A 57,671-nucleotide genomic window follows, 5' to 3' on the forward strand; every position below is an offset into this window, starting at 1 on the left:
TGTCGGCCTCGGCCGACATCAACGCCTCGGCCATGGTCTTCACCATGGAGCGCAACATGTCGGGGTCATCGGTCTGGAGTTGCTTCGTCAGCCACTGCTGGGGCGTCACACTGTTGTCTGCGGCCATCGCTGGTCTCCTTCGATCTTGAACTGTGCATTCGAAGGATCACGCGATGGCCGTTCTCGTTCCTCGTCGCCACGCTTGTGACCTGGTCAAACTCGTACACCACTTCCGTGGACGCAACCCCGGACGACACATCATCACCGACAAACCGCCTATTTCTGACGAGGGCCGTGGTTCCCGGCGCCCAGCGGCGTTCCCCGGGTACTTATCGGGGTGAGCGGCATACCGGCTGTGCGGGCACGCTTATCGGCAGGCTGGCTCTCTCGTCAGGTGTGAAATCCGAGCCGGCGATCACGTCGCACAGCTTCCATCGCCATCGCGCGGCATCCAGCCGCAGCGGCCCGCCGCTGCCGTCGTTGAGGACGTTGGGCTTCCACGTCACCGGCGCCGGAGGGCTGCCAGGCCGACCAGTGCTCAACACTCGCCGTGATGCGCGGCTGCGCAGGAGCACGCAGCAGGGGAAGCGTGACATCGATCCGGACGCGGGCGGCGGGCTCGATGTCCGGGGGCGTCCCGAGCGCGGCGTTGACCACGTGCGCGCAGGTCAATGCCAGCTCTTCGGTGATCAGAAAGCCCACTCCCACCGGTTCGCCCTGCCGGTCGCGGATCTGGAGTACGGCCGATTCGAGGATGTTCGGGCCTGAACCGACGGCGAAGGACCCGGGCTCGATCGCGGTCACGATGCCGCCTCGTTTTCCTGCGCGGAGATGGCCGGATCAGTGGGCTCTTTCCGCCAGACGAGCGATACTTTGAAGCTGGCCTGCGCCGACGTACTGGAGATCACCACATCGGCCTCGGCCGACAGGGACAGACCGAACTCAACGCTGATCTCATCGGGCCTTTCCACCATGCCCTGGAAGCCATCGACGAAGTTTTGCGCGACCGGTCTGACCGCGGCCAGCATGTCACCCAGTGAGCGTGTGGCCCGCGCGACGACCTGGCCTGGCGACTTTGACCAGGCCGTCCTCCACGTGCCCGACCTGGACCTTCACCACTGCGACGCGCCCGCCCGCGCCTTCTACCGGCAACTCCACGAGATAGGTCACCGTTTCTCCTTCGGCCACCCTGACTTTCGCTCGGCTTGCGGGCCCCGCCAATTACCTTGCCCCAAGATTCGGAGGTTAGGAGGGCTTATGAAAGCGTGACCACCGAATCCCACGAGCAAGTGAACCGGATAATAATGTCCATTTCATCAAAAGAGGCTGTGCTTCTCCGGGAGATCGACGACTCCGGCCAAGGCCAGGGCCGCGAGGACGGTCAGGGTGAGGGTGAGGATGCCGAGCAGGAGCCAGGCGATGGGGTGGCCGAGGTTGAGGGTCCAGGAGGAGGGGCCGAGGCGGGCGTGGACGAGGAGGGCCGGGTCGCGGCGGTTGGCGTAGACGGCGCCGGCGAGGTGCCAGTGGCGGTCGTCGTCGCGCTGGGCGGCTCCGGAGTCCTCCTCTTCCTCGCCGGGGAGGGCGGGGAGCCGGTGGCCGGACTGACCTACCTTGATCGTCCAGGTCAGCCAGGCGCCCAGGAGTGCGACGAGCGGGGCGACGGTGGCCGCCGCCCAGGCGGTGCCGGGGGTGGCGATCTCCCAGAGCGGCAGGGCGGCGAGGAACAGGCTGAGGTTCAGGCAGGCCGCGGACAGCAGTGACAGCGTGGCGACGCCGCGCAGGTAGACGCGGTAGCGGCGGGCCGAGCCGCGGGGGCGGGCGGCGTCGAGCTCGGGGCGGGCGCGCAGCACGGCCGCGACGGTGGCGAGGACGATCACGATGACGGCGAGCTGGTAGATCACCGGCTGGAAGGCGGTCAGCAGGGTGGTCGGCTCACGCTGGGCGGGGGCCGTGCCGTACCCGGGGAACGGCGGCAGCGTGGGCGGCAGTCCCCCGTAACGCGCCCAGCCGACACCGGCGGTGAGCAGCAGGACGGCCAGCGCGGGAAGACCCCATGGCCAGGGCACCCGCACCGGGTCGGTGCGGAAGGTGGTGTCCACGGTGACGGCCTGGCGGCGTTCGGACGCCCACCCGCCGGCGAGTTTGGCGGCGCGGATCGTGCGATGGGCGCGGTAGAAGAGCAGCAGGTCCGCGACCAGCACCACCGTCGCGGAGATGACGGCGGATCCGGTGACCGGCAGGGCCAGGGGCGAGAGCACCGCGGCGATCCCGGCCACCAGGAGGGTCAGACGGGTGTAGGACCGGCGGGCCGCGGCGATGGCGGGATCGCCGGTCCGCTGGACGCCCACGCGGACCCCGAACGGCAGGGTGGGCCCGGCCAGTGCCGGAAGCGCCAGCATCAGGGACGTGACCAGCGCGATCAGGATGAGTCCGGCGCAGAGGAGCAGGATCACGGCCCCTCCTCGAAACCGGTCAGCAGGGCCTCGCAGCGGCGCAGCACATCCTGCCGGTCCATGCCATGGACGGTGGCCTCCGCCAGCAGCACACGCACGCGTTCCTCCCAGTCGTCGGCGAAGCCCGCCTCGGGCGGGCCCGTGGCGGCGTCACGTCGTACGACCGCGCCGCTCTTGCGGTTGATCCGGATGATGCCCTGCTGTCGCAGCAGGTCATAGGCCTTGCTCACGGTATGGAAGTTGATGCCGAAATCCGCGGCGAGCTGCCGCGTGGAGGGGAGCGGGTCGCCTTCGCGCGCCTGCCCCCTGGCGATCGCCTCCACGATCCGGTCCCGGATCTGCTGGTAGATCGGGACCTCGCTGTCGAGGTCAAGGGTCAACTGCACGCCAGCACTCTATCTGATATACAACTAATAGAACAGATAGCGATAGGAGGACAGATGATGTTGCACGTAGAGATCCACCAGGACACGCTGACCGTCCGTTTCGCCCCGTGGGCGCGGCTGTTCACCAGGACCGGCACGGTGAGCGTGCCGCTGACGGAGATCGCCGAGGTGCGCCTGATCGACCGGCCGCTGAAGGTCGCCAAGGGCACGTACCGCGGCCTGCTCGTCTCCGGCGTCGTCAAGATCGGCACCTGGACGTCGCCGAGCGGGGTCAAGCGCCTGACCGCCGCCCGGCGGGACGTCGGCGGGCTGCAGATCATCCTGAAGAGCCCGATGGCGGGCCACGACGAGCTGGTCCTCAGCGTCCCGGACGCCGAGCCGCTTCGGCGGCGGCTGCTCGCGGTGCCGGCATGAACGTCGAGGTGCGCGGCCTGACCAAGACGTACGGGCCGATCAGCGCCGTCACCGACCTGAGCTTCGAGGCCGGGGCGGGCCTGGTGACGGGGTTCCTGGGGCCGAACGGCGCAGGAAAGACCACCACGATGCGAATGATGCTGGGCCTGGTCGCGCCGACGTCCGGCACCGCCACGTTCGGCGGGCGGCGCTACGCGGACCTGCGCCGCCCGTCGGCCGCCGTCGGAGCCGTACTGGACGGCGCGGGCTTCCACCCCGCCCACACCGCCCGCGACCACCTGCGGGTCTACGCGCGGATGGGCCGGTACGGCATGGCCAGGGTCGAGGAGGTCGCCGACCTGACCGGGGTGTCGGCCTTCGCGGGCCGTCCCACGCGTACGCTGTCCACCGGCATGCGGCAGCGCCTCGGCCTGGCCACCGCGCTGCTCGGCGACCCCCGGGTGCTGCTGCTGGACGAACCGAGCAACGGCCTGGACCCGGAAGGCATCGCCTGGCTGCGGCGCTTCGTCCGCGAACTGGCCGCCGACGGACGTACCGTCCTGATCTCCAGCCATGTGCTAGGCGAGATCGAGCACATGGCCGACCACGTGGTGGTGATCCGTGACGGGCGGCTGGTCACCACCGGCCCCATCAGCGGTCTGTACGGCACGGCCACCGTGCTGGTCCGCGCCCCGCGAGCCGATGAGTTCGCGGCGAGGCTGACGGCGAGCGGGGCCCGGGTGGAGCGCCCAGAACCGGATCTCCTGCGAATCCACGGCCTGGGCACCGCCGAGGTCGCCGCCGCGGCCACCTCGTACGGCATCGCGCTGCACGAGATCACCCCCGAACGTCCCACCCTCGAACAGGCGTTCCTGCACCTCACCGGAGGTTCCCGATGAGCGCACTGCTGCGTGCGGAATGGACGCGTCTGACCGGCACGACGCTGTGGCTGTGGGGCCTGCTGGCCGCGCTGGGCAGCGGGGCCGCCGTCGGCCTGCTCGCGCTCGCCGGGCCGGAGAACTTCACCCCGCCACTGCCCGGCCTGGACACCGCCGAGGGCGCCCACACGCTGCTCGGCCTGCTCGGCTTCACCGTCTTCGCCCCCGCCCTGCTCGGCACCATCGCCGTGTCCGCCGAATACCGGCACCGGACCATCACCACCACGACGTTGTTCGCTCCCCGGCGCTGGACCTGGCTGGCGGCCAAGCTGGCGATCTACACGGGCGCGGGGCTGGTCTACGGCGTGATCGCCGCGGCCGTGACCGGCGGCGCTCTCCTCGCCGTGGCCACGCTCAAGGGCATCACGCTCGGCCTTCCGGCCGTCACGATCGCGGCCCTGCTCGCCCGCATCGCCCTGACCATGGCCGTCTACACCCTGCTGGGCGTCGCCGTGGGCGCGCTGCTGCGCAACCAGGTGACCGCCCTCGTCGCCGTCGGCGCGTACTTCTACATGGTCGAGACCGTGCTGATGCTCATCCCGGGGATCAAGGCGCTCTACCCCTATCTGCCGGGCGGCGCCACCGCCGCGCTGACCGGTTTCACCTATCTGGCGAACGCCATCGCCGACCAGACCGGCACCGCCTCGGCCCACCTGCTGTCCGCGCCCGCAGGGGCCGCCGTACTGGTCTGCTATGCCCTGATCGCGGTCGCCATCGCGGTGGCGGCCCCCTTGCGGCGCGACATCCTGTGAGCGATCAGCGGCACGGCGGCCGGTACTCCAGGCCGGGGAAGTACCTGGCCCACTCGCGTTCGGTGACGCGGGGGTGCGCCAGCGCGCACACCTGTGCGGCGACCCGCTCGGGGTCGGTGATCCACAGGCGGGCGGTGCGGTCCTCCCCTGAGGTGAGCAGCACGCGCCCTCCGGGGCCGAACGTGACCGCGTGCACCCGGTCGCCGTGCCCGGAGAGCACGGCCCGCAGCACCGGGCGGGCCATGGCGGACACGTCCCACAGGCGTACGGTGCCGTCCATTCCGGCGGTCGCGAGCGCCCGGCCGTCCGGGCTGATCGCGACCGACTGAACACCTCCGACATGTCCTGACATGACGGCCAGCGGGCGGGGCCGCTCGGGAGTGCTCACGTCCCACAGGCGGGCGGTGCCGTCGAGACCGGCGGTCGCCAGCGTGCGCCCGTTCCGGCTGAAGACGACCTTCCGCACCGAGTACGGGTGGGCGGTGAAACCGGCGAGACGTACGGGGTGGCGCGGGTCGGCCACGCGCCACAGGTGCACGTCGCGGTCCTGGACGACCGCGAGCAGCGCGCCGCGCGGGCCGAAGGCCGCGTTCAGCACGCCCATGTTCTCCTTGATCGCGCCGATCGGCCGCGCCCGGCGCGGGTCCGACAGATCCCACAGCCGGAGCCCGGTGGCACCGCCGCCCCCGGTGGCGAGGATCGCGTCCCCCTGGAACGCGACCGTCCAACCCGGATTCGCGGCCTGCCCGAGGGCGGCTGCCGTGGCGCGGCGAACCGCCGGATCGAGCAGGGTGTGGGCAAGGCGGCAAACCCGGTGTCGCCACTCGAAACCAGGGCCTGGAAGACCTCGCGAAACGACCGGGCCGTGCAAAGTGCCGCCGCGGAATGGAAACGCTGCATGGCCCGCAGGGGGCACGATTACAAGGACCCGGTCAACGCCCCCTACTCCTACTGGACCTCCCAGCGAATGGCCGCGCATCCGAATCCGACGAAAGAGCAGCGGAAACACGGAATTCCGCCTACGGACGCCGAGCGCCAGGCCGCGCTCGACGACATCGGGTGCAAGAACGAGTCGGGATTCGTGCGGATCTGGCTGGCCGCCGAACTCGCCCTGCAGCGGCGGCTGGTCGCGGAAAATCGGGTACCGCTGGAAGAGCACAGAAAGCGGCTGGACCGGATGCTGCGAAACGCCACGGAGGCGCTTGGCCCGATCGCCGCTACGTCGTCCGCTCGCGGGTGACCAGGGCGAGGGCGAGCCAGATCAGCGCCGCGCCGGCGGGCAGGTAGTTCAGATCGACCGTGATGGCGACGAAGCCGAGGGTGACCAGTACGGGGGCGAGGGCGTTGCGGCCGGGGCCGGTGATCGCGTACTGCACGAGCAGCGCCAGCAGCCCGGCCATGAAGAACACCGGGCCGATCTCGTAGACCACCTGGGGAAGTACGGCGGGGACGTCCGCGTACCGGGCGCCCAGGGCGCTCTTCTCGGCGGCGTCCGCGGCCTCCAGGCCGATCACGATGTCGATGATCGCGACGCGGACGAACATCACCAGCCCGAAGGCGGCGACCGCGGCCCCGATGGCGGCCACGACGCGGTGGGCGGGGCCGCCTGTCCTGACGCGGGCGTACAGGCCCGCGATCACCCAGCCGTACAGCAGGAGGGAGACCAGGAAGATCACGTGGCCGGTCGTCCAGGCGGGTCCGGGTCCGTGCTGCCCGTCGCGGCCGTCGATGAGCCGGACGACGCCGTAGGCGAGCATGAGCGCCGGGGCGAGATGGAAGGCGATTCTCTTCATGCGATCGATCTTCGGGAAACCGGCCGCCGGGCGGATCGCCGCCGCGAGCGGTCTTCGGGCGGGCGCGGCTCCCCCGCGCGAGGGAGCCGTCACCTGTCAGGAAAGCTCGATCAGCCGGGTCTCGTACGCGGCGATCACGGCCTGGACGCGGTCGCGGATGCCGAGCTTGGCCAGGACGTTGCTCACGTGGGTCTTCACGGTGTGCTCGCTGACGACCATGGACGCGGCGATCTCCGCGTTGGACAGGCCGCGGCCGAGGTGGCGCAGGGTCTCGCGCTCGCGTTCGGTAAGGACCGACAGCCGCTCGGCGGCGGTGGTGCCGGCGCGCGGGCGGTTGCGGGTGATGTCGGCGATGAGGCGGCGGGTGACGGTGGGCGCGAGCAGCGACTCGCCCGCCGCCACCACGCGGACCGCGTGTACCAGGTCGTCGCGGCGTACGTCCTTGAGCAGGAACCCGCTGGCACCGGCGTAGAGGGCGTCGTAGACGTAGTCGTCCTGGTCGAACGTGGTGAGCATGATCGCGCGGGTCCTGGTCTCGGCGCACACGAGCTTCGCGGCCTCGATGCCGTCCAGGTCCGGCATGCGGATGTCGAGCAGCACGATGTCGGGGTCGTGCTCGCGTACGGCGCTGATCGCGGCGCGGCCGTCGCCCGCCTCGGCGACCACCTCGATGTCGGGCTGGGCGTCCAGGATCATCGCGAAGCCGCTGCGGACCAGTTCCTGGTCGTCGGCGAGCACCACGCGGATCACGCGGCCACCGCCGCGGCGTACGGGAGGCGGGCGAAGACCCGGAAACCGCCGCCGGGCAGCGGACCGGCCTCGGCCGTGCCGCCGCAGGCGGCGACGCGCTCACGGATGCCGATCAGGCCGTCGCCGCCCCGCCGCCAGCCCGGGTCTCCCTGGTCCTGGCCTTTGCCGTCGTCGGTCACGGTGATCTCCAGTTCGTGGCCGGTCCAGCGGAGCCGGACCTCGGCCGCGCGCGCGTCGGCGTGCTTGACGGTGTTGGTGAGCGCTTCCTGGACGATCCGGTACGCCGCCAGGTCGGCGTCCGCGGGCAGGTCACGAGGTACGCCCTCGACCATGAGCCGCACCCGCACCTGGGTGCGGTCGACGTGCTCGACCAGGCCGGGCAGTGCGCCGATGGTGGGCCGCGGCGCGCGTACGCCGTGGTCGTGCTCCTCCTTGAGCACGCCCAGCGTGCGGCGCAACTGGGCCATCGCGTCCCGGCCCGCGACGGCGATCGTGTCGAAGACGCGTTCGGCCTGGCCGGGGTCGGTGCGGACGACCACGGGGCCGGCCTCGGCCTGGACGACCATGATGCTGACGGCGTGCGCGAGCACGTCGTGCATGTCGCGGGCGATGCGGGCCCGCTCCTCGGCCGCCGCCCGCGCCGCCTCGGCCTGGCGCTCGCGTTCGAGCTGCGCGGAACGCTCGGCCAGCGCGTCCGAGCGCTCCCGCGAGGTACGCGCCAGCGTGCCGAGCAGGAACGCCGTCATGGGCAGGAGCAGCGTGAACATCAACTCGCCCGCGTTGTTGTCCTTCACCAGCAGCGCGCCTGGCGGGATCGTCAGCGTCAGCACGCCGATGAAGCCCCAGCGCTGCCAGCGGTGTCGTCCCAGGTCGGCGAGGGTGTAGACGGCCACAAGGGCGCCGTACTGCACCATCTGGCCCGGCCGGTGATGCAGCGACACCCCCAGCGCGAAGCACGCCACGACCAGCGCGACCGCGAACGGCGCCCGCCGCCGCCACACCAGCGGCACGACCGTCCCGAGGTTGAGCACCACCCCGAGCGCCGTCACCTCCCGCGCCGTACCGAACGGGACGAACACCGCGACGCCGACCGCCGTGGCGACCAGCACGTCCACAGGCCGGGCGGGGAAACGGAAACCACGGAACCGATCCGACATCCGCCCAGTATCGCCCCCGGTACCGGCATGATCACATCCGTCGTACGAGGGATTTCGGAGCTAGGCGGCGGGCGGGTCGAGCAGGGCGGCGGCCAGTTCGCGGGCCTCGCGCAGCCAGGCGGCCCGCTGCGCCTCGCCCGAGCCGGTCACCGTGCGGAAGACCGTCCGGCGTACGTCCACGGCCCCGACATAGGGCAGCACGCAAGCGCTCCAGATGCGCTGCAACGGGTCACCGAACTCGTCCCGCTCGCGCTCGGCCGGGGTGTCGGAGGTGTTGAGCACCAGCGCCCGCCCGGCCTTGAGCAGCCCGGCGGGCTCACCGTCGGCCGTGCCCAGCTTGTACGCGACGCCGGGCACGAGCACCCGCTGCACCCACCCGGCCAGCATCGCGGGCGGCATGCCCCACCAGTTGGGATGCACGAACACCAGGGCGTCCAGCTCGGCGACCTCGGCCCGGTGCGCCTGGACCAGGTCGTCAACGGACGGCCCGCCATCGGCCACGGTCTCGGTCTCGGCGGCCGCCAACGCCGGGTCGAACCCCTCGGCGTACAGGTCGTGCGCCCGGACGTCGGCCCCCAGCCCCCGCAACTCGTCCACGACCGCGTCGAACAGGGCCCCGTTGAAACTGCCCGGCCTCGGGTGGGCGAGGTAGACGCCGATACGCACGCGCAGATCCCTTCATTACCGCTTTCCTGGAGGGAAAGGGTCTCATACCACCGCTGGCCATGCGTATCCTTATGTGTGTACGTATACATAGCTGAAAGTCGGCCATGCCCAGCAAGACGATCTATCTGAACGTGGAAGACCTGGCGTTCATCGAGGCCCACCGCGACGAGATCGGCGGGTCACTGTCGAGCGCCCTGATGGAAGGGCTGCGAATGGTGATCGAGAAGAGGAAGCTCGAAGCCACCGGCTTCGAGGAGATCCGGGTGGACGTCGGCGGGCCGGGCGCGCCCAGGCTCAAGGTCTTCCCCGGAAGGCTCGTCGTGCGCGCCAACACGACGGAGAACAGCGGCACGACCCAGGTCTCCCGCCGCCTCTACACCACGCCCAAGGGTTTCTGGGTCTACTTCGAACGCTCCTCCGTCAACTGGAACTACTGGACGGGTGGCGGTGGTCAGGCTTCCGGCGACATCGAATCGTTCGATCCCTCCGAGGTGGAGAACCGCCGGATCTTCGAAGTACGCCCGTCCCTGGACGAACTCACCGAACTCGCCCCCGCCGAGCTGATCGCGCAGGCCCGGGCGGAGACGGACGACAACGCCAGCCACATCGAACACCTCGACCTCTAACACGGCCACCGAGCCGGTACTGCAGGTGGAGGCGCTTCGCAAGAACTACCTGGACAAACGCCACACCATCCCCGCCCTCAACAAGGCCGCCTTTTGACCTGTTTCCGGCTGTGCGCCCAAAGCCCGGCACGGTGACCACCGCGGGCCGCGAACGAGCAGTCCTGCATGTCGGCCTCGAAGATCGGCTCGAGCACGAGCTTCACAGCCGCCTGCACGATCCGGTCACGGACAGAAGGAATCGACAACGGCCTCTGCTCGCCAGAACCCGGCTTCGGGATGAACACCCGCCGGTTCGGCAGCGGCCGATACCGCTTGCCCTTCAACTCCGCGGCCAGCTCATCAAGGAGCCGGGCCACGCCGTACTCCCCGACATCCGCCAGGGTGACGCGGTCGATGCCGGCCGCGCCGCGGTTGCGGCACACGTCCTGCCACGCCCGTTCCAACACGTCCCTACGATGGGCTTTGTCGAACAGCGCGTGGAACCGTCGATTCGGGTCGGCCTTGGCCGCCCGGTAGAGCGCGTGCTGCAAGGCGCGGACTCTGTCCCCACAGACAGCCGCCAGGGTGGACCTAGCCGATACGGCACTCACCAGTCGCATCTCGCAATCTCGCGCATGAACGAAGCAGCGGCCCTTCCCTCACCACAGGTTGTGTGTCCTGCGGCTCGATCAGTACTACGACCGCCTCCGACTCCCTCCCAGCCGCCGCCCACTTCCCGGCTCCTCACCGGTTATAGGACGGCGTTGTCCACGCCTATCCGCAGCACGCTTCGGCCGGGGAGGGCCTCCCCAGTTCCCGACGCCACCTTCTGAACGTTCCGCGCCCTCTTACGCCGGAGAGTTCCTCGCGGCTGCCTTTCCAGGATCTTCACCGCTTCGATGGCCTTCGCCGTGAACCGCCCGGCTCGGCTCTCTCTTGGTGTCTAACGACGCGGCAGGCTTCGCTTCCGCTACGGACCGCTCAGTTGCTCCCCCAAATGGGCTTTCGACGCTGGGCTTCGACCCGGCCCGTTTCCAGACCAAGCCGCCAGCCTGCTACCGGGCTCCCTGGCGATTACCCGGACCGGACTCACACCGGCAGGCGACGACGAGCTTGTGATCAGGTTCTGGTCGCTGGACGACCACCTCCTTGATCTCTGGGCGCACCGGCGGCAGTACTAGGCCGCTCAGGCCGCCCTGACTGCGTTAGCACATCCTCTGCTGTCCGAGCAGCGGCCGACGAGTGGATGTACTGGACCCCGCCGCACTACGTCACCAGCGCTTCCTTTCCGACTTCCAGCCGATGGCGGTGAATGGCTCTTCACGCGGGCGCATCCAAAGGCTCTGTCGGCTCGGAAAGCAGCCTTCCCAGGTGGCGGCGGCGGCCCGGTTTGCCGCTATGGGCTCTGAACCATGCCAGCGCTTGCCCAAGCATCCGTTTTAGCCGCTTAATGGCGACTTGCCGGTTTTCCACCCTATTGGCACAGCCTTTACCTCCCGGCTCGCAAACAAATATGCGGAAGTGTATCCATGCTTCCGATTGCGGGATGTAACGTTCCGGTTTGTCGTAGCGACGATTTATCGGGATACGGCGAGGGATGGCGAACTGCGAATGACGGTGACATGGCGTGGTTGAGGAGTTACCTGTTGTCTCACTTGATGGCGGTCTGCCCGATCCGCAACGGAAGGAGCAATTGAGTCTCGCCTACACACACATGGTGGTGACCGCCGCAGGCTGCTGGATCAAGGACCACCGCACCGACGTTGACGGAGTCGACATCACCATCGCCTCGTCCGCCGAGTACGAAACCTGGTACGGCCCGGAGTTCGAGCTGCAGCTCAAGTGCACTGCTCAGCAGGACCTACTCAAGGATGACCACATCGTCTGGCAGATGAAGGCGGAGCCGTTGCGAAAGCTGATCAACCCCAAACGTTTCACGCCTGCTCTGCTGGGCGTACTGCTGGTGCCGGAGGACGCTGGATCGTGGCTGAACCAGAGCGAGGAGCAGCTGCTCCTCGAAGGTGGCATGTACTGGGAGTATGCGGCAAAACTGGGAGAGATTCCTGAAGGCCAGGGGTCGAAAACGGTTCACCTACCAAGGAGTAACCTCTTTGATGTAGAGAGGCTTCTTGGCATCATGAGAACCATCGGAGACGGAGGCGGCAGGTGAAACGATCACCCTTAGAGTCCTCCATCAAGGAGTTGACGAACAACCTCGCTCCCACTGCCGTATCCCAGTTTCTGGCCTCTCAGGCATGGGAACTAGAGTCACGTCAAGATCACATAAGGGAGATCTGGCGACTGTCCGACGCTCGACATGGTGCCGTCGCCCGCATCATGCTGCCGCTTGCTACCGACTTCGCCGACTTCGCCGAGCGGTTTTATGATGCGCTCCGAGCGATCGGACGCGTGAACGGATGGGATGCCGACAGGCTGTACGAGCACATCGTCGCCGCCAGAGCCGACCGCCTGTTCATCGGCCTTGACCAAGCGGCGGCCGATGGCACGATCCCGTTCAAGCAGGCGGAAACGACAATCAATGCAATCTATCGGATGTTGCGTGCTGCTGCCACGACGGCGGCGGATCCCTCACACTCGCACCGTGGCAGGCGATCCGCTACGGTCACCGACTTCCTCGACGAAGGGGTTCGCCTTGGACACACTAAGCGAGGAAGCTACGTCTTCACCGTTGTGACCAGGCTCGATCTCGACGAGATGCAGCCAACTGCCCCAATTGAGGCCGATAGAGGCAAGGTAAAGCCCTTCTCTCGCAGGGTGATGACCACGCTTGCGCGAGGACTGCAAACCACCGACGATCTCGCCCGAGGGCACGCCAGAGAGTCTCTGGTCGATCCTGCCGCCTACGGGCTCAGCGCCAGCCTCCTCGAATCGTTAGAGGAGATCGCGCAGCCGCCTGCACTTAGAGCCCTCAATTTGTCCTTTGATTGGGCATTTGGGATGGACGCGCCTGATGTGAGAGCAGGGACGATTACGCTTCGACGTGAAGCCTTTCCTGCCATTTCGCGCGTCCGAGAGCGATTAGCCCGCCAAGAAGAGCCCCCTCGCCGGGAGAGACTCGTTGGGCCTGTGAAGTCACTTACGCGAGAAGAACTCGACGATCCATCTGACGAGGCCGCGACCATAGTCATTCTTGCCGACGTGAACGGACGTACTAGAAATGTCCATATCCCCTTGGCCGGAGAAAACCACGACTGGGCGATCAGAGCATATAAGAGCAAACTACCTCTCACGGTGATCGGTGACCTCGTCTACGAGCGGCGAGCCTGGAAGCTTCAGGGAGACATTGATCTGGACACGAGCTTCCTGAGATACACCCTTGGTGATCGCCCCGAGGACTGAGCGACCGTCCGGTTTCAACCGGCATGTTCAGTCAACAGCCATACCACGGATTCGATGGCGAGTCGGCGTCGTAAAATCACCAAGAGTCGCGATCAATGCCCATTGATCTTGTATATATGGCGTTCTCAAATTGTCGCCGCCGGCGATAGACGACATCGCGGGCGGGATCGGGCAGATCCGGTACGAGCGCAAACTCTCGGACGACTCGGTCACCCGCCCATACCATGGAGCCGGGACAGTGCTCCTTGAGCCCCCGCCGGGGCGAGGCCGCCAGCCTGAGTCGGCGCGAGGTCAACGAGCTGGCCAAGACTATCGGGATCAACTGGCAGATCGTCCAACTCGACTGGCAACCCATCCAAGGCAAACCGAAAACCGACGCCAGCGACCGCACCATCGCCATGGACGCCGGAAGCGTGGCCGCCCTGCGCCACCACGCGCCCAACAGGCCAAAGAACAACTCGCCACCGGTCAGGACTGGACTAATAGCTGGTTCGTCTCCGCCGGCGAACTCGGACACCCACTGCACCCCCAGCACCTCACCGACCAGTTCTACCGGCTCGCCTACGAAGCAGGACTGCCACCGATCCGCCTCCACGATGCTCGCCGCCGGAGTCAAACCGAAAATCGTTCAAGAAACCCTCGGCCACGTGTCCACGAGTTTCACCCGCGACACCTACACCGGCACCGATTTTTCCGATCTTGAGTGACGCCTACTCTATGCGTACGCGACCATCCTCAGTCCCCGCCAGTCGGCGGCTTCCTCATCCAATCGGGGCTCGGCTTCCTCGCGGGGGACGGCCGTCCTGACTGGTAATCGCAACGAAACTCCTGGCTCACTCCGCTGGTGTCTCCGATATAGGCGTGGCGCAGCACGTGTCGATGATGTCTTAGGCGTAATCCGGCAGGCCTTGCGCAGCGATGAGCACCCCACACAAGAAGGTGATTACGGTACCGAACCGGGCGTTTTCAATCAGCACGTACCCAAGGCCGAAGCGGCCAGGGCGCCTACCCACAGTCCGCTTCATCCGCGCGCTCATCCTGCGCCTGATCCGAGAAGACCTCTTCTGGAGGTACCGGGGCGTACACACGCCTTTGGCATCAAGCCCACCGCCTTTACGGGATACGTGGTGAGTCGCGCTCCTGCGGCGGGCTTGCGGGGCGATGATGGCAACCTGTACGTTGCCATTATAGGCAACCTGGAGGTTGCGAAGGAGAGGGCGGGCATGGTTTCGAACGCGATCGAACGTGTGGTGGTGCTGCGGCACCCCATCGAGCGGGTGTGGGCGGCGCTGACCACCGCCGAAGGGCTCTCGCGGTGGTTCGGCTCGGTGGCGGAGATCGATCTGCGGCCCGGTGGGCGCGCGTTCTTCCGCTGGGACGACCTCGGCCAGGAGTCCGTCGCCACCATCGCGGTGGTCGATCCACCACACCGTTTCGCGTTCAGGTGGGCGATCGAGGGCCTGCCGGAGGACGACGCACCCCGGACCCATGTGGACTTCACCCTGGAACCGGTGCCGGACGGCACCCGGCTGCGCCTGGTGGAGAGCGGGTTCGCCCAGGCCGCCGACAATGTGGCCCGGTCCGCCCACAAGGCCAACAGCCAGGGGTGGGACATGGAGCTCGTCGACCTGGAGACCTACCTCGATGCGACCGCCTGATGGGGAAGGGCAGGCCGTCGCGGTGTTCGTGGCGCTCACCGATCCGACGCGGCGGGCACTGCTGGAAGAGCTCGCCCGTACCGGACCCGCGACCGTCACCGATCTCGCGCGACGCTTGCCGATCAGCCGCCAGGCGGTCGCCAAGCACCTGAGCCAGCTCGCCGAAGCGGGCCTGATCAGCTCCGGCGAACCGACCGGCCGCCGCCACCCCTACCGGTTGGAGCCGGCCGCCATCCGCACCGCCCAGGTGTGGCTGGCCAGGCTCGCCAACAGGTGGGACGACCGGCTGGCCGCGCTGGAAGACGTACTGGACGCCACCGACACGAACCGAGGAGTCACCCACCATGAGCAAGCCTGAATACACGGCCGGCCTGAACATCGCCATGAAGATCCCCAAGGCACAGTACGAGGCGACTGTGGCCTTCTACCGCGACACTTTGGGCTTCGACGTCAAGGAAGACGACGTCTCCTACGCTCCGACCGTCTCACGAACTCATTCGGTGCAATTCGGACCCAATACCCTGTGGCTCGACTGTGTCGACAACTACAGCCGGCCCGACCTGTGGCTGCAGCTCCACACCGACGACCTGGACGCGGCGACGAGCGAGCTGGCCGGCATCGGCATCCACCCGTGCGACGAGGTCGAGCCCCTGCAGAACCTCGATTCCCGCACCCACTGGATCAAGAACCCGGCCGGTGTCGTACACCTGCTCGCGGAGTCCCGCTGATCCGAAGCCCACGAGCAGGTCACTCGCGCGCGGAACCGCCCGTGGCCGATGTGTCCGGCTCCGCGCTCGTCCGGCCGGTCGCGAAACGCGGGGCCACCGCGTATGGGTCGTGCTTCAGGTCGCGTCTGAGGGGAGGAGTCCGGGGGGTGTCCGGTCGGTGGCCGCCGTGGTGGCGTCGGCGCGGACGCGGAGCACCGCGGAGGCCCCGAGGAGCGAGATCGCTCCGCTGATGAGGTAGAGGGGGGAGTAGCCGCCGAGCGAGCTGACGATCAGCGCGGCGAAGAACGGGGCGACGACCTGCGGTGCGGTGAGCGCGATGTGGAACACGCCGAGGTCGCGGCCGGTGTCGCCGTCCGTGGGCAGGACCAGTGTCGCCAGCGCGAGGTCGACGCCCAGGTACAGGCCCATGGCGAAGGCGCTGATGGCACCGCTGATCAGCGAAGCGGTCCACACCGGCCACACGAACGGGATCAGCATCGACCCCGCGCTCGCCAGCCCGGACACGAGCACGAACATCCGGTGGTGCTTGAACCGGTCGACCAGCGGCCCGGCGATGGCGGTGCCGAGCACGGTGAGCGGGAGCAGGAACGACGAGCCGATCGCGACCGCCTGCGCCGCGGTCATGCCGGGCGGCAGCTTGATGTAGTCCTGCATGATGTAGAGGTTGAAGCTGCTGACCATGGCGAAGCCGAGATAGAGCACGGCCCGGGAGATGAAGACCCAGCGGTAGTCACGGAACCGCAGGCTGGCGAACGTCTGGCGCAGTTCGGTGAACACCGGCCGCCGTTCACGGACCTCCGTCGCGACGCTGCGCGCCTCGCGTGTGAGCCAGGCGCTCACCAGTGAGGCGAGCGGCACCAGAATGGCCAGGAGCAGGTACCCGGTGAAGATCGAATCGACGAAGTAGGCGCCGATCTGCACCCCGGCGATGGCGCCGACAGGCAACCCCAGCCCCTGGATCGTGCTCGCGAGCCCGTGCCGGTGCGCGGGAATCCGGTCGGGAATCGCCGCGAGGATGACGTTGAGCCCGATGTTCACCAGGGCCTGCATCAGGAACCAGCCGACGACGAGCCCGGCCACGGTTCCGGCCGAGCCGAGCATCATCAGTGAGCCGGCGGTGCCGAGACCGCCGAAGAAGATCCACGGCGCCCTTCTGCCCCACCGGCTCCGGGTGCGGTCCGACAGGATTCCGATGAACGGCGGTACGGCGAACGAGGCGATCGCCGCGATCCCGGTGACCAGAGCGAGCGCGGACGGGGCATCGTCGCCGGCGATGAGCCGTACCTGCGTGGGGAGCAGGACCTGGAGAGCCCCGGTGATCGCCGCGTAGGCGAAGACGTTGAGCACGAACATCGCGAGCAGGATCGGCCACACTCGGACCGTGGGGGCAGGGGTGTCGGCGGGCAGTTGGTCCTGGCGGGGGGCTTGGGGTGTCACGAACACACCTCCGGGATCGAGGGCCGTTCCGTCGGGGGGTGGTCACGTCCACCGGGCCGCGGACCGGGCACCGTTCGCATGAGAATCGCACTATAGCCTCCGGCAGCCGAACATAATAGTTCGATTTTTGAACGATGGAGAGTGGTTTCACGTTCAGCCCGACCGCGGCGGGGTAACGCATCTTCCGGCCCTGGGGGCCTGGTGGCCGATTTTCATGCAAAGCCTGGTCGGCCTAGGGTGAAAGCATGACCGACCGTCCACGCTCGCCGCGGATCGAGCCGCCTGCGTCGATCGGCTCCGTGTTCGATCTCATCCGCCGCAGGGTCGCCACCACCCGGCGGGAGATCTCCCGGCACACCGGGCTCGCGCCGTCCACCGTCTCCCTGCGGGTGGATTCACTCATCGCGGCCGGCCTCGTCGAGGAGAGCACGAGCGGGCGGGCCACCGGTGGCAGGCAGCCGCGCTCCCTGCGCGTGCGGGGAGACGCCGGAGCGGTCGTGTCGGTCGCGCTCGGCACGCACCACTTCCGCCTCGCGGTCGCCGACCTGGTCGGGCGGCTGCTGCAGGTGGCCGAATGCCCGATCGACGTGACACTCGGCCCGGGCGCGGCGATGCGCACCATCTGGGAACGGACCCTGATCGCGCTCGGTGACGCCCGTATCGGCGTCGGTTCTGTGCGCGGGATGACGCTGGGCGTACCGGCTCCGATCGACTCCCGGCTGGGCAGCGTGACGTCCTCGGCCCAGCTCCCCGGCTGGGACCAGCAGAACCTCTATGAGCTGATGAAGCAGCACACCGAGCTACCGGTGTCGATCGAGAACGACGCGAACCTGCTGGCTCTCGGGGAATTCCGCTCGGTCGCGCCCGGTCTGCGGCACATGCTCGCGGTGAAGGTCGGCAGCCGGATCGGTTCCGGGGTCGTCATCGACGGACGGCTGTATCCGGGCGCGAGCGGCGCCGCAGGCGAGGTCAGCCACTCCCGTTCGTCCGGTCGTTCGGCGATCCACTGCTGGTGCGGCACTCCGGACTGCCTGGAGTCGGTCGCCGGAGGCGCGGCGGTCGTCGCCCGGCTCCGTCAGGAGGGGTACGACATCGGCGAGACCACCGACCTCGTCACCCTCGCCAGCGCCGGCGACGCGCGCACGATCGAACGGCTGCGTGAGGCAGGTGCGCTGATCGGCGAGGGGTTGTCCTACGTCGTCAACTTCCTCAACCCGGACCTGATCACCTTCGGCGGGCAGCTTTCTGTGGTACCGCCGTTCGTCGCCGCGATCCGTGGCGCGGTGTTCCAGCAGTGTCTTCCCGTGGTCACCGATGCGCTCGACGTGCGGGTCGGCACCGCCGGCGCCGACGCCGAAATCCTCGGCGGCGTCGACCTGATCCTCGACCGTACGCTGCAGGTCGACGCCATCGACAAGCTCGTCGCGAGCGGAAGTACCGCTTTCTCCGGCTGACGTGCCCGGCGGTTCCGCCGGCCCCTGTCCCCTTCCGGGCAAAAGGAGTATCGGAACCGGTCATCAGAGGCGTTGTTCACACTGTCGCCGCCCCGTGAGGGTTGAGGTACGTGTTCCCGCTGGGCCACGACCCATCCTCGACAGGAAGAACATCTTGTGAACGACGTATCCGCGCACACGGCGGCCACGAGCGCCATTGCGGCCATCCGGCGACTCAGCGGTCTCGCCGCCGACCGCGTCCATGTGGTCGCCGATCCCGACCTCGGGGACGGGTTCCGGGTCTGGGCCGCCGACGGGGACCTGCATGTCGAGGCGTCGGGCGCGGGGGCGGCCGTCGCGGGGTACGCCGCGTTCGCCCGCCGGACCGGAGTGGCCCATGTGTCGCGGTTCGGCACCCGTCCGGTGGACCGTGACCTGCCCGCGGACGTGGTGGTCGAGCGGCGGGCCCGGCTCGGCCTGCGCGTCGCCTACAACCTCACGGTGTCGGGGTACACGACCCCGTACTTCGACTGGGACCAGTGGGAAGCCGAACTGGACCTGCTCGCCGCGAGCGGCATCAACGCCGCACATGTCACGCTCGGCCAGGAAGCCGTCTACCTGGAGACGTTCACGCGGTTCGGGTACACCGAGGATGAGGTCCTGCAGTGGCTCGGGCCGCCGTCGCACCAGCCGTGGCTGTGGCTGAACAGCATCCAGAACTTCGGCAGGGGCACGACGCGCGCGCTGGTCGAGAAGCGTGCCGACCTGGCCCGCAAGGTCATCGGGCGCATGCGCGAGCTGGACATCACGCCGATCTTCCCGGGCTTCAGCGGCGCCGTCCCGCCGAAGTTCGGCGAGCGCAACGAAGGCGCCCGGGTGGTGCGGCAGGGGCTCTGGTTCCTGGACGTCGCCGGGCCGGAGCGGCCGGACTGGCTCGACACGACCTCGGACGAGTACGCCGCGGTCGCCGCGACGTTCTACGCGGCGCAACGCTCGGCGTTCGGTCCCAGCGGGCTGTGGGCGGTGGACCTGCTGCACGAGGGCGGGACGACCGGCGGGGTCGACCTCGGGGAGGCCGCGCGTGGGGTGCAGCGGGCCATGATCGCCGCCGACCCGGACTCCACATGGGTCCTGCAGGCCTGGCTCGGCAACCCCCGCCGGGAACTGCTCGAGGCGATCGACCTGTCCCAGGTACTCGTGCTCGACCTGACCGGTGACGCCGCCGACGCCAACGGCGGCTTCCTGGACGCGAAGTGGGCGCTGGGCATCCTGCCGAACTACGGTGGCCGGACGGTGTTGTACGGAGACGTGGCGGCGGTCGCCGCGACGCCGAAGCGCTGGGCCGCGGACGCCGTGGACAATGCGGACGCCGAGCCGTCCCGTCTCACCGGCCTGACCAACATGGCGGAGGGCCTCGGTAACAACCCGGTGCTGTGGGACCTGTTCAGCGATCTCGCGTGGGCCGACGGCGAGATCGAGATCGGCCCCTGGCTCGACGAGTGGACGACCGCCCGGTACGCCGCCACCGACGAACACGCGCGCGCCGCGTGGCAGACCCTGATCGAGACCGCCTACGGGCCGTGGCGGCACGACGGCACGGCCGCCACTCCGGCCGAGTCGCAGCAGGCCATGGCGGGCAACCCGGTCGATGCGGCCGATTTCGGCAAGGAACTCGCCACAGAGACGCCGTTCGCGGCGATGAACATCACCGATTCTTCGCTGGACGTCCCCGTCATGCCGGCCGGGAGCACCGATTCGGTGATCGCGGCCATCCCCAGCATGCAGGCCAACCAGGCGAGCATGGTGGGGCCGCGTGCGCTGCCCTACCCGGAGGACGCGCTCATCCCCGCCCTGCGGGAACTGCTGGCCGCCGCCGATTCCCTGCACACCACGGGGTTCGCGTACGACCTCGCCGACGTCGCCCGCCAGGTGGCCGACGACGCCGCCCGCGCGGGCCTGCGGGCGATCGCCGAGGCGGCCGAGGCGGGCGACGTCGGTTCCTACGACGAGCGGGTGGCCGAGTACCTGGAGCTGATCGACGCCCAGGAAGCGGTTCTGCGCACCAATGAGCATTTCCTCCTCGGACGATGGCTCGACGACGCCCGCGCGTGGGGTTCGACGGCGGAGGAGGGCGACTATCTCGCGGAGGAGGCCAAGCGGCTGCTGACGTCCTGGGGCTATGCGGACTCCACCTTCCTGGTCGACTACGGCAACCGCGGCTGGTCGGGCCTGGTCGGCGACTACTACCGCTCCCGGTGGACGGCCTGGCTGGCGCAGATCCGCAACGTCCTCACCGGGGAGGCCACGACGCCGATCGACTGGTACCGGTTCGCCGACCAGTGGATCCGGGGCGGCACCCGGTACGCGAGCAGCCCGCACGGCGACCTGAGGACGGCTGCGAAGGCCGTACTTGAGATCGCCGAACGGCTCACCTCGGCGAAATAGGCCGGATATCAGAGAAAGGCGGTTTGCCGTATGACAACACATCTGAACACCCAGGACATGGGATGTCCTTACCAGCATCCGCCGGTGATGCCCACGGACGGCACGCCGTTCCGGCCCTCCCCGCAGTTCGCGCAGTGGCGTGCCGAGGCGCCGGCGACCCGGATCACCGCCGAGGACGGGAACATCGGGTGGTTCGTCACCGGATATGAGCTGGCCCGCCAGGTGCTCGTGGACACCCGCTTCAGCATGTCCGACCGGCGGACCCCGCTGGGACCCACACAACTGCCGATGGGGAAGCCGATCGACGCGGAGAAGGGGCACGCCCTGATGGTGGGCAACGTGCTGGGTCTCGACCCGCCCCAGCACACGAGGATCCGCCGGGCGGCGGTCGGGCGTTTCTCGGTCCGCGCGGTACGGGGGCAACGGACGGCGATCGGCGAGTTCATCGAACGGAGACTCGACGAGATCCTCGCCGCCGGGCCCACCGCCGATCTGTTCGGGGATTTCGCCGTCCCGGTCTCGGTCTTCGCCCACTGCCGGGTCCTCGGCATCCCGGACGCCAAGGCCGAGGAGTTCGCCGCGATCTTCGCCACCGAGGAACTGCGGTTCGGCGACATGGTGGCGTTCGCGGCCGACGTACTCGACCTGAAGGCCACCGACCTCGGCGAGGACACGATCAGCGATCTCCTGCGCTCGGAGCTGACCGGACCCGAGCGGCTGGGGATCGCCACGGTGCTGATGGGCTCGGGACGCGACGCGATCGCGTACATGATCGGGACGATCATGGTGTCGCTCCTGTCGGACACCGGCCAGCTTGAGACCTTGCGGCGCGAGCCCGAGCGCGTTCCGGCGGCGGTCGAGGAGTTCGTGCGGTTCCACGCGATGTTCGTCTCGACCCATCCGCGAACCGTGGCGGAGGACGTGACCCTGGAGGGGATCGACTTCCGCAAGGGCGAACCGGTCTGGGTGTCCACGGTGGCCGCCAACCGGGACGGCGAGCGGTTCCCCGACCCGGACACCTTCGATGTGACGCGCGAGGCGTCCGGCCATCTCGCCTTCGGCCACGGGGTCCACGCGTGCATCGGACAGCAACTGGCCAGGGTGGTGATCGCCGACGCGATCACCCGGCTGCTGGCACGACTGCCTGCACTGCGCCTGGTCGAGGCCGAACAGCTCGCACCGATGGCGTTCGCCGGTGATCTGCCGACCTACGCGCCGGGGGCCGTCCGCGTCACCTGGGACCAGCGGCCCGAACGGGGGTGAGCGACCTGACCCGGGGGGTGGCCGGATCGGTTCCGGCCACCGGATCACCCGGCGCCACGGACGAGTCTCCTCACATTGCCGTCGCGATGCCGAGCAGCGGATGCTCCGGTGTGCTCGATCGCAGCTCATGAAAGCCGAGGCGAGCATAGAACGCCAATGCCCCCGTGTTCGAGGCGTCGACGCCCAGGTACAGCGCCGGCACCCCGCGCTCGGCCAGCGCCCCGCGGAACGTGTCGACGAGACGCCTGCCGAGGCCCCGGCCCTGCAGTTCGGGCAGCAGGTTGATGTGCAGGTGCGCCGGGTAGTCGGCGATCTCGGGGATGCGGGTCACCTCGGGATGCAGTCCCACCCAGACGAGCAGTTCCTCGGTGCTCGTGGGCGCGTGGCCGGTCGGAGGGCCCGGCTGCGGATGCCTCTCCGCGAACCCGGGCGTCCAGTGCCGTTCCCACCATTCGACGAACGTGGCGGTGTCCGCGACGCCGATGACATAGCCGAGGACGCGCTCCCCGTCGTCGACGACGAACGCGAGGTCGGGCGCGAACTCCAGGTACGGCAGTGCGGCCACGTCGGCGACGAGCGTGTCGTCGGAGTACATCCCCGTCGCGTCGGCGCCGCTCGCCCCCGTACGGAGGCAGACGTCCGCCACATCATCGCGATCGGCGGGCCGGTACGGGCGGATCGTCAGCCCGCCGGTTCCGCCGAGTTCCGCCTGTGCGACGTCGTTCATGAATATCGCCGACCTTTCGTACCTGACGCCTGTGTGTTCAGCGTCGGGGATCCGAGGTCGTGCGACAACGCCGTGGTTTGTCGGAATCGGTACGATCTTTGCCCGATCAGGGAGGGCGTGGATGTCGGTCGTCTACGAGCACCTTGAGCCGCTCTACCCGCTCGGCTGGCGGCACTTCCGGCTCCAGGCACCCTGGTTCCCGCCGCGCAGCGGCCACGTCCATCCCGAGTTCGAGCTGACGTACATGGTGCGCGGAGCAGGCACCCGGGTCATCGGTGACTCGATCGATCAGTTCGAGCCCGGCGACCTCGTACTGATCGGCCCGCATCTGGCCCATATGTACGCATCGATCCCCGAAGCCGGGCCGATCGAGACGATCGTCGTGCAGTTCACGAGGGACGCTCTCGGCGAGGGGTTCTTCGATCAGCCCGTGTTCGCCGACGTGGCCGCGCTCCTGGACGCCTCCGCCGACGGACTCCGATTCGCCGAGGTGCCGCCCGCGCTGGCGACTCTCGATGACCTCACACCCGCGGAAAAGACCGTCGCGCTGCTGGACGTCCTCGTCACCCTCGGCCGCGGCCCTTACGTGCGGCTCGCCCCCGGCCAGTCCGCGTCCGGCACAGCCATCGCCCGCCGAATCGGGACGATCGTGGCGTACGTCCACGAACACTACCGCTCACAGATCACCCTCCAGGGCATCGCCGACGCCGTACGAATGAACCCGAGCGCCACGAGCCGGCTCTTCTCCCGATCGACCGGATTCACCCTCACCCGGTTCATCACCGTCGTACGCCTCAACGCCGCGTGCCGCCTCCTGCACGACACAGACCTGCCGATCGCGGCCATCGCGTCCAGATGCGGCTTCCCCAACCTCTCGAACTTCAACCGGCGCTTCCGCGAGGTGAAGCACACCACCCCGAAGGCCCACCGCGCACTTCTCAACGCGGGCCAAGGAGGAGTGCCGTCCCACGAACACCTCCCCGACAGGAAGTGGCCGGGCGGGGTGGAGTGGTGGAGCGCCGGGGGCTCGAACCCTGAACCCACAGATCAGGAGCGCTTCTGATCATTACCGTCCCGTGCGGACTCGGCGGCCTCGGCCAGCAGGTGGGAGAGGCCGTCCACCGTGGGGTTCTCCAGGATGGTGCGCACCGGTACGCGGAATCCGAGTTCGGTCCGCAGCCGGGACGCCATGCGGACCGCGAGCATCGAATGCCCGCCCAGGGCGAAGAAGTCGTCGTGGGGGTCGACTCGCGGCACCTCGAAGAGCTCACACCAGATGGCGGCGACGACGCCGGCGGTTCCGGTGCGGACATCGGCGGACTCGTCCTCGGCGGTGGAGGTCTCGGCCCTCTCGGAGTACTCGCTCACTCGCCGCTCCCCTGCCCGGACCGAAGGTGTCGCAGCCGGTTCCGGCGGTCGCGCAGCCGGGCCGCACGCGTCCGGTCGGGCGGCTCGGGTACCGCGTGTCCCGTTCCGGGGTCGCCGGCCAGGTGCCGCGCGAGCGTGGCGATCGTCGGGAACTCCAGCAGTGACACCAGCGACGTCTCCTCTCCGGTGCGGGCACCGATCAGGGTGTGTACGGCGGCGAGGGCGAAGGACGTGCCTCCGAGGTCGAAGAAGTTGTCGTCGAGGCCGATGTCGTCGCGGCCCAGCACCTCCCGCCAGATCTGGATGAGGTTCTGCTCCAGGCCGACGCGGTCCGACGTCGTGAGAAGGGGACGGGGCACCGCCGTCGCCGCCGCCGGACCCGGGGGCCGGGGGACGACGACCTCGGCCGGGCCGGGCAGCGACCGGATCGGGGCCGCCGGATCCGCGACGGCCGCGACCAGCAGCCGCTCGAAGTACGCGGCCATCCGCGCCACGGTGGCGGGCTCGAACAGGTCGGCCCGGTAGGTGAGCGTCAGGTCGAAGTCGTCCCCGCCCCCGGCCGAGCGGAAGACCAGCATGTCGAGGTCGACCTTCGCCCCGGTCGGCGGGAGGTCGATGGCCGTGGCGCGCAGCCCCGCCAGGCGCGGGCTCACGATCGGCTCCTGCTCGAAGGAGAAGAACGCCTGGACCAGCGGGGCGTGCCCGGGGTCGCGGTCGGGCGCGAGCTCCTGCGCGAGCTGCTCCATCGTCACGTCACGGTAGGTCAGGACGTCCAGCAGCTCCGACTGGACCGACCGGCAGAGGTCGGCGAAGCTCCGGTCGCGGTGGGCCTCGACGAGCACCGGTAGCGTCGTGGCGAAGAACCCGATCACGCTTTCGAGCTCGGCGCGGTCGCGGGCGCTCACCGGGACGCCGACCAGCACGTCCCGGGCGCCGGCGAGCTGGGAGAGAAAGGTGGCGTAGGCGGTCAGCACCAGCACGAACGGTGTCACCCGCAGGTCCTGCGCCAGCCGCAACGCCGGTCCCATCACCGCCGCGCGCAGCGTGTGCCGGTGATTGCCCCCGCGCGGGCCGGCGACCGCCGGACGGGGCCGGTCGGTCGGCAGCCGCAGCACCGTCGGGACCCCGGCGAGGCGGTTCCGCCACCAGCCGAGTTGTTCGGCGTCGACGGGACGGGCCCGCTGCCAGGCCGCGTAGTCGGCGAACTGGAGGGCCGGCGCGGCACGCTCGGGCCCACCGGCGTACTCCTCCGCCAGCTCGTCGAAGAACACCTGCAGCGACGGGCCGTCCGAGATGAGCTGGTGCATCGTGACGACGAGCAGGTGGTGCTCGGGCCCCGCCACGAGCAACCGCGTGCGCAGCAGCGGTCCGCGTTCCAGGTCGAACGGCTCGTCGGCCCACGGCTGGGCCGCGCGGAGCGCCGCGGCGTCCACGTCCTCGGTCCTGTCGGCGTCCAGCGCGACGACGGGCAGTTCCGTGTCCGGGGCGCCGATCCGCTGGACGGGTTCGAACGGCGGCGCGGTGCCGCGCACGAAGGTCGTGCGCAACGCGTCGTGCCGCGCGACGACGCGAGCGATGGCGCTGCGGAGCCGCGGAACGTCGAGCGGGCCCTCCAGGCGGACCGCCACCGTGATGTTGTACATCGGCGTACCCGGGTGGAGCAGTTCGACCAGGTACAGCGCCCGCTGGGCACCCGAAAGCGGCGGCGGCCCCGCCGACCGGTCCAGCGCCGGGATGTGGTCCGGCGCCGCCGCGGTGATCTTCTCGATCATGCCGCCCCCTCGGTGGCAAGGGCGAGCCGGTCGACCTTCCCGCTGGGCGTGCGCGGCAACGACCCGACGACGTCGGCCCGGACCGGCACCATGTACGCGGGCAGCCGGTCGCGCAGGCCCGCGAGCAGACCCGCCGTCCAGGCCGAGGTGTCCTCCGGAGCCGACTTCGGCACGAGGAACGCGCGGAGGTTCCGCTCCTCGGCCGCGGAGCCCGCGACCACCACCACCGCCTGCGCGACGGACGGGTCGGCGGCCAGTACGCTCTCGATCTCCCCGAGCTCGATCCGGAATCCCCGCACCTTGACCTGTGTGTCCTCCCGGCCGAGAAATTCGAGGAGACCGTCCGGGGTGACCCGGCCGAGGTCGCCGCTGCGGTAGGCCGGCACCGCCGGGTCCAGCGGGTCGGTGCGGTAGCTGCGCGCCGTGCGCTCGGGCAGGCCGAGGTAACCGGGCCCGACGGCCGCGCCGGTGATCCACAGCTCTCCCACCTCGCCGTCCGGCACCGGCCGGCCGTCCGGATCGCAGACCCGGACGCCGGTGCCGGTGATCGGCCTGCCGATCGAGGGCAGGTCGGCCCAGGTGGTCACGTCCGCGGGCAGCTCGTACCAGGTGGCCACGTGGGTCTCGGTCGTGCCCCACTGGTTCACCAGCCGGCAGTCCGGCAGCCGGGTGAACATCGCCCGGACCGCCGCCGTGCACTGCACCTGCTCCCCCGACGTGAGGATCTCGCGCAGTGGGTGCCGCCGCGGGGTGGCCTCGTCGGCGAACAGGGCGAGCGACTGGATCATCACGAACGGGATGAAGAGCCGGTTGACCCGTTCGCGTTCGATGAGGTCCCAGAGCAACTGCGGGTCCAGCCGCTCGTCCTCGTCGCAGCAGACCACGGTGCCACCCTCCCCGAGAGCGGTGAGCACCTCCTGGTAGGTCACGTCGAACGACGCGGGGGCGAACTGCAGCGTCCGGTCGCCCGGCCCGCAGCCGCTGGCATCTGCCTGCCAGGACACGAGGTTGGCGAGGTTGCGGTGCGCGTAGCGCACGCCCTTCGGACGGCCGGTGGACCCGGAGGTGTAGACGATGTAGGCGATGTCGTCGCCGGTCACCTCGGGAGCCTCGAACGCCGGAGCCGGGTCCGGCACGGGCCGGGCCGGACCGGTGGAGGCGTAGCAGACCTCCCGGTCGGCCGCGACGGTGCTGAAGCCGCCCAGCCGGGAGAGAGGGCCCTGGTGACCGACGACCAGCTTCACACCGGCGTCGGCGCACATGAACCGCAGCCGCTCGGCGGGGTACCCGACGTCCAGCGGCACCGCGACGCAGCCGGAGCGCAGCACCCCGACCAGCGTCACGACCAGGTCCGCCGACCGTTCCAGATGCACGCCGACGGGCGTGCCGGGAGCGGCGCCGAGCTGCGCGAGCCGCGCCGCGACCTGCGCGGACCGCTCCCACAGGGTGCGGTAGTCGAGGGCCTCGTGGGCCGAGCGGACCGCCTCGGCGTCCGGCGTCCGCCGCACGTGCTCGGCGACCGCGCGCAGCACCAGGACCGTGGTGTCGGAATCGGGACTCATTTACGCCACTCCTCAGTCGTCGCCTGGACCAGGCCGGGGGCGTCCGGTCCGAGATCGCCGCGCGGATCCGAAGGCTCGCTCGATGTCGCCGGGTGGCGGGGCACCAGGTAGGGACGTCGCTCGAACGGATAGGTGGGCAGGCGCAGGCGGCGCCGCCGTTCGCCCGCGTGCAGGGCCGCGAAGTCGACCGTCGCCCCGGCCGCCCAGAGGCGGCCGGCCGCGGCGAGCACCGTCCGGAAACCGGCCGGTGACCGGCCGGGCTCGTCCAGGACGTCGACGTACACCGGCTCGACCACGCCGGTGGCAGGCGCCGCCGGTCGCTCCGCCCCGATGTGCACGATGATCTGCCCCGGCGGTGCGCCGTCCAACGCCGCCTCGACGTCGCAGAGGACCGGCCCGCCAGGCCGCGCCGGCGCTCCGGCGACCACATCCGCGTCGGCTCCGGTGGGCGTGACGAGCAGGCGGGCGGTGTCGGCGGGGCCGAGCTCCGCCGCGATGGCCGCCGCGCAGCGGGCGCCGCGCCCCTGCCCGGCCACGGCGTCGGGGTACAGGCCCCAGGACATCAGCAGCCTGGCCGTCGCGTACTGCACGGCGAGGTGCGCGGGCGTGCTCTCCGGGCCCGGAACCGCGAGCAGCGCCCGGCGCAGGTCGTGGCCGAGGTGCGGGTGCGCGGCTTCGGCGATCTCGTCCAGATGGGCGCGGAACACCTGCTCGGTGCCGTGGATCGCGGCGACGGAGCCGGTGCGGTCGCCGCCGGGCTCGGCGAAGACGAACACGGTGCGCAGCCGGCCCGGGTGCCCCGGGCCGCTTTCGGCCGGCGGGCTCCCGCGGAGGGCCGCAACGGCCTCGGGCACGTCCGCGGCGACCACGAAGTGGCGTTCGGGATGCATCGCCCGGCCCGTCTGCAACGTCCAGGCGACGTCGGCGAGATCGGCGTCCGGGCGCCGTTCGAGGTGGTCGGCCAGCCTGCGGGCGGCGTTCTGGAGCGCGGGCCGGGTCCGGGCCGACAAGACCAGCAGGTGGTCCGGTCGCCCCGGGGTCGTCGGGAGCGCGGCCGGCGCCTCGGCCACCACGGCGTGCGCGTTGGTACCGCCGAACGCGATCACGTTCGTGGCGGCGATCCGGGCCCGCCCCCCGGACTCCCACGGGACGGTCCGGTCGTTGACGACGAACGGGGAGGACGCGAAGTCGATCTGCGGGTTCGGCTCGCTGAAGTTCAGGCTGGCGGGGAGCACGCCATGCTCCACGCAGAGCACCGTCTTGATCAGTCCCACGATGCCCGCGGCCGCGTCGGCGTGGCCGATGTTGGCCTTGACCGATCCGATCCGGCAGTACCCCGTCCGGTCCGTGCTCTGGCGGAACGCCTTGGTCAACCCGGCGACCTCGACCGGGTCACCGAGCACGCTGCCGGTGCCGTGCGCCTCGACGTAGCCGATCTCGTCGGCGCCGACACCGGCCACGAGCTGAGCGGCGCGGGCGGCCCCGGCCGGCCCGGCCACGCTCGGGACGTGAAAGCCCATCTTGCGCCGGCCGTCGTTGTTCACCGCGGTACCGCGGATGACCGCGTGCACGTGGTCACCGTCTTCCAGCGCCTCGGCGAGCGGACGGAGCACCACCAGGCCCACCGCGCTCGCCCGCACGGTGCCACGGCCGTGCGCGTCGAACGGACGGCACCGCCCGTCGTCGGCGAAGATGTCGTCCGGGTCGTGCCGCAACGCCGGAATCACGGCCGGCACCGAGGCGCCGCCGGCGACCGCCATCGCGCAGTCGCCCGCGAGCAGCGAACCGATGGCGACGTGGACCGCCACCAGCGACGAGGAGCAGGCCGTCTGCACCGCCATGGCGGGCCCGGTCAGGCCCAGCTTGTAGGCGATCCGGGTGGCGAGGAAGTCGATGTCGTTCGCCTGCTGGACACGGGTCTCCGACACCGGGACGCCCCGGGCGTGCCCCCATGCCCGGACGAGGGCTCCGTGGTCGGTGACGGACCCGCCGACGAACACGCCGGTGGGCAGGCGTTCCGGGCCGCCGTGCCCGGCCCGCTCAAGGGCCTCGTGGGCGCACTCCAGCAGCAACCGGTGCTGCGGATCCATGATCAGGGCGTCCTCGGGCGAGTAGTCGAAATGGCCGGCGTCGAAGAGCTCCGGATCGCTCAGCAGTCCGTAGGACGGCACGTACCCGGCTGCCGCAGCCGGCAGTTGGCCGGACAGCACCGACACCGATTCCCGGCCGTTGCAGAGGTCGTCCCAGAAGGTCTCGATGTCCGAAGCTCCAGGAAAACGACCCGCCATGGCCGTGACGGCGACGAAACCGCTTTCGTCAACGTCGTCGTTACTCATATGACTCAGTCTCCGTCGGAATCGATCGCGACGTCAGCGCGACGGAAGTTATGTCGGGCAGGAAATGACCGGCGACCTGTACGGGACGGCGATCATCAGCGTAACCATGCGCCCGCGCCATCACAGATAGGGAGTGGGTGAACGTCGGACTAATTTCCGATGACGCCGGAGGGTCGCACTGACCGAATCAACCATTCCGCGCCGGGCGTCTTGACAAATACTCGGCCCACTCGGTCTACTGAAATTCGCCCGCCGGCCGATCTTCGTCTGATTCGCCATGCGCGAATTCAGATCGCCGAGCCGTTGAACACGCGCGAGACGCCGAAGGCGCTTTTCGTCTCGCATTTCCCACCCTGAAGGACACCATGCCCGATACGACCGTCGACCGGTGCCCGGGATGACGACCGACCGGCGAGCGATCCCGCGCCGGAGCCTGTGGGGCGCCGCGGACTTCCGCAACCTCTGGATGTCCCAGACCGTGAGCCTGGCCGGCACCGGCATCACCCTGCTGGCCCTCCCGCTGGTGGCGCTGTTCGCCCTCGGCGCGTCACCCGCGGAGATCGGCCTGCTCTGGGCGGTCGAGTACCTGCCGATCCTGCTGGTCGGTCTCCCCGCAGGCGTCTGGGTGGACCGGTTGCCGCTGCGCGCGGTGATGGTCGGGGCCGACCTGCTGCGGGTGGCGGCGCTGCTCGCCGTGCCGGTCGCGCTGGCACTGGACGTGCTGACCATGCCGCTGCTCTACGTCGTCACGTTCCTGATCGGACTGGGGACGCTCTTCTACGACGTCGCGCAGATGTCGATCCTGCCCGCGCTGGTCGCCGAGGACCGTCTCGTGGACGCCAACGGCAAGCTGGAGCTGTCCCGCTCGGTCTCCCAGATCGGCGGCCCGCCCGTCGGCGGTCTCATGGTGCAGCTGCTCACCGCCCCGCTCGCGGTGCTCGCCGACGTGGTCACGTACCTGTTGTCGGCCTACTGCGTCCTCCGCGTCCGCAGGCCCGCACCGGTGGACCGGCCGGTCGACGAGGCCGGTCTCGGCCGGGACATCCGCGAGGGCATGCGCTTCGTCTTCGGTCACCCGCTGATCCGCCCGCTGCTGCTGTGCGCCACGCTCGCCGAGATCGCGTCCGCGGTCATCCAGGCCCTACAGGTCGTCTACGCCGCCGAGGTGCACTCCATGGGCCCCGTGGCGATCGGTGTCGCGCTGGCCGTCGGCAACGGCGGCGGCGTGCTCGGGGCGCTCGTGGCGGAGCCGTTCGCACGGCGCTTCGGCACCGGAACCGCCTTCATGGTCTCGATCGTCCTGTTCACCGCGGGCTCGGCGATCCTGCCGATGTCCATCGGGCCCGTGACGTTCGCGATGGGGATGTTCGTCGCGTACCTCGGCGCGTTCGTCTTCAACGTCCTGCAGGTCAGCCTCTGCCAGGCCGTCACACCGCCGCACCTGCTGGGGCGGATGAACTCGGTGTTCCGGTTCGCCACCTGGGGCGTCATCCCGCTGGGCGCCGCGGGCGGCGGACTGCTGGTCGAGTACGTCGGGCTGCCGGGAGTGTTCTGGATGGCCGCCGGGCTCAACGCCCTGTCCATCCTGCCGCCGCTGTTGTCCAAGATCCCCGGGCTTCGCGAGGTCGTCCACCACAGTGCGGAGCAGCCGGCCGCGGAGACAACGGCCGGCCCCTCCCGCATCCACCCGGAAGAACCCCCGGCGGACCGGCCGTGACGGTGTCGATCCCGGTGTCGATCCCGGTGTCGATCCCGGTGTCAATCCGGCTCGGCTGAGCGCAGGGCCGCCCGGCGCCGGTCCAGGCGAGCGCGCCCGGCACTCCGCCGTGCGGCCCGGCCGGACTCGTCGGCATCGGAGCCGGCATCCGGGGCGGCGACCGCGTCGCGTTCGTCCAGGTACCTCGCCAGGTGCTGGATCGTCGGATACTCGAAGAACGTCACGATCGACAGGTCGTGACCCCGCCCGGCGAGCTCCCGCTGCACCTCGGCCAGCAGCAGCGAGTGCCCGCCGATGTCGAAGAAGTTGTCGTCGAGGCCGACGCGTTCCAGCCGCAGCACCGTGCGCCAGGCCCCGGCGAGCCACCGTTCCGTATCGGTGCCGGGCGCCCGGAAGTCGGGGTCGGGCTCGGCCGGTCCGGGGGCCGGCAGAGCGCGCTCGTCCACCTTCCCGTTCCGGTTGAGCGGCAACGAGTCCAGCAGCACGAAATCGGCGGGCATCATGTATCGCGGCAGGCGGTCGGCCAGGTGCTCACGCAGCCGCTGCCGCAGCGCCGGCCGGTCCGCCGCCTCAAGGTAGGCGACGAGACGCTTCTCCCCCGTTCCGTCGGTCGTGGCCAGCACCACCGCGTCGATGACCGCGGGGTGGGCGCGCAGCGCCTCGACGATCTCGGCCGGTTCGATCCGGTAGCCACGCAGCTTGATCTGGCGGTCCCGGCGGCCGAGGAAGGCGATCTTCCCGCTCGGGAGATGCCGGGCCAGGTCGCCGGAGCGGTACATCCGCGCCCCGGGGACACCGGAGAACGGGTCGGGGACGAAGCGGTCCGCGGTGAGTTCCGCCGAACCGTGGTAGCCGCGTGCGACGCCGACGCCGCCGATCCACAGCTCACCGGTCGCCCCGGGTGGTACCGGTTGCCGCCACGCGTCCAGGATGTAGACGCTGACGCCGGTGATCGGGCGCCCGATGTCGGGTGGCCCGGACACGGTTGCGCAGGGGGCGATGTACCCGGCCGTCGCGGTCGCCGTGGTCTCCGACGGGCCGTACTCGTTGAGCACCCGGAACGGCAGATGGGCGGCCGGCCGGACCCGGAGCCGGTCACCCCCGGTGATCAGCACCCGAAGGGCCGGCTCGGCCGGCCAGGTCAACGCCAGCACGCGTTCGGCCAGCGCCGTCGGCAGCTCGGTCACGGTGATCCCTTCGTCGACCAGCCACGAGCGCAGCCGCTCCGGGTCGAGCCGGGTGTCCTGGTCCGGCACGTACAGGGTCGCGCCGCAGGCCAGGGTGGGCCAGATGTCGGTCACGGAGGTGTCGAACCCGGGGGAGGCGACCTGGGCGATCCGGTCGTCCTGCCCGAGGCCACAGCGGCGCGAACGCCAGGTGACCACGTTGGACAGCGACCGATGCTCGACCATCACGATCTTCGGCCGGCCGGTCGAACCGGAGGTCGCGATGAGATAGGCGAGGTCGTCGTGCGTCGTCGTGTCCGGCGGACCGGCGTCGGCCCCATCGGCGGCGTCCGGCAGCCGGTCCATCGACAGCCGTTCGAGATCGCCGGGGAGGCGGTCGGCGATCGCGCTGTGGGTGATGATGAGAACGGCGCCGGCGGCGGCGTACTGGTCTGCCAGGCGGGCGGGCGGATTCTCCGGGTCCAGGGGGAGGTAGGCGGCCCCGGCGCAGAGCACGGCCAGCTCGGCGATCACCAGGTCCGCGCCGCGCGGCAGGCAGACGCCCACCACCGTCCGAGGCCGGACACCGCGTGCGCGGAGGATGCCGGCCAGCGCGTCCGCGTGCTGGATCAGCTCGGCGTAGCCGACCTCGCGGGCACCGTCGCGAATGGCCGGGGCGTCCGGTGTCCTCCGAGCCTGCGCCCGGACCGCGTGATGGACGAGCGGGCCGACGTCGGCAGGGGGATGGCGTTCGGGGTTCCAGTCGTTCAGCACCATGTCGCGATCCCGCGGGCTGAGCACGGCCAGCTGGAACAGCGGCGCCGCCGGCCTGGCGATCGCATCGGCCAGCAGCCGCAGGTAAGCGTCGGCCATCCGTTGGACGGTCGCGTCGTCGAACAGGTCGGCGACGTACTCCCAGAGCATGGTGATCCGGCCGTCGGCCTGTTCGGCGTCAGCGCCCCGCCGTTCCGCGCGCGGGATCACCACGACGTTCAGGTCGGTCTTCGCCCCGCCGTTCCCGTGCTCGACGATCGTCCCGGTCGCTCCGGCGAGGTCGAGGTCCGGGATCGTGAAGTCGTCGACGCTGAAGAGGACGTCGGTCAGCGGGTTGCGGCCCGGCTCCCGGTCGGGGTTGAGCGCCCGCACCAGCTCAGGGAACGGCAGCAGCTCGTTCGCCGTCGCGTCCAGCACGACGCCGTGCACCTGCTCGGCCAGGTCGGCGAAGCTCAGCGTGGCGTCGACGTCGCACCGCAACGGCACCGTGTTGGCGAACATTCCGATCAGGTCCTCGGTCAGGGGTGCCTGCCGGCCGGCGAACGCGGACCCGACGCAGATGTCCCGCTGCCCGGTGTATCGGTACAGAAGTGCGTAGAACGCCGCGAGCATGGTGCTGGACAACGACACCCGGTGAGATCGGCAGAATGCGCGCAGCCCGGCCGGCAGCCCCGGTGGCAGGTCCACCCGCAGGGTCTTCCCGCGGAAGCTCTGGATCGCGGGCCTCGGGTGGTCTATCGGCAACTCCAGCAGGGGCGGCAGGTCACCGAGCCGGTTCTGCCAGTACGCGAGCTGCGCCTGCATGGGCGCGGTCTCCAGCGCCGCGCGTTGCCGGCATGCGAAGTCCCGGTACTGGACGGGCGGTTCGGCCAGCGGCGACCCGGCGCCTTCGGCGAACGCGTTGTACAGCGTCTCGAACTCGCGCATCAACCGCGAGAAGGACCACCGGTCGCGCAGCAGGTGGTTCTCCACCACGATGAGTTCGTGCTCCTCCGCCGACAGCCGCACCACGGTCCAGCGGATCAGCGGCAGGTGTTCGATGTCGAACGGCCTGCGCATCTCCCGGGCCACGATCTCGTCCAGCAGCTTTTGCCGTCCCTCGCGGGTGTCGCCGACGTCGAGCCGCCTCGCCCGGACCGGTTGCGGCGGGTGCACCACCTGCCGCGGCTTACCACCGATCTCCGGGTATGAGGTGCGCAGTACCTCGTGCCGCCGGCTGATCTCCGTGATGACACGATCGAGCCGGTCGAGGTCGAAGGCGCCGACGACCCGGATCGTCGCCTGCGCATGGTGAGCGATGCCGTCCGGAGCGAGCCGGTGCAGGAACCAGATCTGTTCCTGCTGGAGTGACAAGGGGATCCCGGCGTCGGCGCCCGGCTCGAAAGCCTTCTGCCCCGGGCCATGCACTCCATTTACATGGCCGTCAGAATCTCGCTGTCCCAACGTACATTCCTCCCTCGACTCCGTTCAAAATTCCAGCCACGTACTTTTATCTGAAAATTCGGAGGATTAATCTGACTTGAATGACAGATTTCTTGAATATCAATGGAGGCGGCCGGTAGCCGGGGACGGAGCGCGGCCCAGCGCCTGGAGCCCGATCAGGTCATCGGGGGTGGCGTCGGGACCGTCGTCGAGGAGCCGGGGCAGCCCGGAGCGCAGCGCCACCACCGCCAGCAACATGATGACCACCGCGAACAGCACGTACAGCAGCGCGATCCCCTGACCCGGCCCGCCGCCCGCCACCGCGCCTGCGGCCGGCAGCGGCTCGAACGGCATCGACGCGCAGGCCGCGACCAGGCCGAAGCCGATCGGCAGCGCCGGCCACGAGATCATCGTGTTGAGCGCGAGCACCCGGCCGTGGAACCGCTGCGGCATCTTGACCTCCACGATCGCGGCATGGATCCCGTTGAGCAGCGTCAGCGACAGCGTCATGCCGAACACGCCGATGCCGATCGTCACCAGGTCCGCCCGCAGGCCGGTCACCAGGCCGAACACGCCCAGGCAGAGCGTGCACAGCAATACGCCGCGCATCCGGTGTCGCGGCGGGCCGCCCCACATCGTCATGACGAGGGCGCCCAGCGCGCCCGCCAGTCCCGAGCCGAGCAGGATCCAGCCGACGTCGGTGAGCGTTCCGGCCGCGAGGACCAGCGGTGGGATCAGCAGGAACAGCGGCGACAGGAAGACGTTGAGCACCGCGAAGAAGATCAGCATCCGGCGGAACCGGGGGTCGTCCCACAAGTACCGGAACCCGGCCTTGATCTCGGCCGTCAGCGGCTCCCCTCGCCGCCACGCCATGGTGCGCGGGAACCGGACCAGGAGCGTGACGGCGATCGCGACCGCGTGGCTCAGTACGGCGAGGACGAGGACGCCCTCCAGCCCCACGACGGCCATGAGCCCGGCGGCCGCGATCGGCACGATCAGCCGGCTCGCCCCCGTGGCCATCTGGACGAGACCGGTGGCGTGGCCGAGGTACCGCTTGGGGACGAGCTGCGGCACGGCGGAGTCGTGGGCGAGCCGCTGGAACGTGAGCGCGGCCGACAGGAACGCGAGCAGCGGATGGACGTGCCAGCTCTGCAGGTTTCCGGTCCACAGCAGCAGGCCGAGCAGCGACTGGACCCCACCCGCGCCGGCGGCCCCCGCGAGCATGATCGTGCGACGGCTGCCGCGATCCACCACCGTGCCGGCGGCCGGCGCGATGAGCAGCCCGGGTACCACCCCGGCGACGGCGGACAGGGCGAACTCGACGAGTGAGCCGGTGACGAGGTAGATCCAGATCGGGATCGCGAACACGGTCAGCATCGAGCCGCTGATCGACAGGAGCTGCCCCGACGCCACCGCGAGGAACCGGCGCACGCCAGGCCGGGGCCCGCTGGGCGGATCCGGCGGCCCCGCGTGCGAGACGTCGAGCAGCCGCCACCCGTCCCCGCCGACCGGCTCTCCGGTGGAGAGGGCCGGATGGGTGGTCGTCACGATCTCGGCGAGCTCGGCGGCGCGGTGTTTCTGGAAGAAGTGGCCCGCCTCGTCGAGCAGCACCACGGCGGTGGTGTCGCTGAGGAAGTGCCACTCGCGGAAGCGCTCCTGGTAGTACTCGGACGCCGGGTCGTGCTCCCCGGCCACGCTGATGATCGGCGCCCGTAGCCGCTCCACCGAGCTGTCGAACAGCTTGGTGAAGTACTCCTCCGCCGCCTCGGTGTCGCGGCGGGTGTTGCGCACGATGCGCCGCGCCTGCGCGGGGTCGATGTCGCTCAGGTCGAGCCCGAGCGAGGTCAGCCCGTCCGCGTAGGAGCGGTCGCTGCGCCACGCGTCCGGGTTCGTGAGCCGGCCCAGCGCGGCGGGCAGGCCGAGGCGCGGCCGGGCGAAGGGGAAGATCGCGCCGATGTAGACCGCTTCCGGGACGCGGCCGGCCGCCTCCAGCCTCCTGGCGATCTCCACGACGAGCGCCGAGCCGACACCACAGTGCCCGTACAGCGCGATCGGCCCGGCGATCTTCTCCTGGATCTCCCGCACGCACCGCTCGGCGACATCCTCAAGTGGGGCGTGCGGCTCGTCGATCCCGGCGTCGTGGCCGGAGATGGCGACCGACCACAGCGCGTACGTGGCAGGCAGCGCGTCCGCCAGCGACTTGTAGACCATCGCGCCGCCTCCGCCGTACGGAACGGCGACGTAGCTCAGCTCGGGCCCGGCCGTCGGCTCCGGGGTCAGCCGGTGGAGAATCCCGCGCGCCGCCGTCGTGGTCCCGTCGAGCAGGGCGGCGAGCCGCCGGATCGTCGGGTGGGTGAACAGGTCCATCACGGCGATCCCGGTGCCGCCGGGCACCGAGCGCCGCAGCCGTTCCACCACTTTGATCGCGAGCAGGGAGTGGCCGCCCAGGTCGAAGAAGTCGTCGTCGATCCCGGCGTCGGCCTGTTCGAGTACGTCCGCCCACACCGCGTGGACGGCCCGCTCCGGGTCGGTGCGCGGTGGTGTCCGTCCGGTGTCCCGGCCGGCGGGCGCGTCGGGCGCGGGCAGCCGCCCGCGGTCCACCTTGCCGTTCGCGGTCAGCGGCAGCCGGGGCAGCGTGATGAACGCGTTGGGGACCATGTAGGCCGGTAGCGCCGCGGCGAGGTGCGACCGCAGCCGCCCGGGGTCGGGCGCGTGTCCGGGTTCGGCCACGACGTACGCCACGAGCTGGGCGAGGCCGCCGGTCCCGTGCGTGGTCACCACGCATTCGGCGACCTCGGGATGGCGGGTCAGGTGCGCCTCGATCTCGCCGAGCTCGATCCGGTAACCGCGGATCTTGACCTGGGCGTCGGCCCGGCCCAGGAACTCGATCACCCCATCGGGCCGGTACCGGCCGAGGTCGCCGGTCCGGTAGAGGCGGGCGCCGGTGCGCGGGTGCGTGACGAACGCCGCCGCGGTCCGCTCCGGGTCCTTCCAGTAACCGGTCGCCACTCCGGCGCCCCCGATGTACAGCTCGCCGGGCACGCCGGCCGGGACGTCGCACATCCCGGGGTCGAGGATGTGGAACCGCTGGTTGGCCAGCGGGCGGCCGTACGGGATCGAGGTCCACGACGGGTCGACGTGCCCGATCGGATGAAAGATCGACCAGATCGACCCCTCGGTCGCGCCGCCGAGGCTGACGATCTCGGCGGACGGGGCGAGCGCGCGGATGCGGTCGGGCAGCGCCGGCGGGATCCAGTCGCCGGACATCATGACGAGCCGCAGCGAGCTGATGTCGGAGCCTTCCCGCTCGGCGTGCTCGACCAGCAGTTCCATCAGTGCGGGTACCGAGTTCCACACGGTGATCCGCTGGTCCGTGACGATCCGGGCCCACGCCGCCGGGTCCTTGTCCTCCGCGGCCCGTCCCATGACCAGCGTGGCACCGGCGGCCAGCGTGCCGTAGACGTCGTAGACCGACAGGTCGAAGCTCAGCGCGGACAGCGCGAACACCCGGTCGCCGGGTCCCACCCGGAACCGCCCGGTGATGTCGCGGACGGTGTTCAGCGCGGCCTTGTGCTCGATCATCACGCCTTTCGGCGTACCGGTCGAGCCCGAGGTGAAGATCACGTAGGCGAGGTCGCCGGGCTCGGCGGGGCAGGCCGGCGCGGAACCGCCCGACGCCTCGGTGACGGGCAGCGTCGTCAGCCCGTCCGGCCAGGTCAGCCGCGAACACAGCGCCGGCTGGGTGAGCGCCACGGTGCAGCCGCCGCGCGCGATGAGCTCGTCGCGGCGGCGTTCGGGCAGATCGGCGTCGACGGGCAGGTAGGCGGCGCCGGCCTTGTTGATCGCCAGTACGGCGACGACCTGCTCCCATCCACGCTCCATCACGACCGCCACCAGGTCGCCCCTTGTCACCCCGGAGGCGACCAGTCGCGCCGCGACGTGATCGGCCCTCCGATCGACCTCGGCGTGCGAGAGGCGGCCGCCGGGGTGGAGCACGGCCGGGTGGTCGGGCGTCCTGCGCGCCTGCGCCTCGACCGGGGCGTGCAGGCACTCGTCGGCGCCGAAGTCGGCGCCGGTGTCGTTCCAGTGCGCGCGCTGCGCGCGCTCGTCGGCCGTGAGCAGCTCGTAGCGTGAGATCGGGACGTGCGGGTCCGCGGCGATGCCTTCCAGGAGAACGCGGAAGTGGCCGGCCATGCGCGCGATCGAGTCCGCGCCGAACAGCGCGGTGTTGTAGATCAACATGAAGCCGCCGTCGCCGGCGGTGTGGAGTTCCAGGTCGAACCGGGTCACGCAGTGCGACAGGGCGACGTCCGCGGTGGCGGTGAGCGACGCGGTGCCCGGCAGGGCCGGCTCATAGCTCTGCATGGAGAAGACCACCTGGAACAGCGGCGAACGTGACACCTCACGCGGCACGTTCAGCTCGGTGACCAGGCGCTCGAACGGCAGGTCCTGGTGGGTGAACGCGTGCCCGGCCGTGGCGCGGACCCGCTGCAGCAGCTCCGCGAACGTCGGGTCGCCCGACAAGTCCACCCGCATCGTCACCATGTTGACGAAGCAGCCGACGAGGTCGTCGAGCTCGGGCACCGATCGGCCGGCCGTCGGCGACCCGATCGTGACGTCGTCCTGCCGCGCCCGGCGGCCCAGCAGGACCGCGAACGCCGCGAGCAGCACCATGTACTGCGTGGCCCGGTGCTCGCGCCCGAACCGGAACAACTCGCCGAGCCCGCCCGGCGCCACCGAGAACTCGTGCGCGGCGCCGGTGTAGGTCGGCACCGGTGGCCGCTGCCGGTCGGTCGGCAGCTCCAGCGGCGTGACGCCGGCGAGTTGCTCGCGCCAGTACGCCACATCGCGCTCGGTGCCGGGCTGGGCGCGCTGCCACGCGGCGAAGTCGCGGTAGCGCACCGGCAGGTCCGGCAGCGGATCGCCGGCGAGGCAGGCCAGCACCTCGCCGAGCAGGAGCTCGGTGGACCAGCCGTCCGCCGCGATGTGGTGCACCGCGAGCGCGAACACGTGCTCGTCGGGGGCGATCCTGATCAGCATCGCCCGCGCCACGGGGCCGGCGGCGAGGTCGAACGGCTCGGCCATGAAAGCGTCGACGAGCGCCCCCACCTCGTCGTCGGACCCGGCCTCCGCGGTGGTGAGCGGGATCGCGCCGGCACCGTCGACATCGTCGACGAGTATGGCGGGCCGGCCGTCACCGGTCGCGGGGAAGCGGGTCCGCAACGGCTCGTGCCGGGCCGCGACCTGGCTCAACGCCGCGGCGAGCGCGGCCGGATCGACCGCGCCGCGCAGCCGCCAGGCCTCCGGGATCGTGTACGCCGTCGTGCCCGGCGCGTACGCGTCCATGAACCAGAGGCGTTCCTGGGCGAATGACATCACGGGTTCCGCGTCGGGCACGACGGGGATCGTCGTCGGTGTCGCAGGCAGTTCGGTCAGGTCGCGCACAGGACGTCCTCCGGAGGTCATCTGAGCCGTCCACCGGACGCGTCCGGCGGCTCTCGGTCGGCGGGCGGGGCGGCCCGTTCCGGCGGATCGGATCCACTCACCAGCGCGGCGAGCTCGCGGATCGTGGCGTGGTCGAAGACGTCCATGATCGTGAGTTGCGGGACGTCCGGGCCCAGCGCCGGACCCAGCAGGGCCAGCATGCGCGTCGCGTGCAGGGAGTGGCCGCCGAGCTCGAAGAAGTCGTCGTCGACACCCACGTGCCGCACGCGGAGCACGTCGCGCCATACTTCGGCGATCGTCTTCTCGACCGGCGTACGGGGATCGGCCGGTGTACGGTCCGCGTCATGTCCGGGCGCAGGTTCCGCGACGGGTGTGGGGGCGTCCAGCGCGAACCGCTCACGCTGGAACGGGTACGTGGGCAGCGGGACACGCCGGGGCGGCCGGCCGGTGTGCAGCGCGGACCAGCGCACGGACACCCCGGCCTGCCACAACTCCCCGGTGGCGCGCAGCGACTCGGCGGCGCTCCCTGCTCCTCCGGGCGCGTCCGGCAGGCTCTGCACGATCGTGCGGCGCGGTCCGCAGCCGGGGTGCTGCCGGGCCAGGCTCCCGAGCGTACCGCCGGGGCCGACCTCCAGCAGGATCCCGGCGGAGTCGGCGAGCAGGGTCTGCAACGCGTCGGAGAAGCGGATGGTGCCGCGCAGGTGACCGGCGTGGTAGGCCGGGTCGCACGCGTCGCGCGCCGTGACCGGCGCACCGGTCCGGTCGGAGATCCACGGTAGCCGCGGTGCGCGCGGTCGCACGGACGCCACGGCATCGGCGTACTCCTCGAGGACGTCGTCGGCGAGGACCGGGTGAGCCACAGAGCCGGCGGGCAGGCGGCGGGCGTCCACTCCGCGGGCGGCGAGGCGCTGGAGGAACCGCTCGGCACCGGCCGTGGTACCGCTGACAACGCACTGTCCCGGGCCGTCGAGCGCAATGATCGTCATGTCGCCGGCGAGCGTCGGCAGCAGGTCGGCCTCCGGCAGCGGCACCGCGAACACGGCGACCTCGGGTGAGCGGTCCAGAAGCCGCCCGTGCGTGAGCGCCAGCGACAGTGCGTCCGCCCTGGTGAGCACCCCGGCCGAGACGGCGGCGGCGTACGTGCCCGGACCGTACCCGAGGACGGCGTGCGGGCCGACCCCACGGGATTCCCACAGTTCGGCCATGGCGTGCTCTACGGCGAAGATCGCGGGCAGGCACACGGCCATCGTGGTCGGCCGCGCCTCCGCCTCGGCCTCGGCGCCGGGCTCCGGGTACAGCACCTGCCGCAGGTCCAGACCGAGGTCCGCGCCGACCTGAGCTGCGCAGTCGTCGATGGCCGCGCGGAAGACCGGCTCCTGCGCGTACAGCTCGCGGGTCATGCCCGCATCCCGGCCGCCTCGCCCGGGGAAGAGGAACGCGACGTGCGGCGTCCCCGCCACGGGGTCTCCCGGGGCCTGCGGACGTTCGGCCAGGCCGGTCAGTGCCCGGACGGCTTCATCGCGGTCGCGGCACACCACGAAGGCCCGGTGGGCGAACGCGGCCCGCCCGGTCTGCAGAGTCCATGCCGCGTCGGCGACGGCGACCGGGTCCCGAGCGAGCCGGGCGCCCAGCCGCGCCGCCGACTCGGCGAGTGCTGGAGCGGTACGCGCCGACAACGGCAACAGGTGGTAGCGGTCGTCGTCGGGTGGCAGGGGTGCGGCGGGCGCCTCCTCCACGAGGAGGTGGGCGTTCGTCCCGCCGATCCCGGTGGAGTTGACCCCGGCTCGGCGGGGACGGTCACCCGGGGGCCACGGCGTCACCTCGCTCGTCACCACGAACGGGCCGGCGGCGAGATCGAGGTGCGGGTTGGGGCGGCGGAAGTGCGCAGTGCCCGGAATGAGGCCGTGGCGCAACGACAGCACCACCTTGATGAGGCCGATCACGCCCGCCGCGGTGTCGGTGTGGCCGATGTTCGACTTGACGGAGCCCAGCACGCACCGCTGCGGCGAGCCCGGCCCGAACGCCTCCGACAGCGCGCGGACCTCGATCGTGTCGCCGATCGCGGTGCCGGTGCCGTGCGCCTCGACGTACCCGATCGTCTCCGGGGAAACGCCGGCGAGGAGGTGCGCGGAGCGGATCGCGGCCACCTGTCCTGCCACGCTCGGCGCGGTGAAACTCACCTTGCCCGAGCCGTCGTTGCTGAGCGCCCACCCCCGGAGTACGGCGTCGATGTGATCCCCATCGGCGAGCGCGTCGGGCAGCCGCTTGAGCACGACGATTCCCGCCCCGTCGGCGCCGACCATTCCGTCGGCGTCCGCGTCGAACGGCCGGCAGCGGCCCTCCGGCGAGAGCAGGTCGTCATCCTCCTCGGCACCTGCGGCGCCACGCAGCGTTACCCCACCGGCCAGCGCCATGTCGCACTCGCCGGTGAGCAGCGCCTGGCTTGCCAGGTGAACGGCGACGAGCGAGGTGGAGCAGCCGGTGTGCACGGTGACGGCCGGGCCACGCAGGTTCAGCTTGTACGCCACCTGGCCGGTCAGGAAGTCCCGGCTACTGACGAGCCGGAGCCGGCCGTCCGTCATGTCCGGGAACAGCCGCCGCTGCGAACGCAGGACGGCGAGGTGGTCCGTCTCACCACTTCCGGCGTACACGCCGATGGCACCCGGGTACGTGTGCGGGTCGTAACCGGCGTGCTCCAGAGCCTCCCAGGCGCACTCAAGGAACACCCGATTCTGCGGGTCGAGCACCGGCGCTTCCTGCGGCGGGACCCCGAAGAACGCGGCATCGAACCATTCGGTGCCGTCGACCATCCCGTACGAGCGCCGGGATTCGAGGCGAGTGGTCAGATCCCGGCCGGCGACGAGCGCGGCCCAGAACGCGTCGATGTCCGCGACCCCGGGTATCCGGGCAGCCATCCCGATGACGGCCACGGCGGTCTGCATGTCCTCGTCGGTTCCTGCGATGGCGGTCATGTCCTCCTCACCTCGCAGACATGACCGGATCGGCGTAACCCGCGTTGTGATGTGAGTGATTCCACCGGATCGAACACGCAGAGCCTTCGTACATCTTCCGCCAACCACTTGATTCGATTTGCAAGGGTAATCCGCGTATCAATGAGGCACCGTCGTTCCACGCGTCGACGAGTATTATTTGAGGGATTGAATAGACGGTTAATCCCCCACAAACGCGACAGATATAGATGCCGTCGGTAAGCCGGGAGCACCGACCACACCTCCACACCCCAAGCAGGCCGCTGACCTCCTGGAATGTGGCTCTCACACCCTCTTCGCCATCTTCTCTTCAGGCGCGGGTACTCACCGGGAAGTAGCGCCATCACACTTACGGGCATGACCCCTGGAGCGACCACGTAAAGCGCGTAAATCAATGCGGCACCGAACAATCACTACGCGGTTTATAAACGGTGCGCACGCATCAATGAGGCCCCCGGCAGGCGACTCGGCCGGCTGCGTGACGCCTGGCCGACCAGAAGCCCGGCAGATGGTATTTCGCCGCATCCGGCCGACTTTACGAACCGCACCGAACGCCGCCATCCGGGAAGACCTCCTCCAGGCCGATCCGATCCCGCCCGACTCGCCCGGCTCCCCTCACCGCGGCACCCCGACCCGGCGGTCAGACCTCGGCCGGAACCGGCACGAACTGACCGTGACCACGACCGCCGTGCCGTACCGCACACATGCGAGCGGCCACCGAGCAACATAGGCGGATGGCACTCCAAGATCATTTTGATTGGGCGGCGCGTTGCGGGGCGCCGCTGCCGGCCCGCGATCACGGGCATCCGGCCGCGCTGGACGGCTCGTAGGGATATCTGCGGCAGTTCGCCGGGGGTGGTGACCTTCGTAGGCGGCCGACAGATCTCTGCTCGCCCCTCGATGCTCTTCGTAGCCGACACGGTGTGGCGGTCGGCATTCATGTGTGGCGGGTTGCCAGCGGTTGCCGCTGGGGTGCCGCCGAGGTCAGGGGTGGAAGGTGTCGAAGTAGTCGGCCGGGAGTTCGTTGAGCCAGGCGTGCATGACGCCGGTCCAGCCGATGCGCAGGAAGTCGGCCTTGCCGTCGCCGTCGACGTCGACGTCGGCGAACTGGACGTCCTTGGGCGGCACCTCGGCGTCACCAGCGATCTTGCCGATGTCGCGGAACTTTCCACCCAGTCGGCGCACCCGGCCATGGAGGTGCTGTTCGGGCGCGCGACAGCCCGCATGACAACCCCGGGGAGCGTATCTGGGCCGTGCTGAAGACGTTCATCGCCATTGCCGGCCGCAAAGGTGGCGGGCATCGATTCGCGGTGGTGCGCCGTAACCCGATACAGGCTGACGTTGGGCGACACGGGCAAGACAGAGAGACGATAGGTGGACCTTCTATCCTCATTCCCATGTCGAAACACTCGCAAGCGTCGTCATTACTGTTGACCGCACCACCGTGACGGCTTTCCTTGCAGGTTCGGCGAGTGTGGGCGACGTTTCCGAGCAGAAGAATCCATCATCAGAGATGAGGCAAGCGAATGAGGTTCACGAAAACGCTGATCCTGTCCATCGCCGGCGCGGCCGCCATGATCGTGTCCGCTGCACCCGCCAACGCCACTGAAGCCATTCCGGCTCATAAGGCGCAGGCATCGACCGCGATGGGCGTCTACACCAGCCCTCCGTACGCGACCTTCGCGGACTGTGAATATTGGCGCGGCGTCAAGGAGAGCCTCGGCTGGCTCACGAATCCGTGCGAGTTCCATCCTGTCAGGATGCAGTGGTTCTTTCTGTACTACTGAACCCGCTCGCCAGAAAGCCCCTCTGCGGTAGGCTCGATCGCCTTGAGCCTTCGCAACAGCCGTGTCGGCCACTCCGCTGTCATGGCATCGTGGACGAGCGGATAGGCTGCTAGTGCATGGTCGATCGACGTGCGCAGCGCCCACGGGCGGCCCCGCCTTCAGGCGGGGCCGCCCGTTACAGATGGTGCGGAATATCGGGACATCCGTTGATGCAGGCGTATGCGTCGCATTCTGCTCTTCGGTCGGACTCCACCTGATGCCGCGCCATGGAGGGTGCCGCTTTCCAGGCCTTCCGCAGATGAACACAAAGAGCATGCAACGAGCCATTGAATGTTGGAGCGAGTGAGCCGGAATCGTCAGTGCACAGTAGCCGCTCGGCCTCTCTGACGCATCGCCGCTCAGGCCGAGCCGAGCCCGTCAGGCGCCTGGCTCAAAATGCCAGAAGAGCCACTCGCTGGCACCGTAGAAGCAGGTATACGGAGCGGGCGGATCGGTCTGATACCCGGCGGCTCGGACGGCTTCGAGCTCTACGTTGCAGAGCCATTCGACGTTGTAGCGGTGAAACCTCCATTCCCCGCCGGCCCGCGACGTCTCTGCTTGAGCCGCTGAGGTTATGCCGGGACTGAACATCGTCATCGCCAGTGCGCCGGCGATGACTCCCATCTGGATGAGTTTGCGCATCGTGCTCCTTCGGAATCGCATTTGATGCCGTGGCAGACCTCAGGCTATGGAATGCACCTGTCATCCTCGTGGCGCAGACCTATCGTGAAGCTGGCGCAACTGACACGCGCCGACAATGTGCGGCACGCATGCCATGTCGTCGCTGCCTGAGTCGGCTGAGGATGGACTGCGGCCACGTCGTCGAGCGCACCCGGGGCCGGACTTCCCAAGCCGGGCTTGAGGTGTGACCATACGCTCGCCACGAGATTGAGTGCGGGCGGTAGGTCGGCGATGGCGTCCCACCCAGTGGTGTAAAAGTCCAGTGATCACGGTCATACCTCGTGGACCGCAAGAACGGCCGTGGTCCGCCGGATCGTGACCGCCCGGCCGCACCACCACGGGCACCGCAACGGCGAGACGCACCACAGCGATGCCCGGCGCCCGCCAACGGCGGTCCGCCGGAACGCGGAGCCAGGCGGCATTTCCACCACTCGTGGGGACGCCATCAGGTCGGCAGGTGGAACACCGTCAGCGGTGGGCGCGCTGTGATCAGGCTGCGCCGTCCAGGCGTCGCCGTGGGTATCGACGTAGTGCCAGGCGAACACGTCGGCCTGGTGAGCAGCGTCCAGCAGGTGGGCGAAGTCTGCTGCGGGCCACAGTCCAGGTGCACGTGGAGCCGCGGGAAAGGCCGGCTGGTCGGCGAGCGTGGATTTCATGACGGGGAACCGAGCGCAAGCCGAACACTCGGTTCCCCGTCGTGGCGTGCGACGTCGCCTCACCTCTCGCCGACCGGCATGAATCAGCCCAGAGCTTCGGAGGCCGTGGGGAGGGGCCGTGGGCACCGATGGCGGCGCTGGTCATCGGTCAGCCCGGCTGGAATCGTCCCCCACCCGTGCGCGGCACTCCGGTCGGCAACAGCCGCGGCGGCACGCCAGGGATCGCGCCTGAACTCTGCGATCCCGCTCTCACACCTCAGGCTCGATGAGCTCCCGTGCCCGGACGGCGGCCGCTAGCGCGTCGGGGTCGCCGCTGGACCGATACACCTGCACGGCGGTGTCGGTGAACTTGATGACATGCTCGTCTCCGTTCGCCACCGCGCGTTCCAGGAGGTCTGCAACGGGATCATCCGCGCGTGGAGCCTCCGGCAACTCCGCCTGTGGAACCGTGTGATCGGGCGCGTAGGCGGACACGATCGCTGCGGCGGCGGACCACACCGCGGCCAGGCTCGGCACCCACATCTCCTTGGGCAAGGCGGGCAGAGTGTGCCTGACGGCGTTGGGCGCCGTGGCCGTGTGGACCAGCAGAATGGGGCTGCCGTGAGCATGGTGGAGGTAGCGCAGCGTCGCCGCCCGGACCAACTCCTCCAGGAGAGCGGGTACGTCGTCGGCGTCGGCCGGAGCGCGCAGCGCCGCCTGGGCGGCCGGCCAGGCCGGCAGGTCGGCGAGCCGGGCGAGCCGATGGGCGAGAAGCCCGGACTGGTCGGCTAGGAGGGGGATGCCGGCCAAGGCCTGTTCGGGGCTCAGGTCGCCGGACGGAGCCGTCGCGCCCGGCGTGGGCCGGCTACGCGCTGCCCAGAAGGCGAGTCCGTGCGCGAGTTCGGACTCCGCGAGTTCCCCCGCGCCGCCGATGAGGCTGCGAACCGCGTGGCCCACCCGGATCGCGCCGTGGGTCGCGCCGGCGGTTATGCCGGGCAGGAGTATCGGCCACCACCTCGCGAGGACGTCCTGCCAGGGCCGCTCGGTCATCTGGCGGGTGAAGTACTCCGTCCAGTCGCCGAGCCTGGAACGCCCTCCGCCCAGCGAGTCGCGGAGGTTCTGCGCGGTGATGGGTTCGCGAGCCGGGGGCATATCGATCAACCGCGCGACGTAACGGTCGAGCCAGGTGGACACCTGGTCGCCATATCCGTGGCGAATGAGAACCTCCGCGGCCATCGGCCCATGGTTGGCGAGTCCGTGGTCGCCCTGCTGGTCACCACCGAATTCCGGGCCCGTGCCGTGCAGTCGCAGGTACGCCTCGTCGAGAGAGGCACTCATGCTCATCATCCCTATCCTTGGCTGCGCAACGTGATGGTCATGCGAAGGTCAACTCCTGTGTGCTGTCTCGCTTCATCTCCGCCCAATCCGGGCAGGCGGCCAACGTCCTCACCGCGTTGAAGACGGCGACGGCTTGAGGGCCTCGGGGGATGCCGGTCAGGACCGGCCCGAACAGGGCTTGTCCGTCGAAATGCAAGGCGGGTGTCCCGGCCGGCCGGCCCAGCGGGGCCATGCCTTCGGCGTGGCTCGCGCGCAGAAAGTCATCGTGGTCCGTCGACCACGCGGACTCGCTCAGATCGGCTGGAAGACCCGCGTCAGCGAGGGCCGGCGCCAATACCGTCATGTTCTTCGTGCCTTCGTTGTGCAGCCGCCGGCCCAAGGCGGTGTAAAGGGCCCGGAGCGCTTGCTGGCCGAAGAGCCGGTCGGCGGCCGCGCAGGCCCGGGCGAGTACCCAGAGCCGGCCGCTCGGCTCGCGCGACTCCGGATCGGGCGGAGGTTCGTCGTTGAGCAACGAGAGGCTCATGACCCGGAACCGGAGGTCGACTTCGACCTGCGACTCGACCTCCAGCATCCACCGGGAGGCGATCCAGGCGTACGGACAGCACGGGTCGAAGTAGAGGACGACTCCAGGCGGATCGGCATCCTGGGCGATTTCCTCTCCCCCGAGCCGCTCGGTGTGCGCGCTCATCGCCCGCCCCTGTGGTCGTCGTTGTTCGCCGCCGCGTACAGGTGGCGCACGCTCTGCGGCAGCGGGAGATCATGGCGCAGTTCGGGGGCGGGTTCCGGCGGCTCCAGCCGAGTCGTCATGGGCAGTACCCCGGCCCATACATCGTCTGTGGCATCGGATGAGTCGCCGTCGCTGGGTGGCCCGGTTCGCACTTTGACGGACGCCTCATCGATCGTCAGGGCGAGCAGGCTCGTCGCGGCGAGTTCCTTGGGCGAAGGTCTGCGAACCTCCGCCCAGCGACCTGGGACCAGACGATTCGTGAACGCCTTCAGCGCCGCATCGCACTCTTCGGCCGGTACCGGCGTGAACCGGCCGAGCAGAACGGCGGAACGGTAGTTGGCGGAGTGCTCGAACACCGACCTGGCCAGAACCAACCCGTCGACCATCGTGATCGTCACACAGGCCGGAGCACCGTCCTGAAGTATGCGGAGCGCCCGGCTACCGGTCGAGCCGTGGATGTACAGGGTTTCGCCCACACGGACGTGCAGAAACGGCATGCAATATGGCCGGCCGGCCTCGATGAAGGCAACGTGCGCCACTATCGCGGCATCCAGCACCTCGTGGATATCGGAGCGTGCGTAGTGCCCCCGCTCAGGGCTCCTCCGCACGCGTACGCGTTCTGATGTCACAAGACGAATGTGGCGAGGAGACTGGCCCGTTGTTAAGGTCCAGATTCATGGAATCGGAGGAGGCCAGATGGCTGTCATTACAGCGTCTGCCCGGTGAGCGGTTGGCGGATGCGGCCGAGCGCACAGTTCGCGAAGCGATCCGGGGAGGGTCACTGCGTCCAGGCGTGAAACTTCCCTCGTCCCGGACGCTCGCGGTCCAACTAGGCGTTTCGCGTGGTGTGATCACCGAGGCGTACGAGCAGTTGGCCGCCCAGGGGTATCTCGTGAGCCGGCCCAAAGCGGCCCCGGTCGTCGCGGACGCTCCACGCCCGATGCCCCGGCCGGCGCCGCGGCGTGAAAGGCCGGGCCGAGTACGGTTCGACTTCACCGCGACGACTCCCGACGTCTCACAGTTCCCGGTTCGCCAGTGGGCGGCCAGTCTCGCGACGGCCGCGCGTTCGATCCCGGTGAGCGCGTATGACTACGGTGATCCCCGCGGGAGCGAGAAGTTCCGTGAGGTGCTCGCCGGTCACCTCGGCCGAACTCGTGGCGTCGTAGCCGACCCTGAGCGGATTCTGGGCGTCCATGGGACCGCACAGGGCATTGACCTTCTCTTGCGGACACTGCGGGCCGCGGGTGCGCAGCGCGTCGGGGTGGAGGATCCCTCTCTGCCCAGCCAGATCAATCGCGTCACCGCTCACGGCCTCGCGGCACGACCGATACCGATCGACGGTGACGGGCTGCTCGTCGATGGCCTGGACGTCGACGCCGTGCTCGTCACGCCGGCCCACCAGTTCCCCACCGGCGTCGTGCTTTCCGGGGAGCGCCGCCGAGCGCTTCTCGATTGGGCCAAGGGGGCGGGCGGCCTGGTGCTCGAAGACGATTACGACGCCGAATTCCGTTACGACAGACAGCCGGTACGCGCGCTGCAAGGCCTGGACCCCGAGCACGTCGCCTACCTGGGCACGACGTCCAAGACCCTGGCTCCGGCATTGAGGCTGGGCTGGGTGGTGCTGCCTGCTCATCACATGCCCGAGGCGCAGCGTATTCGCAACCTCATGGACGTATGTCCCCCCGCGGTCGAGCAGCAGGCTCTGGCCATGATGATCGAGCGTGGTGACTATGATCGGCACGTGCGCCGGGCCCGCAAGGCGTACCGGCGACGACGCGAGCAGCTCATCGCCGCTCTCGCCGAACGCCTGCCCGACCTGCAGGTCGAGGGGATCGCCGCCGGCATGCACCTTCTGCTACGGCTGCCGGCCGACCTCGACGACGCCGCCATCGCGGCCCGCGCGCTTGACAAGGGTGTTCAGGTGGCCCCGTTGAGCCAGTTCAGCCATTCGGGCCATCCAGGCCACCGGCGCTATCCGGGCTATCCGCGCTATCCGGGCTATCCGGGCTATCCGGGCAGCGGCTTGGTTCTCGGCTATGGCCGGATCACCGAACGTGACATGGACCCCGCGGTGGCCGCGCTCGCCACGGCGATCCGGGCCTGACTCCGCCTGCCACCGGCCACGGCAGTGTGGGAGGACTGGGCGGTCCCCGTGAGATGTTGTGACCGGAGCCAGGTCTTCAGCCCTCGCCGCCGGCCGGCATCTGTGCCGCCTCCTCCGGCACGGGCGGGCGGGCGTTACGCAGCCACACCAGTGCCACCACACCGAGGACGGCCGCGGTGATCGAGCCGATCAGGCCGACCGTGGAGAAGCCGTCGATGAACGCCAGGCGGACGGCATCGAGCAGGCGGGGGCCGGCCGGGGCAGGTAAGTCCCCGGCGGTGGCCACGGCGGCGCCCAGGGTGCTTCGGGCGGCCGACGCGGCTTCAGCCGGGACACCGTGGGGCAGGATCGCGGCGAGCGTGTCCCGGTAGACGCCGAAGCCGATGCTGCCGAAGACGGCGATACCGAGCGCGGTGCCCAGTTCCGTGCCGGTCTCCGAGATGGCCGACGCCGCACCGGCCCGCTCCGGCGGTGCCGCGGCGACGACAGAGTCGGTGCCGAGGGTGACGAGCGGGCCGAGACCAAGGCCGATCACGGCCGACCCGAGGACGGTAATGGCCAGGTCGCTCGGAGCGCGGACGAAGAAGAGCAGAAGTGAGCCGATGCCCAGGACGAACAAGGCGGTCGCGAACACCGCTTTGAGACTGACCTTCTGCCGCAAGGCAGGCGCGCCCATGGAGCCGATGACCACGCCGGCAGTGGTCGGCAGGGACCATAGGCCGGCCTGAATCGGGGAGAGACCCCTGACCAGCATCAGGTACTGCATGACGAACAGCTGGGAGCCGGCCATCACCAGGACGCCCAGCATCAGCAGCGTCAGCGGCCCGCTGAACGCCGACGACCGGAACAACCGCACGTCGATGAGCGGTGTCCGCAGCTTCGGCTGCCTCACGATCAGGCCCGAACCGACGAGCAAGGCCACGACGATCAGCACGATCGAGATCCATTCGGCCCCGTGCTCCGCGATCCGCTTGAGGCCTTGAACCAGGGAAAGCACGGCGAGGATGGACATGAGCACGCTCAGCAGGTCGGGACGGCCGGCCGATGAGTCGCGGTGCTCGGGCAGCAACTTCGGCCCGGCCGCGAGCAGCAGCATCATGACCGGTACAGCCGGCAGGAAGACCGAACCCCACCAGAAGTACGCCAGCAGCGCGCCGCCCACAAGCGGACCGATCAGGGTGCCGACACCGAGACACATCGACCAGATTCCGATGGCCGCGGTGCGCTGCTTCGGATCGTGGAACATGTTACGGATCAACGACAGCGTCGACGGCATCAGCGTTGCGCCGGCGATACCGAGCAAGGCCCGGGCGCCGATCAACATGACCGGGCTGGTGGCGATGGCGGCGGCAACCGACGCGGCACCGAACCCGACCGCCCCGATCGACAACAGTTTGCGCCGTCCGATCCGGTCACCGATCGCGCCCATGGTGATGAGCAGACCCGCGACCATGAACCCGTAGACGTCGACGATCCACAGCAACTCCGTGTTGGTCGGCTTCAAGTCCGCGGACATCGCAGGCAGCGCCAGGTGGAGCACCGTCAAGTCCATCGAGATCAGCAATGTCGGGAGCCCGAGAATTGCCAGTCCCAGCCATTCTCGCCGCCCCGCTTTGGTCGGCGCCGAAGCCATACAGTCCCCTTCAGTTCAGCCGCGTGTGTCAGGGCATCGCACAGGCCGGCGGCGTGCGACCTCAACCGGCTGGACCGGCGAACAGGTCGGACGCCCAGCAGGGCTGCCGGCGGCCACCAGCGGAATGCGGCCGTTTCCCGCCGTGGTACCCGCATTCCATGCACACCGGTGATGGCCGCTACCTCGCTGTGGGTCGCTTGATCACGAGGCTCGATTTCGGCCTCCCCAAGGGGCCGGCGCTCAGGGAGCGAGCGAACACGAATTCCGCAGGGCCCGTGATTTCACCTGGACGACCAGAGGGGGTCGCCGCCCGCAGTGTAGACGACCATGTTGCCGTCATCCTGGACCTGGAGGAACGCGCCTGGGTTCCCGGCGGTCCTGGTGCCCCACAGCGGCTTCTCGCCGCTGGAGTAGACGACGAAGTTGCCGTCGTTCTGCATCACGGCGAAAGCCCCGGCATTCCCGCCGGTCTTGCTGCTCCACAGCGCGGCGCCGCCGGATTGCAGGACGAGGTTGCCGTCCTCCTGCATGACCAGCCTGTAGCGGCGCTGGGCCGAGCGCAGATAGTCACCGGGGCGCAGTTCCCGGTCGGCCGTCAGCCTCGCGAACGACGCCTTGCGTTCCCACACCGCCTCGCCGCTCTTGGCGTAGATCACCAGATTGCCGTCCCCCTGGACGGCGAGAAAGGCGCCAGGCGTGTCGCCGGTTCCCGAGGACCACAGCGGCCGCTTGCCGGTGCTGTAGACGACAAGGTTGCCGTCCTTTTGCATGACGGCGCTCGCGCCCGGCTGCTTGCCAGTGCCGCTGGACCAGAGGGCCTTCTTGGCGCGGTCATACATGACCAGGTTGCCGTCGGACTGCATGGCCAGCAGGTATGCGCCGTTGGCCGAGCGGCGGGTCTGGCCTGCCTTCAGCCATTGGCCGGGCATCAGCTTGTCGGCCGCCGCGACGTGGACCACAGCCGCGGACGCCGGGGCGGCCGCGAGGGGTACGGGCGAGAAGGCGGCGGCTATTCCCAGCGTGAGCGTGACAAGCTTCCTCATGGGTTCCCCTCTGAATTCGCGGACAGGGCCCAGGCGAACCCGGGCGGCTCATAACTGTGGCGGAGCGATCTGTCGCCCACCTGTCGTCGGCCTGCCGGGGGCGCCCCTATTGGGGGCGTCGCAGCACCGTCGGCGCAGGCGTCGGTGCGTACCCTGGACGTGCAGATCGACTGCGGTCGTGCTTCCGCACGGCCGTACAGGTGCCACAGCAGCGGCGACATCCGTGAGGCACCCGCGATGGCCCCCGGTCCGCTGCCGCACTCTGCCATGGCCGGATCGGGCCGGTGCGCAGGCCGCCGACGGGCAGGCCGATCGGGGCGCCGCTGAATCGGGCAGACTCAATCGCGTGCCCCGGACCGCACGACTCCTACCGACACCCCACTTGACCGTCCCTTTGTGACGAGGGGCGATTCTTCCTCAGGGGGCGGGGCGTCCGGCCATGTCGTAGGCGTTGCGGGCGACTTCCACGCCGGCGAGATGCGCGTCGGACCATGCGATGAGGGTGGCGAAGACCGGGCTCAGGGTGCGTCCGAGGTCGCTGATCTCGTACTCCACCCGGGGCGGGATCTCCGCGTAGTAGTCGCGGGTGATGAGCCCGTCTCGCTCCAGTTGCCGGAGGCGCTGGGTGAGCACTTTCGGGGTGATGGCGGGCAGCAAACGCTGGATCTCCCCGAACCGCTGCCGCCCGTGCTCTTTCAGCACCCACAGGATCGGTGTCGACCAGCGGCTGAACACCAGATCCACCACAGGGCTGATGGGGCACGCGGCGGTGGCCTCGACAGGTCGGGACGCCACATGGCCTCCATGGTCATAATGGAGAGTGACTATCTTCTAGGAACCTAGTATATCCAGGATGTTAGCTTCCTTCCGTTGGAGGATCCAGCGAGAAGGAGACCCGATAGCATGACCGTGCTCAGCCTGCCCGCCCGTACCGGTGCGCGGCCCCGGACCGGCCCCTCGGTCCCACACGTCCAGCTCAGCCAGAACAGTCCCGACGGACTGCGCGAGCGGCTCAAGCTGTGGATGACCGGCCACCTGCACGGGGCCGTGATCCGCCCGAGTGAGATCTCCGAACCGGGGTCGCTCGCCTTCTTCCTCGACGGCCTGCTCGCACCGTCCGGGACGGTCCTGCTGCCACCACGACTGAACGCCGAGTTCGTTCACGTGCACCCTGACGGGAGCCTGCATCTGGCCCTGTCACAGGACGACCAGCGCGAACTCATCGCCAAAGGCTGGGGAGAGCGGCACCCGCTGTACTCCCCCACGATCAACGTGGTGATGCTTTACGGTCCCCGGACCGACAACGAACTGGAGATCGCCAAGACCGTGGTCGCGGCGTCCTACCACTACGCGACCGGTGGACCGAGCGCTGCGGGTCCAGCCGCCCACCCCGACGGCTTGGAGGCCGAGCCTCGTTCGGTGAGGTGAGGTGACGCTGACCTGAACGCCGTTCGCCCCCGACCTGTCCCTGTCCGGCACCTCCGACACCATTCTCGCCGACTGCGGACACGGCTGTGAGACTACTCCGCTGGGCGCACCTCAGGATTCGCCTGCGGTACGACGCGCGGCCACAAGTGCCTGCGACAACATCGAGGCCATGAGACATCGCACGCTGAAGGCCAACGGCATCGACGTTCATTTCGCCGAAGCCGGAGACGGTCCGCCGGTTGTCCTGCTGCACGGTTTCCCCGAACTGTGGTACTCGTGGCGCCACCAGTTACCTGCGCTGGCCGCGGCCGGTTTTCACGCCGTCGCGCCCGACCTGCGCGGTTACGGCCGTACGAGCATTCCAGCCGACGTCGAGGCGTACAGCATGCGCGCGATGGTGGCCGACGTCGCCGGTCTACTGGACGCGCTCAACGAGCCGGTCGCTGTGCTGGTCGGGCATGACTGGGGCGCCCAAATCGCCTGGGCATGCGCCCAACTGCTCCCGGAACGGTTCCCGGCCGTGGCCGCGCTGAGCGTGCCGTACCACCGGCGAACACCCACCCCGCTGACCCAAGATCTGCGCCGTTGGGCAGGCGATAACTTCAACTGGCTGCTGTACTTCCAGACCCCCGGCCTCGCTGAAGCCGAACTGGAGGCCGACATCGAACTCTCGATGCGGCTCGTCTCCTACGCCCTGTCCGGGGAGGCGCCCGACGGGCTGGCGGTCAGGCTGCTGACGGGACTGCCGACCGACTCCCGGCTGCTCGATTCGATCCCCGAGCCTGATGGCCTGCCGTCCTGGTTGACCGAAACGGACCTGGCCTACTACGTGGAGGAATTCCGCCGCACCGGCTTCACCGGGGCACTCAACCGCTACCGCAACGTCGACCGTGACTGGGAGGAGTTGCCCGCGCTGGGCGTCACGCCCGTACGCCAGCCGGTGTTGTTCGTCACCGGCGAGAAGGACACCGCCACGCGCTTCATGGATGCCGAAGCCATGCGCGAGTATGTGCCGAACCTGCGTGACCCCATCGTGCTGCCCGGCTGCGGGCACTGGATCCAGCAGGAGCGACCCGTCGAGGTCAACGCGCACCTGGTCGACTTCCTCTCCTCCTGCCGGCGGTAGTCGCCTCACAGGTTCAACGCGATGACTTTCGGTGGGTGCGGTCCGGGCCAGGCTTGGATCTCGTTGAACTCGTCGGTCGTGATGAGCCGGAGGGTGTGCAGGATGGCGGCGGCCCGGCGCCAGCAGTCCTGCGCCTCCTCCTGTTCGTCCAGGTCGTTCAGCGCACGACCGAGGCCCCACAGGTGCTCGGCCTGCCAGTAGGTACCGGTGTGCCCCTCGGCCTCATCGACGGCGAGAACCTGCTCGAAGCAGACGATCGATCGTTGCGGGTCACCCGCCTGCCGGTGGGATTCGGCGAGCTTCCCCAGCGGATCCACCCTGGCTTCACGCTCTCCGATCTCCTCCAGAATCGCCGCAGAACGAGTGTGCGCCTCGATGGCCTCGTCGTAGCGGCCGACGCTCTGGTAGACCAATCCCAGGTTGGTCAGGGTGGCGGCCTCGTTGAACCGGCTCCCCAACTGCCGATTGAGCACCAGTAGATCGGAGTGATACCTGATGGCCTGCTCGAAGTCGCCGAGCTGGCGATAGGCGACCGCCAGGCCGGACAGCGGTCCCGGCTGACGCTCCAGAGCACCTATCCGGTCATAGGCCTCCACGGCTTGGCTGAGATCCGCGATTCCCTCAGCCAGCCTGCCCACCCGTACCTTGGTCCACCCCAGGTCGGTATACGAGATTCCCTGATGCAGAGGATCGCCGGAGCGGTGGGCTGCCTCCGCCGCTCGCTCAGCGACGGCCAGCTCGTCCCGCCAGCGGCCACGGCGATCCAACGGGGTGTCAAGGGCGGCGGCGAGGGCGACCGCGAGTGCCGGGCCGTCGTCGTCCAAGCGGGTCGCCTGGGCGACGGCGGCGACCAGGTTCCGGATCTCGCCGTTGATCCAGGTGGTGACCTCGTCGCTGCTGGTGAGGGCTTCCCCTGGATAGGTCAGCGACTGAGGAGCGAGCTCGGTGCGCCAGCCGGCCGAGGGGGTGAGGTCGGTAGCGCTTCGAGCGGTGCTCAAATAGCTGTGGAGGACGCGCCGTACGGCCTGCTCCCGCGCTTGATCGCTCTCCTCCTGCTGCGCTCGTTCGCGAGCGAACAACCGCAGCAGGTCGTGCATGCTGTAGCGGTCGACGACGTTGGTGTTGATCAGGTGCACGTCGGCCAGACGGTCGAGGAGTCGCTGGGCCGCATCCGTGGAGATGCCGCCGGCGGCAGCGGCCGCCCTGACCCCTACATCGGGCCCTTCCAATAAACTGAGCAACCGGAACATCCGGGCTGCGCCGATGCCATCGGCGCCTTCCAGCAGATCCTGATAGCTGACCTGGAAGGTGGCGCGCACCGCCCGATCATCGATCTGCAGCTCGGCCAGACGATGATGTTCGAGGGCGAGCCGGTCGGCGAAAGGCCGAATGGGCCACTCCGGTCGCGAGACAAGGCGGGCGGCGGCGATGCGAATCGCCAAGGGAAACCCTTCGCACAGCTCGATCACCCGTGCGGCGGCGCGGCTTTCCGCCTGGACGCGAACAGCGCCGATCAAGTTGCCCAGCAGCGTCCTCGCCTCAGCCTCTGATAGAACGTCGAGCTGTTCGTGGCTGGAGCCGTCAAGTGAGGCCAGCATTCGACGGCTGGTGATCAGCACAGCGCTGGATCCACT

The 57,671-nt window shown here is 69.6% G+C and carries 49 protein-coding genes and 1 pseudogene (1 of these 50 running past the window's edge); 20 read left to right on the forward strand and 30 right to left on the reverse strand.

Features of this window, described 5'->3' with window-relative positions; genetic code table 11:
* From DP939_RS49665 to DP939_RS39175, 6 genes and pseudogenes are all read right to left on the reverse strand, one after another.
* Positions 1 to 127 (reverse strand): annotated as a pseudogene (locus DP939_RS49665) (IS256 family transposase); the annotation flags it as partial.
* A 263-nt stretch (positions 128 to 390) separates the two neighbouring features.
* On the reverse strand, positions 391 to 804 hold the full coding sequence (locus DP939_RS39160; protein ID WP_113985907.1) for a hypothetical protein: 414 nt from the start codon (positions 802 to 804) through the stop codon (positions 391 to 393).
* Positions 801 to 1,028, reverse strand: a complete 228-nt coding sequence (locus tag DP939_RS39165; protein ID WP_263972375.1) for a CU044_2847 family protein — start codon at positions 1,026 to 1,028, stop codon at positions 801 to 803. Before DP939_RS39165 ends, DP939_RS39160 begins: the two co-directional genes overlap by 4 nt.
* Position 1,029: 1 nt before the next feature.
* Entirely contained in the window at positions 1,030 to 1,170 is a 141-nt protein-coding gene (locus DP939_RS48285; protein WP_225878763.1) for a hypothetical protein, read from the reverse strand.
* 146 nt (positions 1,171 to 1,316) lie between these two features.
* Positions 1,317 to 2,453 (reverse strand): DUF1648 domain-containing protein, encoded by a 1,137-nt coding sequence (locus tag DP939_RS39170; RefSeq protein WP_199565704.1) that lies wholly within the window; start codon positions 2,451 to 2,453, stop codon positions 1,317 to 1,319.
* Positions 2,450 to 2,839: a GntR family transcriptional regulator gene (locus DP939_RS39175; RefSeq protein WP_113985908.1), complete on the reverse strand. Its 390-nt coding sequence runs from the start codon at positions 2,837 to 2,839 to the stop codon at positions 2,450 to 2,452. The genes DP939_RS39170 and DP939_RS39175 overlap by 4 nt, the downstream gene beginning before the upstream one ends.
* Before the next feature lie 54 nt (positions 2,840 to 2,893).
* On the opposite strand from DP939_RS39175, the gene DP939_RS39180 reads away from it, so the two are divergent.
* The 3 genes from DP939_RS39180 to DP939_RS39190 are packed head-to-tail and all read left to right on the forward strand — an operon-like array spanning position 2,894 to position 4,922.
* On the forward strand, positions 2,894 to 3,253 hold the full coding sequence (locus tag DP939_RS39180) for a hypothetical protein (protein ID WP_113985909.1): 360 nt from the start codon (positions 2,894 to 2,896) through the stop codon (positions 3,251 to 3,253).
* Positions 3,250 to 4,131, forward strand: coding sequence for an ABC transporter ATP-binding protein (locus DP939_RS39185; protein ID WP_113985910.1), 882 nt, complete (start codon positions 3,250 to 3,252; stop codon positions 4,129 to 4,131). The genes DP939_RS39180 and DP939_RS39185 overlap by 4 nt, the downstream gene beginning before the upstream one ends.
* The gene (locus tag DP939_RS39190; RefSeq protein ID WP_113985911.1) at positions 4,128 to 4,922 is read left to right on the forward strand and encodes an ABC transporter permease; all 795 of its coding nucleotides are present in this window, start codon (positions 4,128 to 4,130) and stop codon (positions 4,920 to 4,922) included. The genes DP939_RS39185 and DP939_RS39190 overlap by 4 nt, the downstream gene beginning before the upstream one ends.
* A 4-nt stretch (positions 4,923 to 4,926) precedes the next feature.
* Here the strand turns inward: DP939_RS39190 and DP939_RS46520 are convergent, their stop codons facing one another.
* Positions 4,927 to 5,526, reverse strand: a complete 600-nt coding sequence (locus tag DP939_RS46520) for a WD40 repeat domain-containing protein (protein WP_158578937.1) — start codon at positions 5,524 to 5,526, stop codon at positions 4,927 to 4,929.
* Positions 5,527 to 5,715: 189 nt separating this feature from the next.
* Here DP939_RS46520 and DP939_RS46525 point away from each other — a divergent pair, with 189 nt between their 5' ends.
* The gene (locus DP939_RS46525) at positions 5,716 to 6,162 is read left to right on the forward strand and encodes a hypothetical protein (protein WP_158578938.1); all 447 of its coding nucleotides are present in this window, start codon (positions 5,716 to 5,718) and stop codon (positions 6,160 to 6,162) included.
* On the opposite strand, the gene DP939_RS39205 is transcribed toward DP939_RS46525, so the two are convergent.
* From DP939_RS39205 to DP939_RS39220, 4 genes are all read right to left on the reverse strand, one after another.
* Complete coding sequence (locus tag DP939_RS39205; RefSeq protein WP_113985914.1) at positions 6,140 to 6,715, reverse strand: hypothetical protein; 576 nt, start codon at positions 6,713 to 6,715, stop codon at positions 6,140 to 6,142. The two genes, DP939_RS46525 and DP939_RS39205, sit on opposite strands and share 23 nt — an antisense overlap.
* Before the next feature lie 96 nt (positions 6,716 to 6,811).
* A complete protein-coding gene (locus tag DP939_RS39210) occupies positions 6,812 to 7,465 on the reverse strand; it encodes a response regulator (protein WP_113985915.1) in 654 nt (217 codons plus the stop codon).
* Positions 7,462 to 8,622 (reverse strand): sensor histidine kinase, encoded by a 1,161-nt coding sequence (locus tag DP939_RS39215; protein ID WP_147268312.1) that lies wholly within the window; start codon positions 8,620 to 8,622, stop codon positions 7,462 to 7,464. The genes DP939_RS39210 and DP939_RS39215 overlap by 4 nt, the downstream gene beginning before the upstream one ends.
* Positions 8,623 to 8,682: 60 nt before the next feature.
* Positions 8,683 to 9,288: an NAD(P)H-dependent oxidoreductase gene (locus DP939_RS39220; RefSeq protein ID WP_113985917.1), complete on the reverse strand. Its 606-nt coding sequence runs from the start codon at positions 9,286 to 9,288 to the stop codon at positions 8,683 to 8,685.
* A gap of 104 nt (positions 9,289 to 9,392) precedes the next feature.
* On the opposite strand from DP939_RS39220, the gene DP939_RS39225 reads away from it, so the two are divergent.
* Positions 9,393 to 9,914 carry an EXLDI protein gene (locus DP939_RS39225; protein WP_113985918.1) on the forward strand — a complete coding sequence of 174 codons (522 nt, stop codon included), beginning with the start codon at positions 9,393 to 9,395 and terminating at the stop codon, positions 9,912 to 9,914.
* 77 nt (positions 9,915 to 9,991) lie between these two features.
* Here the strand turns inward: DP939_RS39225 and DP939_RS39230 are convergent, their stop codons facing one another.
* A complete protein-coding gene (locus tag DP939_RS39230; protein ID WP_199565705.1) occupies positions 9,992 to 10,444 on the reverse strand; it encodes a reverse transcriptase family protein in 453 nt (150 codons plus the stop codon).
* A 1,076-nt stretch (positions 10,445 to 11,520) separates the two neighbouring features.
* Here DP939_RS39230 and DP939_RS39235 point away from each other — a divergent pair.
* The 6 genes from DP939_RS39235 (at position 11,521) to DP939_RS39260 (ending at position 15,639) form a co-directional block, all read left to right on the forward strand.
* Positions 11,521 to 12,063: a DUF4365 domain-containing protein gene (locus DP939_RS39235; RefSeq protein ID WP_225878764.1), complete on the forward strand. Its 543-nt coding sequence runs from the start codon at positions 11,521 to 11,523 to the stop codon at positions 12,061 to 12,063.
* A gap of 32 nt (positions 12,064 to 12,095) precedes the next feature.
* Entirely contained in the window at positions 12,096 to 13,253 is a 1,158-nt protein-coding gene (locus tag DP939_RS39240) for a hypothetical protein (RefSeq protein WP_199565706.1), read from the forward strand.
* 245 nt (positions 13,254 to 13,498) lie between these two features.
* Positions 13,499 to 13,960 (forward strand): site-specific integrase, encoded by a 462-nt coding sequence (locus DP939_RS45680; protein WP_147268313.1) that lies wholly within the window; start codon positions 13,499 to 13,501, stop codon positions 13,958 to 13,960.
* Between the two features lie 516 nt (positions 13,961 to 14,476).
* Entirely contained in the window at positions 14,477 to 14,911 is a 435-nt protein-coding gene (locus DP939_RS39250) for an SRPBCC domain-containing protein (protein ID WP_113985922.1), read from the forward strand.
* Complete coding sequence (locus DP939_RS39255) at positions 14,898 to 15,269, forward strand: ArsR/SmtB family transcription factor (RefSeq protein ID WP_113985923.1); 372 nt, start codon at positions 14,898 to 14,900, stop codon at positions 15,267 to 15,269. The genes DP939_RS39250 and DP939_RS39255 overlap by 14 nt, the downstream gene beginning before the upstream one ends.
* Positions 15,256 to 15,639: a VOC family protein gene (locus DP939_RS39260; protein WP_113985924.1), complete on the forward strand. Its 384-nt coding sequence runs from the start codon at positions 15,256 to 15,258 to the stop codon at positions 15,637 to 15,639. The genes DP939_RS39255 and DP939_RS39260 overlap by 14 nt, the downstream gene beginning before the upstream one ends.
* Positions 15,640 to 15,753: 114 nt before the next feature.
* Here DP939_RS39260 and DP939_RS39265 read toward each other — a convergent pair whose 3' ends face one another.
* A complete protein-coding gene (locus tag DP939_RS39265; RefSeq protein ID WP_147268314.1) occupies positions 15,754 to 17,076 on the reverse strand; it encodes an MFS transporter in 1,323 nt (440 codons plus the stop codon).
* Between the two features lie 245 nt (positions 17,077 to 17,321).
* On the opposite strand from DP939_RS39265, the gene DP939_RS39270 reads away from it, so the two are divergent.
* From DP939_RS39270 to DP939_RS39280, 3 genes are all read left to right on the forward strand, one after another.
* Entirely contained in the window at positions 17,322 to 18,530 is a 1,209-nt protein-coding gene (locus DP939_RS39270; RefSeq protein WP_113985926.1) for an ROK family transcriptional regulator, read from the forward strand.
* Between the two features lie 156 nt (positions 18,531 to 18,686).
* Positions 18,687 to 20,954, forward strand: coding sequence for an alpha-N-acetylglucosaminidase (locus DP939_RS39275; RefSeq protein WP_199565707.1), 2,268 nt, complete (start codon positions 18,687 to 18,689; stop codon positions 20,952 to 20,954).
* Between the two features lie 30 nt (positions 20,955 to 20,984).
* A complete protein-coding gene (locus tag DP939_RS39280) occupies positions 20,985 to 22,217 on the forward strand; it encodes a cytochrome P450 (protein WP_147268315.1) in 1,233 nt (410 codons plus the stop codon).
* A 70-nt stretch (positions 22,218 to 22,287) separates the two neighbouring features.
* Here the strand turns inward: DP939_RS39280 and DP939_RS39285 are convergent, their stop codons facing one another.
* Positions 22,288 to 22,944 (reverse strand): GNAT family N-acetyltransferase, encoded by a 657-nt coding sequence (locus DP939_RS39285; RefSeq protein ID WP_199565708.1) that lies wholly within the window; start codon positions 22,942 to 22,944, stop codon positions 22,288 to 22,290.
* A 121-nt stretch (positions 22,945 to 23,065) separates the two neighbouring features.
* Between DP939_RS39285 and DP939_RS39290 the strand changes: the two genes are divergently transcribed.
* Positions 23,066 to 24,007 carry an AraC family transcriptional regulator gene (locus DP939_RS39290; protein WP_158578939.1) on the forward strand — a complete coding sequence of 314 codons (942 nt, stop codon included), beginning with the start codon at positions 23,066 to 23,068 and terminating at the stop codon, positions 24,005 to 24,007.
* On the opposite strand, the gene DP939_RS39295 is transcribed toward DP939_RS39290, so the two are convergent.
* From DP939_RS39295 to DP939_RS39310, 4 genes are read right to left on the reverse strand one after another with little or no spacing between them, the layout of a single operon-like run.
* Complete coding sequence (locus DP939_RS39295; RefSeq protein WP_113985930.1) at positions 23,992 to 24,312, reverse strand: phosphopantetheine-binding protein; 321 nt, start codon at positions 24,310 to 24,312, stop codon at positions 23,992 to 23,994. The two genes, DP939_RS39290 and DP939_RS39295, sit on opposite strands and share 16 nt — an antisense overlap.
* Entirely contained in the window at positions 24,309 to 26,084 is a 1,776-nt protein-coding gene (locus DP939_RS39300) for a condensation domain-containing protein (RefSeq protein WP_113985931.1), read from the reverse strand. Before DP939_RS39300 ends, DP939_RS39295 begins: the two co-directional genes overlap by 4 nt.
* Positions 26,081 to 27,646 carry an amino acid adenylation domain-containing protein gene (locus tag DP939_RS39305; protein ID WP_113985932.1) on the reverse strand — a complete coding sequence of 522 codons (1,566 nt, stop codon included), beginning with the start codon at positions 27,644 to 27,646 and terminating at the stop codon, positions 26,081 to 26,083. Before DP939_RS39305 ends, DP939_RS39300 begins: the two co-directional genes overlap by 4 nt.
* Positions 27,643 to 29,982, reverse strand: coding sequence for a type I polyketide synthase (locus tag DP939_RS39310; RefSeq protein ID WP_113985933.1), 2,340 nt, complete (start codon positions 29,980 to 29,982; stop codon positions 27,643 to 27,645). The genes DP939_RS39305 and DP939_RS39310 overlap by 4 nt, the downstream gene beginning before the upstream one ends.
* A gap of 397 nt (positions 29,983 to 30,379) precedes the next feature.
* Here DP939_RS39310 and DP939_RS39315 point away from each other — a divergent pair, with 397 nt between their 5' ends.
* Positions 30,380 to 31,699: an MFS transporter gene (locus DP939_RS39315; RefSeq protein WP_225878770.1), complete on the forward strand. Its 1,320-nt coding sequence runs from the start codon at positions 30,380 to 30,382 to the stop codon at positions 31,697 to 31,699.
* A 41-nt stretch (positions 31,700 to 31,740) separates the two neighbouring features.
* Here DP939_RS39315 and DP939_RS39320 read toward each other — a convergent pair whose 3' ends face one another.
* The 4 genes from DP939_RS39320 to DP939_RS39335 all read right to left on the reverse strand — a co-directional run bounded on the left by DP939_RS39320 (position 31,741) and on the right by DP939_RS39335 (position 44,681).
* Positions 31,741 to 34,992 (reverse strand): non-ribosomal peptide synthetase, encoded by a 3,252-nt coding sequence (locus DP939_RS39320; RefSeq protein WP_158578940.1) that lies wholly within the window; start codon positions 34,990 to 34,992, stop codon positions 31,741 to 31,743.
* A 189-nt stretch (positions 34,993 to 35,181) separates the two neighbouring features.
* The gene (locus DP939_RS39325; protein WP_158578941.1) at positions 35,182 to 40,506 is read right to left on the reverse strand and encodes a non-ribosomal peptide synthetase/MFS transporter; all 5,325 of its coding nucleotides are present in this window, start codon (positions 40,504 to 40,506) and stop codon (positions 35,182 to 35,184) included.
* 17 nt (positions 40,507 to 40,523) lie between these two features.
* Positions 40,524 to 43,478 (reverse strand): type I polyketide synthase, encoded by a 2,955-nt coding sequence (locus tag DP939_RS39330; protein ID WP_113985937.1) that lies wholly within the window; start codon positions 43,476 to 43,478, stop codon positions 40,524 to 40,526.
* Positions 43,479 to 44,480: 1,002 nt separating this feature from the next.
* Positions 44,481 to 44,681 carry a hypothetical protein gene (locus DP939_RS39335; RefSeq protein ID WP_113985938.1) on the reverse strand — a complete coding sequence of 67 codons (201 nt, stop codon included), beginning with the start codon at positions 44,679 to 44,681 and terminating at the stop codon, positions 44,481 to 44,483.
* A gap of 341 nt (positions 44,682 to 45,022) precedes the next feature.
* Here DP939_RS39335 and DP939_RS39340 point away from each other — a divergent pair, with 341 nt between their 5' ends.
* The gene (locus DP939_RS39340; RefSeq protein ID WP_113985939.1) at positions 45,023 to 45,283 is read left to right on the forward strand and encodes a hypothetical protein; all 261 of its coding nucleotides are present in this window, start codon (positions 45,023 to 45,025) and stop codon (positions 45,281 to 45,283) included.
* A gap of 417 nt (positions 45,284 to 45,700) precedes the next feature.
* Here DP939_RS39340 and DP939_RS39345 read toward each other — a convergent pair whose 3' ends face one another.
* The 4 genes from DP939_RS39345 to DP939_RS39360 all read right to left on the reverse strand — a co-directional run bounded on the left by DP939_RS39345 (position 45,701) and on the right by DP939_RS39360 (position 49,332).
* Entirely contained in the window at positions 45,701 to 45,964 is a 264-nt protein-coding gene (locus DP939_RS39345; RefSeq protein WP_113985940.1) for a hypothetical protein, read from the reverse strand.
* Between the two features lie 944 nt (positions 45,965 to 46,908).
* Positions 46,909 to 47,976 (reverse strand): questin oxidase family protein, encoded by a 1,068-nt coding sequence (locus DP939_RS39350; protein ID WP_199565709.1) that lies wholly within the window; start codon positions 47,974 to 47,976, stop codon positions 46,909 to 46,911.
* A gap of 37 nt (positions 47,977 to 48,013) precedes the next feature.
* Complete coding sequence (locus DP939_RS39355) at positions 48,014 to 48,664, reverse strand: DsbA family protein (RefSeq protein WP_199565710.1); 651 nt, start codon at positions 48,662 to 48,664, stop codon at positions 48,014 to 48,016.
* A complete protein-coding gene (locus tag DP939_RS39360) occupies positions 48,661 to 49,332 on the reverse strand; it encodes a pyridoxamine 5'-phosphate oxidase family protein (RefSeq protein ID WP_225878766.1) in 672 nt (223 codons plus the stop codon). The genes DP939_RS39355 and DP939_RS39360 overlap by 4 nt, the downstream gene beginning before the upstream one ends.
* A gap of 47 nt (positions 49,333 to 49,379) precedes the next feature.
* On the opposite strand from DP939_RS39360, the gene pdxR reads away from it, so the two are divergent.
* On the forward strand, positions 49,380 to 50,807 hold the full coding sequence (pdxR, locus tag DP939_RS39365; protein WP_158578942.1) for a MocR-like pyridoxine biosynthesis transcription factor PdxR: 1,428 nt from the start codon (positions 49,380 to 49,382) through the stop codon (positions 50,805 to 50,807).
* A 76-nt stretch (positions 50,808 to 50,883) separates the two neighbouring features.
* Here the strand turns inward: pdxR and DP939_RS39370 are convergent, their stop codons facing one another.
* The 3 genes from DP939_RS39370 to DP939_RS39380 all read right to left on the reverse strand — a co-directional run bounded on the left by DP939_RS39370 (position 50,884) and on the right by DP939_RS39380 (position 54,278).
* The gene (locus tag DP939_RS39370) at positions 50,884 to 52,440 is read right to left on the reverse strand and encodes an MFS transporter (protein WP_113985944.1); all 1,557 of its coding nucleotides are present in this window, start codon (positions 52,438 to 52,440) and stop codon (positions 50,884 to 50,886) included.
* Between the two features lie 281 nt (positions 52,441 to 52,721).
* A complete protein-coding gene (locus tag DP939_RS46530) occupies positions 52,722 to 53,483 on the reverse strand; it encodes a curculin (mannose-binding) lectin (RefSeq protein WP_158578943.1) in 762 nt (253 codons plus the stop codon).
* Between the two features lie 417 nt (positions 53,484 to 53,900).
* Positions 53,901 to 54,278 (reverse strand): winged helix-turn-helix transcriptional regulator, encoded by a 378-nt coding sequence (locus tag DP939_RS39380; RefSeq protein ID WP_113985945.1) that lies wholly within the window; start codon positions 54,276 to 54,278, stop codon positions 53,901 to 53,903.
* 108 nt (positions 54,279 to 54,386) lie between these two features.
* Between DP939_RS39380 and DP939_RS39385 the strand changes: the two genes are divergently transcribed.
* The gene (locus DP939_RS39385) at positions 54,387 to 54,911 is read left to right on the forward strand and encodes a luciferase domain-containing protein (protein WP_199565711.1); all 525 of its coding nucleotides are present in this window, start codon (positions 54,387 to 54,389) and stop codon (positions 54,909 to 54,911) included.
* Between the two features lie 169 nt (positions 54,912 to 55,080).
* The gene (locus DP939_RS39390; RefSeq protein ID WP_225878767.1) at positions 55,081 to 56,037 is read left to right on the forward strand and encodes an alpha/beta fold hydrolase; all 957 of its coding nucleotides are present in this window, start codon (positions 55,081 to 55,083) and stop codon (positions 56,035 to 56,037) included.
* A gap of 5 nt (positions 56,038 to 56,042) precedes the next feature.
* Here DP939_RS39390 and DP939_RS39395 read toward each other — a convergent pair whose 3' ends face one another.
* A protein-coding gene (locus DP939_RS39395; protein WP_225878771.1) for an AfsR/SARP family transcriptional regulator crosses the window boundary here: on the reverse strand, positions 56,043 to 57,671 show its 3' portion. The gene runs 1,236 nt beyond the window's last position; only the last 1,629 of its 2,865 coding nucleotides appear in the window; the start codon falls outside the window, past its right edge; it ends in the stop codon at positions 56,043 to 56,045.

Origin of the sequence: Spongiactinospora rosea (assembly GCF_003315795.1) — a bacterium.
In the GTDB taxonomy this organism is placed as follows: domain Bacteria; phylum Actinomycetota; class Actinomycetes; order Streptosporangiales; family Streptosporangiaceae; genus Spongiactinospora; species Spongiactinospora rosea.

Coding starts and splice junctions, on each gene's coding strand:
- DP939_RS39165 (WP_263972375.1), bottom strand. CDS start 1,028: ATGCTGGCCGCGGTCAGACCGGTCGCGCAAAACTTCGTCGATGGCTTC.
- DP939_RS39280 (WP_147268315.1), top strand. CDS start 20,985: ATGACAACACATCTGAACACCCAGGACATGGGATGTCCTTACCAGCAT.
- DP939_RS39315 (WP_225878770.1), top strand. CDS start 30,380: ATGACGACCGACCGGCGAGCGATCCCGCGCCGGAGCCTGTGGGGCGCC.
- DP939_RS39350 (WP_199565709.1), bottom strand. CDS start 47,976: ATGAGTGCCTCTCTCGACGAGGCGTACCTGCGACTGCACGGCACGGGC.
- DP939_RS39385 (WP_199565711.1), top strand. CDS start 54,387: ATGACCGTGCTCAGCCTGCCCGCCCGTACCGGTGCGCGGCCCCGGACC.
- DP939_RS39345 (WP_113985940.1), bottom strand. CDS start 45,964: ATGCGCAAACTCATCCAGATGGGAGTCATCGCCGGCGCACTGGCGATG.
- pdxR (WP_158578942.1), top strand. CDS start 49,380: ATGGAATCGGAGGAGGCCAGATGGCTGTCATTACAGCGTCTGCCCGGT.
- DP939_RS39255 (WP_113985923.1), top strand. CDS start 14,898: ATGCGACCGCCTGATGGGGAAGGGCAGGCCGTCGCGGTGTTCGTGGCG.
- DP939_RS46530 (WP_158578943.1), bottom strand. CDS start 53,483: ATGAGGAAGCTTGTCACGCTCACGCTGGGAATAGCCGCCGCCTTCTCG.
- DP939_RS39225 (WP_113985918.1), top strand. CDS start 9,393: ATGCCCAGCAAGACGATCTATCTGAACGTGGAAGACCTGGCGTTCATC.
- DP939_RS39330 (WP_113985937.1), bottom strand. CDS start 43,478: ATGACCGCCATCGCAGGAACCGACGAGGACATGCAGACCGCCGTGGCC.
- DP939_RS39290 (WP_158578939.1), top strand. CDS start 23,066: ATGTCGGTCGTCTACGAGCACCTTGAGCCGCTCTACCCGCTCGGCTGG.
- DP939_RS39310 (WP_113985933.1), bottom strand. CDS start 29,982: ATGAGTAACGACGACGTTGACGAAAGCGGTTTCGTCGCCGTCACGGCC.
- DP939_RS39390 (WP_225878767.1), top strand. CDS start 55,081: ATGAGACATCGCACGCTGAAGGCCAACGGCATCGACGTTCATTTCGCC.
- DP939_RS39300 (WP_113985931.1), bottom strand. CDS start 26,084: ATGATCGAGAAGATCACCGCGGCGGCGCCGGACCACATCCCGGCGCTG.
- DP939_RS39285 (WP_199565708.1), bottom strand. CDS start 22,944: ATGAACGACGTCGCACAGGCGGAACTCGGCGGAACCGGCGGGCTGACG.
- DP939_RS39205 (WP_113985914.1), bottom strand. CDS start 6,715: ATGAAGAGAATCGCCTTCCATCTCGCCCCGGCGCTCATGCTCGCCTAC.
- DP939_RS39370 (WP_113985944.1), bottom strand. CDS start 52,440: ATGGCTTCGGCGCCGACCAAAGCGGGGCGGCGAGAATGGCTGGGACTG.
- DP939_RS39340 (WP_113985939.1), top strand. CDS start 45,023: ATGAGGTTCACGAAAACGCTGATCCTGTCCATCGCCGGCGCGGCCGCC.
- DP939_RS39215 (WP_147268312.1), bottom strand. CDS start 8,622: ATGTCGGATCGGTTCCGTGGTTTCCGTTTCCCCGCCCGGCCTGTGGAC.
- DP939_RS39185 (WP_113985910.1), top strand. CDS start 3,250: ATGAACGTCGAGGTGCGCGGCCTGACCAAGACGTACGGGCCGATCAGC.
- DP939_RS39305 (WP_113985932.1), bottom strand. CDS start 27,646: ATGAGTCCCGATTCCGACACCACGGTCCTGGTGCTGCGCGCGGTCGCC.
- DP939_RS39180 (WP_113985909.1), top strand. CDS start 2,894: ATGATGTTGCACGTAGAGATCCACCAGGACACGCTGACCGTCCGTTTC.
- DP939_RS39260 (WP_113985924.1), top strand. CDS start 15,256: ATGAGCAAGCCTGAATACACGGCCGGCCTGAACATCGCCATGAAGATC.
- DP939_RS39355 (WP_199565710.1), bottom strand. CDS start 48,664: ATGAGCGCGCACACCGAGCGGCTCGGGGGAGAGGAAATCGCCCAGGAT.
- DP939_RS39270 (WP_113985926.1), top strand. CDS start 17,322: ATGACCGACCGTCCACGCTCGCCGCGGATCGAGCCGCCTGCGTCGATC.
- DP939_RS39250 (WP_113985922.1), top strand. CDS start 14,477: ATGGTTTCGAACGCGATCGAACGTGTGGTGGTGCTGCGGCACCCCATC.
- DP939_RS46520 (WP_158578937.1), bottom strand. CDS start 5,526: ATGGGCGTGCTGAACGCGGCCTTCGGCCCGCGCGGCGCGCTGCTCGCG.
- DP939_RS39190 (WP_113985911.1), top strand. CDS start 4,128: ATGAGCGCACTGCTGCGTGCGGAATGGACGCGTCTGACCGGCACGACG.